Origin of the sequence: Hymenobacter jeongseonensis (genome assembly GCF_015694725.1) — a bacterium.
GTDB classification, from domain to species: domain Bacteria; phylum Bacteroidota; class Bacteroidia; order Cytophagales; family Hymenobacteraceae; genus Hymenobacter; species Hymenobacter jeongseonensis.
The window spans coordinates 57,672-108,699 of sequence record NZ_JADQDQ010000012.1 but is presented as its reverse complement, the minus strand read 5'-3'; the positions used below and the strand labels follow the sequence as shown (position 1 = coordinate 108,699).

Genomic DNA, 51,028 nt, shown 5'->3' with positions numbered 1-51,028 from the left:
CGGTGGGCACGGCGGCCACGGTGGCGCCGCTCACGTTGTTCCACTGCTCCCGCGTCAGGCTCCCCGTTCCAGCGCAGGCTGTTGGTGTTGGCGATGGAGCCGGTGCAGGAGTTGGTGCTGGAGCCGGTGCAATTGCCGTTGTACCAAAGGGAATCAGGGCCGAACCGGGAATAGGTTCTTGACGAACGCCGTCGGGACGGCGCCAGGCCACGGTAAGGTAGCCGGCACCCCAACTCTGCTTGTGCAGGCTTTCGATGTAGTAGCGCGTGCCGGCCTGTAGCTTGATGGCTACGGACTGCTGGCTGGGCATGCGGGTGAAGTCGCTGGCCGAGCTGGTCCAGCCGGTGCTGTAGGCGATGCGCACCTTCTTGGTGGGGTCATCGCTGGTGCTCAGGTAGAGCTCGGCTGTTTCGTCGCCCACAATCCAGAAGATATAGTCACCGGTCTGGGGAGGGCAAACGTAGCCGCGGATGCGCGCCCCGTTATTATAGTTAGTCTGGTTGGGGGTAGCAAACTGCGTGATGGCGGCGCTGCTGGTCGCTTTGGTCGTAACCGGAATGGCGGCGATGCCCGTGCCCGAGAGGTTGTTCCACTGTTCGCGTAGCAGGCTGCCCGTGCCGGTGCAAGCCGTTGGCGTCGGAGTAGGGGTGGGGGTCGGAGTTGGCGTAGGCGTAGGCGTAGGCGTTGGGGTCGGGGTGGGCGATACCACCACGCTGCCCGTGCCTTGGGTGAAGAACAAAGGCGTCTCCGTCAGGGCAATGTTTTGCGGCGATACGGAGGTTTTGGCGTTGGTGGTGGCGTGGTTCCACTCGTAGCGCTGCACGCTGGTCAGGTTCCAGCTAGCAGGGAAGGAATACGTTCCTTTGGCTGACTCCGTGTTGTCGACCAAAGCCTTAGCCCACAGCACGTAGGCGTACACGCCGTTCTTGCTGAAAGCCGCGCCGTTGAGGCTGCTGGGCAAAGCCAGGCCGGCGGTCCGGGCCGCGTCGTACTTATAGCCGTACAGGAGCTTGGAAGTAGTGGCGAAGGCCTGGCCCAACTGGGTAACTTTCTCCGCGCCGGGGGCGTCGCGCTTGAAGTTTTCGTATAAGCCCATCAGCGCCAGCTCATCGGCACCCGATACGGACGTGCCCACCGCCGGCGCGTTCACCGACTCGCCCAACTGGTAGAAATAGAACTGCTTAATGTCGTTTACCTGCGTCAAAACCAAGGATTTGATGCCGAAATTGCGCTGGCCTTCGTCCGACGCCGTGCGGTCGTCGGAAGTGCGGCGCGATACGTTGGCTTCCGACATGAGCAGGCTCTTGGCCGGATAAGTGGTGCCGTAGCCGTACTTCTTCAGCACGTCCACCATGGTCTGCCGCTCTTTCAGCAGCTGCGCAATGGCGTAATCCGACGAGCGAGTGTATTTGAACCCGTTGATGCTGGTGTCCCAGTAGTGCAGCGAGTAGGTGGGGTAGCTGTGGAAGCTCAGCGCGTCGAGGTACGCGCCGGCGGTGTGGGGGTAGGCGGCTGTTACTTTGCCGCCGTCGGGGTTGTCGGTGTAGCGCAGCAGGGCATCCACAAACTGGGGGTAGCCCACGCCGCCGGTGGTGATGTACGCATCGGGGCGGTACTTCTTAATTACCTCATAGCTAATGCGCAGCATGCGCACGTAGTGGAAAATGGGGGCCTGCACGTTCGGCATCTCGTCGGGCGTGGGCGCCCGGGTTAGCCACGCGTCCTTGTTCGATGCGTACGTGAAGTCGGGCTCGTTCACTACTTCCCAGAAGCGCACCTTGTCGCCGTAGGTCAATAGCAATTTATAGAGGTAGTAAGCGTAGTAGTTGTTCTGGTTCACGGTGCCATCGGCGTTCCAGATGGGGTCGTACATGCGGGCAAACAGCCGCGAAGAACGAGTCCCGCCGGGGTAGATGGTCTGGTCGCGGTGCGCTTCCGAGGGACCTTCCACAAAGCAGGTCAGCTCCTTCATGCCGTAGGTATTCAAATAGGCATCAAACGTGCCGGCCCGGATGCCGTAGCCGTACTGTTCAACGAAGTGCTCGGGCAGCGTAGGCCGTACCGAATGCACGCCCAATTTCTGGGAAGCTGCCGCCATCTTTTCGTCGGTCCAGGCAGAACTGTAATATCCAAGATTGACGCCGTACTGAAACGGCTCGGTGTAGGGTCTAATATAGTCTTTTGCAGTTCGCGTAGGTGTCTGGCCGTTAACGTAAAAAACAGACTGGCTGATAAATAAGAGCAGAAGTGAAAGAAAGCGTCTCAATAGTAATTGTACTTTAAGTTAAAAAAATTTAATACTGAAAGAGGTGTTGTATTGGTAGGATACAATAATGCTCGGCTCTTACAAAAGTACTAGTTGATTTATAGAAACAAGACTAACCTCAGCCGTAATGGCTTGGAAACAAGGCCACTTTCCAGAAAAAACTATTCATATAAGTAGCGCAATAGAAGAGAGCATCCTGCTTGCTTAAGCTGGAGCTTAGCTGTCAGTCGTTACCCAAGCTTTATTGATTTCAAATAATTGAAAATCAAATAAATATCGCGCTGACGGAGTTCTACGCTTGCTCTCACTATTTACCTATCCGGTTTTAGGATTTTGCGGCCCGGAGCAAAGCAGAATTGCAGGACATAATTTTGTACATCATTTTTTTCTTGTAAGTGGGCGGTGCAACCCTCAACCTTAATTGCTGCCTAACCTGTATTGGATTTGTTATAAAATTTCACAAGGGGCCAGATAGGATTTCCCCTCTTCAACTCCTGTGAATAGTTTCCCGCTGATTTATCCTTTCCCAATCACACACGGAGTGAAAGGAGCACAACGCCTTACCAGGCTAAGCGCTGCGTATCGATGCTTTGTGGACTAATAAGTATGTGATAATTAGAGTTTTTATAAAATAATACACCTTTATAGAATCTTGCTTATCTCTTTTGTAAGCAGTATTTCAGCATGGCATTTAGTTGGCATAGGTTCATTCAGATGGTTATAATACTTCGCTATTCGCCCATCTTTTGCACGATTGGATAGCCTGTTGGCTGGCTTTAGCATCATTCAAATAGGATAAAACTATCTTTACTGACGCAGGAGTTTTTTGCCCGCTTCGTGCTGAGCAGTGCCACAGTTGTTGACTGTCCCTGCTGCCTTGGTAGCAAATCCCGCTTCGCATCAATTTGTACTTATGCCATATCTGCTGCGTGACGCGCTTTTTCCGATAGTCGTATTTTTGCACGCTTTGCTCATCGGCGCCCCGGCAAATCACGGCCGCGGCCCGTTTAAGCGGGCGCCTTATGCCGTGCAGCGCATGGGACGGCTTCCGGCAGCGTTGCGCGAAAGCTCCGGCCTGGCGCTTGCCGATTCTGCGCAAGGCGTATGGAGCCACGGCGACGGCGGCACGCCGGCCTGCCTCTTCCTCGTGGTACTGCCCCATAAGACTGTGCGGCTGCTCGACCTCGCGCCCCTGCCAAATACCGATTGGGAGGACCTAACTCGGGATGCAGCCGGGTGCCTGTACATCGGAGATTTTGGCAACAATGCCAACCAGCGCCGGAACCTGGCCATTTACCGGACCAACCCGCGCGCTGGCCAGCCCCGGGTCGATACCATTGCCTTTCGCTACCCCGACCAGCGTGATTTCCCCCCGCGCCGGAGCCGCCGCAATTTCGATTGCGAGGCTTTTTTCTGGTTCAACGACACCCTGCACCTGTTTAGCAAGGACCGTAGCCGGCAGCAATGGGTGAAGCACTACGTGTTGCCCGCCCGCCCGGGCCGGCACGTGGCCGTGCTGCGCGACAGCATCCGCCTGAACCGGCCCATCACATCGGCCGACATCAGCCCGGACGGGCGCACGGTGGCCTTGCTTGGCTACGGGGGCGTGTTTCTATTTGCTCAGCAGCCTGGCCAGCGCCTTTTCGATGGGCGCAAGCAGTTTCGGGCCCTGCCCACCACCGGCCAGGCCGAAGGCGTGGTGTTTCTCAACGATTCGACCTTGGTAGTAAGCAATGAAAAGGGACGACTGTACCGCATGGCGCGCCGGCGGTAGCCCACTGGTTAGCAAGGGTGATACGTAGGAATACGGAGTAAAATACCGGGTGCCCGGCGGCCGGGGCGGCGAAATGCCCAGCGCGGCCCCTGGGATGGATACCGAGCCTAACTGGCGCCAGGAATTTCAAAACCAAACGAATACCAAATAACCGAAGCCTGAATTCCGTATTTCTGGCATCGCCAAGGCGGTTTCTGGGCCGTAAATAAGAAGGAGCGCATCGTTATCAGAAGCACCAGAGGTAGCGATACACTGGGGAAACTGTACCGGTGGTCTACCCACTGCGTGGGCCTCCCCAACTACCACCACAGGCGTTTTGTCGGGCAACGGGTCCGGCTGGCGTCTGTGCTGGTGGACACCCCAGCGGCGCGGGCGATAAGGTGCGGCAGCCTAGTGCAGGCACCGCAAGCGGAACGGAATTTAGCCGAGTCGTTTTAAGAGGGGAGGCCTTTGGATGTTCAACAAGACAGAGCAATCCGTTTTGTCAATCAAAAAGCGGCCTTAAAACAGCTTGCGAAGGGTCCATAAGCTCCACCCAATCACCATCAGCCCTACGCCCACAAACATCCACCGGGTGGGAATGCGCCCGCTGAGCTTGGCAGCCAGGGGTGCCGCAGCCACGCCGCCCACAATGAGGCCGGCCACGATTTGCCAATGCGAAATACCCAGAATGGAGAAAAAGGTGAGCGCGCTGGCGAACGTCACGAAGAACTCCACCAAACTCACCGTGCCGATGACGTACTGCGGCGTGCGCCCATTGGCAATAAGGGTGCTGGTGACCAGCGGCCCCCAGCCACCCCCACCAAATGAGTCGAGAAAGCCCCCGGCCCCGGCCAGCCAACCCGCATTTTTCACCTTGCGCCGCCGTTCCCGCTGCCGGCGCAAGGCTTTGCTCAGAATGCGTAGTCCCAGCAGCAGCAGGTAAAAAGCCAGAAGGGGCTTAATCCAGTTGGCGTATTGTTCGCCAAAATAGGAGAGCAGCAACGCGCCGCTTACCGACCCCGCCACGCCCGGCAGCAGCAGCGCCTTGAATAAGCGCTTGTTAACGTTGCCGAAGCGGTAATGCTGGTAGCCCGAGGCACCGCTGGCAAACATCTCGGCCGTGTGAATGCTGGCACTCACCGCCGCCGGATTCAGCCCCAGCGACATCAGGCTAATGGCCGAAACCACGCCGTAGCCCATGCCCAGCAAGCCGTCGATGAGCTGCGCCACAAACCCCACCGCCACGAACAGGTAAAACGTGTCCGAACTGCTTACAAAAGCCCAGGCCTGCGCCCACGTCACGTAGTAGGAGAGAATATTGAGCAGAATAAACAGCGCAAACGTGACCAGTGCGCCCGTGGCCACGCGCCGCCAGTAGGCAGTAGCGGGCGTTTCAAAAGCGGGCCCGTAGGCCAGCTCGGCCGTCACGGCGTTTAGGTATTTGATTTTCTGCGTAAAATCGCCCTGTAATCGATGGCCAATGACGGCCAGCTGCTGCATAAGGCTTTGCGTTTCGTTTGGCAGTGATTCCTCCAGCACGGCCCGCAGCCGCTTTCCCAGCGTGGGCGACTTGCCGTTGGTGGAAATGGCCACCTTCAAGTCGCCCTTGTGCACCACCGACGGCAGGTAGAAATCGCATTCATCCGGCATATCCGCCACATTGGTGAGCAAACGGCGCGCTGCCGCCGCCGCCTTGATGGCCCGATTCAGCGCTGGCTCGTCGGTAGCCACGAACACCAAGTCGTGCGCATCAAGGTCCGCTTCGGCATAGGCCCGTACATGCAGCTGCACCCGGTTGTATTGCCCAGCCAGTTCCGCAAACGCGGGCAGTAGTCGGGGCGCCACCACCGTCACGGCCGTGGCAGGGCTGTTGTGCAGGATGGCCATCAGCTTCTCCAGCGCCCCACTGCCACCCCCCACCAACAGCACCCGAAATTGCTCCAGCTTCAGGAAAACCGGAAACAACGCATTGCTAGTAGGAGGAGGCGAAGTGAAGAGTGACACTGATTAATAGCGGGACAAGCGGGCCTGGGGCGATAAGATACGGCGATTTTTGCCGTCTATACAGCCACAACTCTTAGCCAAGTAGCCGTGCTATTAGCAGAGCCTTGCCCGATACAATCGTAGCACGGCCCGACAGTTATGAATAGCGCTGCTGGAAGGGGAGTGTTACACCAACCTTATTTCGAAGAAAGCAGCCATCAACCGAATGAGCAGACGCCTTGAAGATTTTACTTCGCTTGAAACGCCACGAAATTTAGAAGGCATAAAAAAACCCTCCTTATTGCTAAGAAGGGTTTTGCTGTGTCTATAGGTGACACTTTGTAGTCCGTAGGGGAATATTACTTATACCCACTGGTATATGATTCTTCATGTGGTTTTTTTGAAAAATATTGATAATGGGCTTAACTGATGGATTTTCTCATAGGATGCAACGAGAGCGTATAGAATGATTTCCTGCCTTATACTGATTCTTTGTACCCTATACTGTACCCTGGACTTGATTTTCCGTAACTTGAGCACTGAATCAATCCTCTCCACTTATGGCTACGGTTTCCTTTCATCTCAAGGAGCCTAACGGCGAAAAGCCCACGGCAATTTTTATATGGTTCAATCCTCAAAATGGGGGTGGTCGGGTTCGCATTTATACGGGGGATAAAATACAGCCCGACCAATGGGATGGCGGAGACGAGCAACGTGCTAAGACACCAAAGCGTGGCGCTGAGACGGACCGTAACCGGACAATCAATGCGAACAACGAACGCATGAAAAAGCGGTTGCTCGACTACTGGCAGGAATGTCGGGCTGCTGGGTGGCTTCCCACCGCCGAGCAGCTTCGAGCAGTTGTCGAGCCTGAAAATACCGCTGCATCGGCGCCAGTGCGTCCGCAACCCCTTTCTGACTTCGTGACTTACCTGGACCGGATGACCAAAAAGAATACGGCGAATACGGTCAAGTCCCATCGCACTACCTATAATCACTTGGTGGCTTTTGCCGAACAATCCCACCGACCCTTAGAATATGCTGACCTGACCCTCGAGTGGAAAGACCGATTCGGAGCTTACTTGGCCGAGGAGAAGAAACTCGCCGATGGCAGCGTCAACAAGCAATTCAAAATTCTGAAAGAGTTTTTGGCGGACGCCGCTGACCGAGGATTTACTCCACGCATTGATGTTCGGGGATGGGGGTGGAAGTTTGTTGAACCCGCAGTGGTATCGCTTACCTCCCAGGAGCTAAGTCAGCTCGAAGCCTTGACTGACCTGCCCCCTTCCTTGGAGAATGCGCGAGGGTTGTGGCTACTCATGGCCTACACCGGCCTGCGCTATAGCGATGCCATGTCCCTGAGAAAGGAACATGACAAAGGCGATGTGCTGCAACTTGTGCCGAAAAAGACCACGGACATCGCGGTGGAGGTTTATGTACGGAAGTGCACCCGGCAATTGCTGGATAAATGGTGGCGGGGCGAGTTGCGACCTATTACTAACCCCAAGTTGAACGAGTACATCAAAAGAGTATGTGAACGGGCCAGCATTAACGACCTCACCGAGAAAATTACTTATTACAGGCAAACCAGCCAGCCAAAGAAAATAGCTGTTCCCAAGTACCAACTGATTAGTTGTCACACCGCCCGTCGCACCTTTACCACGCTTTCATTGGCCCAGAACATTCCCCTGGAAGTGGTCATGCAGGCAACCGGCCATGTGAATACTAAAACTACCCTGCGCTACAATCAAAACACCACTGCCCGCCAAATTGAAGCATCCCGTAAAGCATGGGCTGAGAATGACTAATTTCTTTAAAAAAAACTACCGTTTTCTTATACACTACTTACTCTGGCTGCGTCAAATGATTAGAGCAGTTGGGCCCCTTCTTCTCGCCTTCACGTTCGCTACGGGCAAGGGTTGGTGCCGTGCAGCAGAGGCGTGAGTACCCTCAAAAGGACCGTTTTAAGGATTTGTGTCAGCGCGTTGTATTCTCTTTATCAATTTATTATGCGCACTTCTAATGCTGTTTTTGGACAGTTTAAGGCCTTGTTGGACCTGACCGCCCTACTTGTCACGCTAGCGGGTTGCGAGAAAACGACCGAAGACAGCATTGGCGTGCCACCGGCCCGGGCAGCCGCACGCGACCCCGAGCCGCCGACGAAAAGCGCATCGGAGTAGCCCGCCGGGCGGAGGCAGTTTTCAGCCGTGCGTGCTGTCTACCCGTAAGGCAGTTGTTTCGACTTAGTTTATTCGCGTGGTTCCGACTCGTTTCTATTTTTCCAATGCCGTGGGCGCGGTCGATTTTGTTCCCCAGGCCTACGTGTACCTGCACTGGACGGGAGCGCCGCTGACGAGCCCAGAGTTTCGGGCCCTGTACGTACATGTGCGCAACCTCTTGCAGCGCCACAAACTGAAAGCCATTTTAGCCGACCACCATGCCATGCCCGAAGCGCCCGACGAAGCCGACCGGCTGTGGCTGCTCGACCAGTGGCTGCCCCAAACGCTGGCCGAAACGGCCTTGGCCCGTTACGCCGCCCTGCCCACGCCGGACCCGGGCCACCGCCTGCACACGGAAACGGTGCTTGACGGCCTGCGCCGCCGCCTGCAGGTAGCCGTTTTTGACGACCTCGACCAAGCCAGTGCCTGGCTTCAAGAGGCATAAAATCTGGCTGCTACGGGTTATTCGGCTCAACAACCGCCCCAAGGTTCTTTTCCACCTCCGCCAGTCGCTGGCGCACCTGCTCCCGCTCGTAGTCCGTGGGCAGGGTGCGCCGGGCGGCTTCGGCAATCAGCTCGGCTTGCTGGCGCAGGGCCTGGTGGCGGGCCGGAGCGTGGACGCGCTGCCCGATGGTGGCCAGGGCTGTGAGCAGGCGCAAGTACACGGCCGCGTTGCCGTCGGCGCTGCCGCGTATCTGGTCGAAGGCCGTGGCCAGGTAGCCGCCGAAGGTGGGGCGCACGGCGATGACGCGGACCCGCTCGTGGTCGGTGCGCCAGGGCTGCTCAAAGCGCCGGTCGGCCAGCTGCGCCAGCAGTGCACTCAGGTGGTCGATGCCGATGATGGCCGTGGTGGTGTCGTTGATGCCCGGCGAGAGGGCCTTGAGGGCAATGTCCACGAGCTGGCGTAAGCCGAACCCAGCGTCCTGCTCGATGGTGCGCTGACTGCCCAGGCTGAAGCAGTCGTTGAGTTGCGCGGTGAGCTCCTCCGTCAGGACCGTAGGGGCGGCCGGCGGCTCGTAGCGCGCCACGCTGACCAGGGCGGCGCCCCGGGCCACGAACCCGCCCAGGCCGTGTTCCATACGCACCACGCTCCCGAGGCGACGCGCGAGCGCGAGCAGGGCCTCCTCGTCCAGGCTTTGCACGTAGCCAGTGGCCCGGGCGGGCACCGGCTGCCAGCGTAGCTCCCCAGCCTGGCGGAGCAGGTCTTGCGCCTGCTGCGGGTCGGCTTCCTCGCCCAACTGCCTGGGAAACAGGCGCGCAATGGCCGCGTGGGTTTCCTCCGTGGCGTGGCGGATGATGGTAGATGCCTGAATGGCCGTGGCCATGTGGTGGATGAAGAATATCAGCACCCCGATGCTGACCAGGGCCAGCACGAGCCCCATGAACACGGCCAGGGAGGGAATAAAGCCCCCTTCGTCGCCGCCGCGGATGGTGCGCAGCACTATCAGGCAGTAGACGAAAATGCTGACGAAGAAGCCCAGGACCAGCTGGTTGGCCCGGTCGCGCATGAAGTTGCGCAGCACCCGGGACGTGTACTGGCTCGACACCTGCGCCAGCGTGCTCAGCGTCAGGGAGAAGATGAGGGCCGCTACCGTGACCATGGAGCCGGCAATGGCCGTGAGCATGCCCCGGGCCCCGTCGGAGCCGGCCCCGAACAGCAGCGGGTAGTCCGGCACCCAGTCGTGGCTCATGCCGGCGTCCAAAAACACCAGGGCGAAGGCCAACCCGATGGCGGTGGCCACCATCAGGGTGGGCACAAACCAGAGGCTGGCGTTGAGGTTCTGCCAGAGGGCGCGGAGTCGGTGCATGTGGTGCGTTTATGAGCAGTTAATGGCCGGCATCGGCGGGCGCCTCGCCGGTGCTCAGACCCAGCCGCTTGACCAGCGGGCCGATGGTGAGGCCCTGTCCGATGATACTGAACACCACCACCACATAGGTAATGCCCACCATCAGGTCGCGCGGCATGGACTCGGGCAGCGACAGGGCCAGTGCCACGGAAATGCCGCCCCGCAGCCCGCCCCAGGTCAGCACCCGCAGCGTTTGGCGGTCGAAGGGGTAGTAGCGCCGCAACAGGACCAGGGGTACTCCCACCGACACCCAACGGGCCAGCAGCACCACGACGATGGCCGCCAGGCCCACGAGCAGGGTAGTGCGGCTGATATCAAGTACGAGCATCTCCAGGCCGATGAGCACGAACAAAACGGCGTTGAGAATCTCGTCGAGCAGTTCCCAGAACTTGTCCAGGTACTCGCGCGTCACGTCCGACATGCCCAGCTGCCGGCCCCGGTCGCCCACAATCAACCCCGCCACTACCATGGCCAGCGGGCCCGACGTGTGCAGTTGCGCGGCCAAGGCGGTGCCGCCCATCACCAAAGCCAGGGTGATGAGCACCTCCACCTGGTAGTGGTCGATGCTGCGCAGGGCCCAGAAGCCGGCGTAGCCCAGGGCCGCGCCCAGAGCTAGGCCGCCTACGGCTTCCTGCAGAAACAGCTGGCCGATAACGGCGGGCGTGGCCTGCTCGCCCCCGAACTGGGCAATCTGAAACAAGCTGATGAACACGACCACGGCAATGCCGTCGTTGAAGAGGGACTCGCCCACGATGCGGATTTCCAGCCGCGGGTCGATGCGCGCCTGCTTGAGAATGCCCAGTACCGCAATGGGGTCGGTGGGGGAAATGAGCGCCCCGAACAGCAGGCAGTAGATAAAATCGGTGGGCAGACCGAAGAGCGGCAGCAGGTAGTAGAAGGCCGTGCCGACCAGGGCCGTGGAGAGCAGCGTGCCGGCCGTAGCCATCGCGCCCACGGCCACGCCTTCTTTGCCCAGGGCGCGCAGGTCGACGTGCAGGGAGCCAGCAAACAGCAAAAAGCTCAACATGACCTGCATGAGCACGACGTGAAAGTCGATGCCGCGCACCAACTCGCCCGCGGTCAGCACCCAGTCGACGCCCAGCTTGCCCAGCCCGATGGCCAGCAGCGAGGACACCAGGGCCAGCACCATCAGCCCGATGGTGCCGGGCAGCTTGAGGAAGCGGTGGTTGACGTAGCCGAATACGGCGGAAATGACGATTAGCAGCGCCAGGGTATTGTATAATTCCATCTAAAAGCCAGGGGCGGGTTAGGGTTGGGTAGACGCGGAAAAGCGGAGCTTAGTTGACCAGCTGCAGTGGCGTGTAAGTCGGGCGGGCCTTCTTCCAACGCAGCCACGTCCAAATGGGCCGGGTCGTTAATGTATTTTAATGCTTCGTTCACCTCGTTTTAATCTCCGCCCGACTCCTTTGCCCCACAAAACAAAAGGGGCTCCAGCTTGGCCAGCGCTCCAATTCAAACAGCTTAGCGGCTGACACAGAGTATTTAACTCATCCGGTCAGCCGTAGTTTGCCGCCAATGTATCACTTTCCTGGGTCGGGCGGCGCGAAAACCCGGGAATAGCGTCCTACTGCCATGTCCATCACTTCCTACGAACGCTTGCGCATTACGCACCGAACGTTGCTCCGCCAGCCGCCCAGCGAGGGCGCCCTGCGGGATTTGCTCGCGGAGTTGCCCGCCCACCTGAATGACATCGCCAGCATCCGGCCCGCGCTGGAAGCGGAAGTCGACTACAGCCGTCAGCAGGTGCAGCGCATTCAGGAATGCCTCACCCCAGGGCGGCTCGCTACCACCAAGCCTCTCGCCCTGGGCTTGCACGCGGCGCTGGCTCCGTTGTTTGCGGGCTAAGCCAGCGGCGGAGAATTAGGGCTAACTGCGGGGTCTTGGTGCGCCCCGCGTTCCCGGGTACGTTTCATCCCACCCCTTCACACATTTCCATGAACGCGCATTCCAATCCGTGGGAATTGCTGACCGGCCCGCTGCTGTGCAGCCTGGCGTTGTGGCTGAGCCGTGGAGCCGGGCCCGCCGACCCCAGGCAGCGCGCGTTCAATGGAAGTTATCTGCTGCTGGTTAGCTACTTTTTTGCTTGGTCGCTTGGCAAAATTCCGCTGGTGCTCAACGCGGCGGTTATCATCCTGCCGCTGCTTGCCATTCGGCTCTTTCACCGGCGCGGGCAAGGTGTGTCACCGGGCCTGCCGGTCACACGCCCCAAGTGGCCCAGCGCAAGCGACGGCGGTAAAACGGCCCCTCCCCCCCGGGCCCCGGCCAAGGCGACGTTGCGGCGTGCCCACGGGCTGCTAGCCCCGCAACCTGGCGGCCGCCGGGCGCAGCAGTGGCAATGCACTCCCCGTGAATCGGCCCTTCAATACGCGGCCCATTGCCTGCAGCTGTTTCCTAATTAACTTCTCCAGCAGCTGGTAAACGCCGGTTGAGGCCATACCTGGCGGTTACGATAGGCCCACCCCTAAAGATTATCACCTTGCTTGTTGGCCCACATGCGGCCGCACTTTGCGGCTACCTTGCAGCGGGGTGCGTATCCAGCGCATTCAACAGCGTTTTCTTTTATGCACGTGCGCTTTCTTACCTGGCTCCGCCAGCGCTTTGACCTTTCCCATGACATGGCCGACCCGGCCCGCATCGTGGCCGGCGTGGAAGAGGGTATTTCTTTCCGCGGCACCAACCTTTGGGTGCTCATTTTCGCCATCCTAGTGGCTTCGGTGGGGCTCAACGTCAACTCCACGGCCGTCATCATCGGGGCCATGCTTATTTCCCCGCTCATGGGCCCCATCGTAGGTATCGGCTTCGGGGCAGCCACGGCCGAGGTGGAGCTGGTGCGACGGGGCCTGAAAAACCTGTTCATTGCCGCTGGCATCAGCCTGCTGGTGTCGGCCCTGTACTTCCGGCTGACGCCGCTCACCGACGCGGGCTCCGAGCTGCTGGCCCGCACCCAGCCCACCACTTGGGACGTGCTCATTGCCTTGTTCGGCGGCGCGGCCGGGGCCGTGGGCCTCACCCGCCGCTCGCGGGGCAATGCCGTGCCAGGCGTGGCCATTGCCACGGCCCTGATGCCGCCGCTGTGCACGGCCGGCTACGGGCTGGCAACGGCCCACTGGAGCTATCTGTTCGGGGCGCTGTACCTGTTTTTTATCAACAGTGTGTTCATCAGCCTGGCCACCTTTCTGGTGGCCCGCGTGCTGCCGCTGCCGCACCACACGTTTGTCAGCCGGCAGCGGGCCCGGCGCGTACAACTTTCCATCTGGGCTGCCGCACTGCTTACGGGCGGGCCCAGCGTGTACCTGGCGGCGCGCATCGTGCAGCGCACTGTGTTTGCTCACAACGCCCAGCGCTTCGTGGACGAGCAGCTGAATTTGCCCGGCACCTTCGTGGTCACGCGCCGCGTTGAGGCCGACACGCGCACCATCAACGTGCTGCTGACCGGCGAGCCGCTAACGCGGACGCAGCTGCGCCAAGCCCGGCAGCAGCTGGTCCACTACCGCCTGCCCAACGCCCAGCTCACCGTGCGCCAGGGCCTGGCGCAGCTGGACTCGGCCGATGCCCAAACCATGCGCAACAGCCTGCTCGAAGACGTGCGCAGCCGCAACGAGCAGACCCTGGCCAGCTACGATACCCGCCTGGCCCAGCTCCAGCAGATACTAACCCAGCCCGACAACCCCGCCCTGACCGGCTTGCCCGCCACCCCGGTCCTGCTGCGCGAAGTGCAGGCCGAGCACCCCGCCGTGCGCCAGCTGGGGGTGAGCCGCGTGGTGCGCCCGGCTGCCGATTCGCTGCGGGCCGATACCACCGTCGTTGTGTCGGTGCGCACCGCGCGGCCCCTGCCGGCGGCCGAGCAGCAGCGCCTTCGCCAGTGGCTCAGCGTGCGCGGCGGCGGGAAGCACCCCGTGCTGCTGCTGCTGGAAGAGCGAACCCCACGCTAACGCGTAGGGAGTTGCTCCGGGCACGAAAAAGGGCGCGGGGCCGTCAGGGGAGTGCCACGCGCCGACCGTAGCAATGGATTTTTCGTGCGCCTTTCGCGCTGGCGGACCTAATCCCGCTGAGGGCCGTAGGTAAGTAGAACCTCCACCATTCCCCAGCCGCATGACTGACCTTAACCGCGCATTCAACTTATTGTCGGACAAGCTCGTTCGCTGGATGCAGCAGTTTATTCTGCTGCTGCCCAACCTGCTCATTGCCCTGCTGATTCTGGTCGTGACCTTCTTTGCGGCGCGGCTGGTGCGTCGGCTGATGGGCAAGGTGCTGCCGCGAGTATCGACCCATGCCACGCTCAACAACCTGGTGAGCACCACGGCTTACCTGGGCGTGATGCTGGTGGGCACGTTTTTCACGCTGGAGGTGCTGAGCCTCGACAAGACGGTGACTTCGCTGCTGGCCGGCGTGGGCATCATCGGGCTGGCGCTGGGCTTTGCTTTTCAAGACATTGCGGCCAACTTCATCGGTGGTATCATCATCGCCGTGCAGCGGCCCTTCACCGTGGGCGACGTCATCCAGACCGAGGCCTTTTTCGGTACCATCGAAAGCATCAACCTGCGCACTCTGGACATGCGCCAGGTCACCGGCGAGCTGGTGCGCGTGCCCAACCGCAAGGTGTTCGAAAGCGCCGTGATTAACTACACCGTCACCACCCGCCGCCGCGTGGACCTGGACTGTGGCGTGGCCTACGACTCGGACCTGGAGCAGGTGCGCGGCGTGGTGCTGCAGGCCATGCAGGACTTCCCCAAGCTGCTCATCGACCGGCCGCCGGAGGTGATGTTCACCGGCTTCGGCGACAGCGCCATCACCTTCACGCTGCGCTTCTGGATTCCTTACCAGAAGCAGGTCGACTACGTGGGCGCCAAGAGCGAGGCCATCCTGCGCATCAAGCGCGCGTTTGACGAGGCCGGCATCGTCATCCCATTTCCCATCCGCACCCTGGACGTGTCGCCGGCGCTGCTGGCGCAGCTGCGGGCGGAAAACCTCACCCCCGGCCCCTCTCCAAAAGAGAGGGGAGCCTGACGAAGCCGTAATACGGGCTTTGCAGTCCGCGTCCCCGCGCCATTACAATCGGTCATACCAATGCGGACTGCAAATTTCGCGCTACGCCTTCACGAACCGGTGCCCTCTCTTTTTTGGAGAGGGGGTCAGGCGGTGAGGTTTTCCACCCGCGCCGGTGCCTTGGCCGTCTGGGCCAGTGTTTCGCGTACGAAGCCCGCCTTCAGGTGCTCGTAGAAGGAATGCCGGTCGACGAGGGAGGCCACGGCCTGGGCCATCAGGCCGCTGAGCAGCAGCTGGAAGATGGCCGAGTGGCGGTCCGTCATTTCCAGCACCAAGATGGCGGCCGTGAACGGGGAGCGCACCACGCCGGTGAGAAAGCTCACCATGCTCACCAGAATCAGCAGGTTGTGGTCTTCAAGCGGCACCTGGCCCAGGCGGCAGAGCCCGTCGCCGAGTACGGCCCCGGCGCTGAGCGAGGTGGCGAAAACGCCGCCCGCCCCGCCGCTGCTGTAGCTCAGGGCCATGCCCGCGAAGCGCACCGGAAACAGGTGCCAGGGTGTCTGGCCGTCGTTGGCAAACAGCAAGCGGTTGATGATGGGTTTGCCCGTGCCCACGCCTTCCTGGCCCACGGCGTAGGCCAGGAAGGCCAGCAGCAGGCCGCCGCCCAGCACCCAGCTCGCCTGCTGCCCCCAGGTGGTGAAGCGCTTGCGGTAGGAACCCAGCCAGAGCAGGACTTTGGCAAACCCGGCGCCTGCCAAGCCGCAGATGACCGCCACCAGCGCCACCGTGGCCAAAAACCAGCCGGCGTGGGCATTCACCTTCGGAAAGCCCAGGTACAGGTAGGGCCCCAGCAGCGACTGGGCCGTGAGGCCTGCCACGATGACGGCCGAAAACACGGCCATGCGAAAGCGGGCCATGTGCATCTGGGTCAGTTCTTCCACCACGAAGACGATGCCGCCCAGCGGGGTGTTGAAGGCGGCGGCCAAGCCCGCCGCCCCGCCCGTGACCAGCGCAATCTGGCGCGAGAGCTGCGGCCAGCCGGCGGGCTGCAGGCGATTGATGGCCCTGAAAATGGCCGCCGAAATCTGAATGGTGGGCCCTTCCCGGCCGATGACGCCGCCGCCCAGCAGCAGGGCCACGCTGCTCAGCACCTTCACGCAGGCCACGCGCAGGCTGAGCAGGTAGCCCGTGCGGTGGTGGTGGGCGGGATTAGACAGCTCGATGCCGGCCATGACCTGCGGTATACCGCTGCCCCGCGCCGCCGGCGCCCAGCGCTGCACCAGCGCCCACGACACCAAGAACGCCAGCGGCGTGAGCCCGAAGGCCAGCAGCGGCTCCCGGCGCAGCCAAGCAAAGCTCACCTGCTCGGCCCAGATAAACAGCCGCTCGTAGCCCACGGCCACAAAGCCCACCACCACGGAAGCAAACCAGAACGGAAAGCTTTGCAGGATGAGCCGGCGCATCCGGTCGGTGTAGAGCCGCTGGAGGAGGCGTTGGTCCAGCCAGGCCAGGGCCCGGGCATAGCGCGAAGGAGAGTCAGGCATTCGAGGAAAATGTGTAGGAAGTGGGCGGGGTTACGGCCGCCCGCGCGGAGTGGAGAAAGAAGTCCGTCTGGCAAAAAAAGACTGCGGCATGAAGCCGGCATGAGGTGTTCCATAGCGCAGTAGCGCGAACCTTGTAGTTCGCGTGTCCGCGCCGTTCGGGTGTCGTTCGGGGAAGCGAACTACAAAGTTCGCGCTACTGCGCTACACAATACCGGCTCCGGTATCGTGCTGGTGGCGCGGTGGAGATGCTGCGGCAAGCTCAGCAAGCCGGGCCGTTGACTAATTATCCACCCAGGCTAGCCCCGCACTTTTAGCAGCTGCCGCAGCAGCTGGCGCACCTCGGCGGGGTTGCCCACGTGGTAATGGGCCGCCGAGTGCCGCGCCGCGCCCACCCGCACCGCGTAGGCGCCGGCGGGCAGCACCTGAAACGTGTCCTCGTCGGTGCGGTCATCCCCTAGGGCAACGATAAACTCCGGGGCGTACTGGCCGATGCAGCGGGCCGCCGCATAGCCTTTGCTGACGCCACTGTTTTTAATTTCCAGCACCTTATTGCCCTCCAGCACCTGCAGCTCAGTGTTGGACGTGAGCAGGCTTAGGTGGCTGACCAGCTCGCGGGCGTGCGCCACTCCTAGTGCCGGCTGAGCCCCCCGGTAGTGCCATACCAGCGAGTAGTCCTTTTCTTCGACAAAGGTGCCCGCGGTGCGGGCCACGTATAGTTCCAGGATGCGCCGCAGGCGGGGTTTCCAGGCGTTGCTTAGGGGCCGGGCCAGCTGCCACTCGGCGCCGGCCGGGCGCAGCCACACGCCGTGCTCGGCGATGAAGTCGAGCGGCAAATCACCCAGCCATTCGGTGAGGGTGCCCCGGTCGCGGCCGCTGATGACCACCACCTGGGTATCGGGCAGCTCGGCCAGGGCCCGCAGCAGCAGGCGCAGCTCCTGGTCGGGCCGGGCTCGGCGCGGGTCGGCCTGGAAAGGCACGAGCGTGCCGTCGTAGTCGAGCAGCAAAAGGCGCGGGCCCGCGGCCTGAAAATCGTCCAGCAGCCGGGCCGTGGCGTGGTCGTCAAGCGGCGCCGTGGCCAAAGTGCGCTGCTGGGCCTTGATGTGGGCCAGCTGGCCGAGAAAGTTGTCGGTCCAGTCAAACACGTCGTAGCGGCGCACCAGAGCCTGCATGGCTGCCATGCGGGTTTGCTGCTCGGCGTCGGGCATCACCAGGGCCGTGTGCAGGGCCTCGGCCAGTTGGCTGGTGCTGGTAGGGTTGATGACCAGCGCGTCGGACAGCTCGCGGGCGGCGCCGGCCCGCTCACTCAGAATCAGCACGCCGTGCTGGTCGGCCTTGCAGGCTACAAACTCCTTGGCCACCAAGTTCATGCCGTCACGCAGGGGCGTCACCAGCGCCACCTCCGCCATACGATAGAGGGCCGCCAGCTCTTCCAACGGAAAGGCGTGGTAGAAGTATTGGATGGGATTCCAAGTGATGGTGCGGTACTGGGCGTTGATGCGGCCCACCAGCTCGTCGATTTCCTCTTTGAGCGCGGCGTACTGCGCCACTTGGTCGCGCGAGGGTACCACTACCATGATGAGGCTGACCTGCTCGCGCCATTCGGGGTAGCGCTGCAGCAGGCACTCGAAGGCCCGCAGGCGCTGGGCAATGCCCTTGGTGTAGTCGAGCCGGTCGATGCTGAGGATAACGCGGGTGTCGCGCAGGGCCTCGCGGTACACCTGCTCGTGCTGCGCCGCCTCGTCGGAGGCGGCTGCCTGCGCGTAGCGCTCGTAGTCGATGCCCATCGGAAACACGTCAACGCGCACGGTATGGGACGCCGTTTCAATCTCCCCGCTCTGCGTGGGCAGCCCCAGCAACTGCGAGACGGCGCTGAGGAAGTGGCGCATGTAGCCGAAGGTGTGGAAGCCGATGAGGTCGGACCCCAGCATGCCGTGCAGCACCTCCTGCCGCCAGGGCAGAAGCCGCAGGATTTCGTAGGAGGGAAAGGGAATGTGCAGAAAGAAGCCGATGCTGGCTTCGGGCCGGGCCTGGCGCAGCATTTCGGGCAGCAAGAGCAGCTGGTAGTCGTGCACCCAGATGGTGTCCTCCGGGCCGGCCTGGGCCAGCACGGCCCGACAGAATTTCTCATTCACGGCCACGTAGGCGTCCCAATGGGCATCGACGTAGGTGGCAAACTGGTGGAAGTAGTGGAAGGTGGGCCAGAGCGTGGCGTTGCTGAAGCCCTCATAGTAGTCGCGGATTTCTGGCTCGGTCAGAAACACCGGGGCCATGCTGTCGGCGCGCAGCTGCTCGGTCACGTAGGCTTCCTCGGCGGCATCGTGCACGAACAGTCCCGGCCAGCCAATCCAAACGTTGTTGTTGCTGCGGTAGATGGACCCCAGCCCCGTGGCCAGCCCGCCTTCGCTGGGCTGAAAGCTGAGGCTGTCGTCGGTGCGCAGCACTTTGGTGGGGAGTCGGTTGGAAACAATTATTGTGCGGGACATGAGTCGTATAATCAGTGAAAAAAAACCAGCAGCTGCCCTAAGGCCAAGCTGCTGGCAGCAGTTAAGGCCGTGCTTCGGCCGCTGTCCAGCCGCCGCCCAGGGCGCGGTACAGGTCAATGAGCAGCAGAAACTGCTGGCGGCGGGCATCGGATAGGCTCAGCTCAGCGTCGAGCACGCTGCGCTGGGCCGTCACTACTTCGAGGTAGGTGGCGTAGCTGGCCCGGTACAGGTCGTTGGACACGGCCACGGCCTGGGTGAGGGCGGCCACTTCCTGCCGGCGCAGGTCGGTTACGCGCCGGAAGTTTTCCAGGCCGCGCAGGTTGGTATTCACTTCCTCGAAGCCGGTCTGGATGGCTTTCTGGTAGTTCCAGTAAGCGGCCCGCTGCTGGGCGGCCGAGCGGCCGTACTCGGCCCGGAGCGCGCTGCGGTTGAGCAGCGGGGCCGACAGGCCGCCCAGCAGCCCGTAGGCCAGCGAGCCGGGAGTTTGCAGCAGCAGCGCGGGCGAGTACGCATTCAGCCCCAGGTAGGGCGAGAGGGTGAGCGAGGGCAGGAACGCGGCGCGGGCGGCGGCCACGTCGGCGCGGCTGGCCACCAGCTCCAGCTCGGCCTGCTGCACGTCGGGCCGGCGCAGCAGGGTGGCGGCGGGCAGGCCCGCGGACACGGCGGCCGGCACTACCTGGGCCGTTAGGGCGCGGCCCCGCCGGATGGGCTGGGGGTAGCGGCCCAGCAAGCGGTTGAGGGTGTTTTCGGTGGCCGCAATGCGCTGGGCCGCCTCGGCTTCCAGGCTGCGGGTGCGCAGCAACTGGGCCGTGAACTGCTGCACTGCCAACTCGGTGGCTCGGCCGCCCAGCTTCTGCAGCTTAACCAGCTCCACGGCCCGTTCCTGGAGCACCCGGTTTTTGCCCAGCACCGCCAACTGGTTATCGGCGGTCAGCAGCTCGTAGTAGAGGCTGGCTACCTGCGCCACCAGGGCCGTTTGCACCAGGCGGCGGCCCTGCTCGCTGGCCAGCACCCGGGCAAAGGCGGCCTGCCGACGCTGGCGCAGCTTGCCCCACACATCAATTTCCCAGGCGCTGCTCAGGCCCAGGAAGAAGTTGGGCACGCCGTTGGGCAGTTCCCGGCCGTCGTTGGTGCTGGTCTGACCTTGCGCGGCGTAGTCGGCAAACCGGTCGAAGCTGGCGCTGGCGCCGATACCCACGGTGGGCAGCAGCGCGCCGCGGGCGGCCCGTAGCCCGGCGCGGGCCATTTCCACGCGCTCCACGGCAATAAGCTGGTCGGGGTTGACCCGCAGGGCGGTATCAATAAGCGCCACGAGGGCGGAGTCGGCAAAGAACTGCGGCCAGGGCAGCTGCGCCACACTCGCCGCATCGGCTGGGGCGGCCGCGCCGAAAGTGGCCGGCACGGCGGTGGCGCGGGGCGTGCGCACGGGAGGAGCTAGGGCGGTGCAGCTGCCCAGCCCTGTCAGGGCCAGGAACGTGGCCAGCCGGCGGGCAAATCGAGCGGGCTGGCCGAGGCGCAGATTGGAAGGAGTGTAATTCATCATGGGTAAATCAGGGCTAGGCCGTTGCGTGAGCAAGCGGGGCGCTTTCCGTGGTTGCTTCTGCAGCTTCGGTCAGCGGCTCCTTCTCCGGGGCAGCCGGCTTCTTATCCCGTGAAAACAGCACGTACAAGCCCGGAATGAGCACCACGCCAAACAGGGTGCCGATGAGCATGCCGCCGGCCGCGGCCGTGCCGATGGAGCGGTTGCCCATAGCCCCCGCGCCGGTGGCAATGCACAGCGGAATCAGACCCGCCACGAAGGCAAACGACGTCATCAGGATGGGCCGCAGTCGGGAGCGGGCGCCTTCCACCGCCGCGTCCAGGGCGGAGAGGCCTTGCTGGCGTCGCAGCACCGCATACTCGATGATGAGAATGGCGTTTTTGCCCAGCAGGCCGATGAGCATGACCAGCGAAACCTGGGCGTAGATGTTGTTTTCCAGCCCCATCAGCTTCAGGGCCAGGAAGGCGCCGAAGATGCCGGTGGGCAAACTCAGCAGCACCGGCAGCGGCAGCGTGAAGCTTTCGTACTGGGCCGCCAGCAGCAGGTACACAAACACCAGCACAATGCCGAACACGTACAGGGCCTGGTTGCCCGAGATAATCTGCTCGCGGGTCATGCCGCTCCATTCGAAGGTGTAGCCGCGGGGCAGCTCTTTGGCCGCCACCTGCTCGATGGTGCGGATGGCGTCGCCCGACGAATAGCCCGGCGAGGTGTCGCCGTTGAGCGTGGCCGAGGTGTACATGTTGTAGCGGGTAAACTGCTCGGGGCCGTACACGCGCTCCAGGCGCACGAAGGTGGAATAGGGCACCATCTCGCCCCGGTCGTTTTTGACGTATAAATTCAGGATGTCCTCGGGCTTGGTGCGGTAGCCGGGCAGGGCCTGCACCATCACCTTGTACATCTGCCCGAAGCGGATGAAGCTGGCGGCGTAGTTGGCGCCAATCAGCGTCTGCAGCGTGCGCATGGCCCGTTCCACGGTCACGCCCTTTTTGGCGGCCAGGTCGGGGTCGACGTGAATGAGATACTGCGGGAAGCTGGGGTCGAAGCCGGAGAAGGTGTTTTCGATGGCCGGCGTCTTATTCAGGGCCTGGATAAAGCGATGCGTCACTTCCTTGGTCTGGTGCAGGTCGCCGCGCCCGGTGCGGTCGAGCACGCGCAAATCGAAGCCGCCGGCGTTGCCGAAGCCCGGCACCGTGGGTGGGGTGAAAAACTGCACCTGGGCCCCGGCAATGTGCCGGGTTTTGGCCCGCAGCTGGTCCATGAGCTGCGTCACCGACTCCTGGCGCTCGTCCCAGGCCTTGAGGTTAATCATGCCCATGCCGTAGGAGGCACCCGACACGTCGTTCATCAAGCTGTAGCCGGCCAGGGTCGAGATGGATTCCACCGGCTTCAGGGTCTGGGCCACGCGTTGCACCTCGTCCAGCACGGCCTGGGTGCGCTCCACGGTGGCGCCGGGCGGCGAGGTCACGTTGACGTACACCATGCCTTGGTCTTCGCTGGGAATGAAGCCGGTGGGCAGGATGGAGTTGACGCCCCAGGTGGCGGCGAAGAAAAACACCAGCAGCCCCACCGTGACCAGCCGGCGGCTGGCCAGCGTGCGCACCAGGCCTTGGTAGCGTCCGGCAAAGGCCTCGTAGCGGCGGTTGAAGCCGGCGAAGAAGCGGCCTAGCAAGCCGGGTTGCGGCTGGTCGGCCTCGTGGGCGTCGCCCTCAATTGAGGGCGTGGCCTTGAGCAGCAGCGCGCACAAAGCCGGCGTAAGTGTCAGCGCATTCACGCCCGAGATGACGATGGCAATGGCCAGCGTGAGCGAAAACTGCCGGTAGAACACGCCCACCGGCCCGCTCATAAAGGAAACCGGGATGAACACGGCCGACATCACCAGCGTGATGGCCACGATGGCGCCGCTGATTTCGCGCATGGCGGCCAGCGTGGCGTCCATGGCCGAAAGATGCTCCTCGTGCATCTTGGCGTGCACGGCCTCCACCACCACAATGGCGTTGTCAACCACGATGCCAATGGCCAGCACCAGCGCAAAGAGCGTGAGCAGGTTGATGGAAAAGCCCATCACCTGCATGAAAAACAGGGTGCCCACCAGCGCCACCGGCACGGCCAGCGCCGGAATCAGCGTGGAGCGCCAGTCCTGCAAAAACAGGTACACGATAACGAACACCAGCAAAAACGCCTCGAACAGCGTGCGCACCACTTCGTGAATGCTGGCGTCGAGGAAGCGCGACACGTCGTAGCTGATGGTGTAGCGCATGCCGGGCGGGAAGCTGGTTTTCTGCAGCTCGGCCATGCGCTCCTTCACTTGGTCGATGACGTCAGAAGCGTTGGAGCCAGGCAGCTGCTTGAGCATGATGGCCGCCGAGGGCTTGCCGTTGCTCTTGGACAGCATGCGGTAAGTCTGCACGCCAAACTCTACGTCGGCTACGTCGCGCAGGCGCAGCACCGAGCCGTCGGGGTTGGCGCGCACCACGATGTTGCGGTACTGCTCGGGCTCGAAGAGCTTGCCGGTGTAGCGCAGCACGTACTGCAGCACCTGCGCGTCGCGGCCCGAGCTTTCGCCGGTGCGGCCGGGGGCCGCTTCCACGCTCTGAGCCTGAATGGCGGCCACCACCTCATCGGCGCCGGCCTTGTAGGCCAGCAGGCGGTCGGGCTTGAGCCACACGCGCATGGCGTACTCGCGGTTGCCCATGATTTCGGCCAAGCCCACGCCCTTGATGCGCTTGAGCTCCTGCAGGATGTTGATGTCGGCGAAGTTGTAGATGAACTTCTCGCCCACGGCCTTGTCGTCGCTCACCACGTTGAGGTAGAGCAGCATGGAGTTCACCTCTTTCTCGGTGGATACGCCGGCCTTGATGACTTCCTCGGGCAGCTCGTCGATGATGGTTGTTACCCGGTTTTGCACGGCCACGGCGGCCAGGTCGGGGTCGGTACCCACCTCGAAGAACACCTCGATGAGGGTGGTGCCGTTGTTGGTCGTCACCGTGTTCATGTAGGTCATGCCCGGCACGCCGTTGATGGCGCGCTCCAGCGGCGTGGCCACGGCCTTGGCGCAGACTTCGGCGTTGGCGCCGTTGTACTTGGCGCGCACCGTCACGGAGGGGGGCACGATGTCCGGAAACTGCGTGACGGGCAGCGTGAACAGCGCCCCGACGCCCAGCAGGGTAATAAACAGCGAGATGACCAGCGAGAGCACCGGCCGGCGAATGAATACTTCAACCATGGGGCTAGGGATTAAGGGTGGGGCCGGCCAGCATGCTGCGCAGCGTGACTGGGCGGGGCGTGATGCGGGCGCCGTCGCGCAAGTCCTGCGTGCCCTCGCACACGATGCGCTCGCCGGGCTGCAGGCCACTTTTCACCACGTAGAAGGCGGCTAGGCGGCTCCGGGGCACGAAGTTTTTCTGGTGCACCGTGCCCTGCTCGTCCACCACGTACACGTAGTTTTTGTCCTGCTGCTCGAATACGGCTTTCTGGGGCACCATCAGGGCATCGGCCACGGTGTTGGCTAGGCTCACCTTGCCCGTGGCGCCGTGCTTGAGCAGGCCCTTGGGATTGGGAAAGCGGGCGCGGAAGGCAATAGCCCCGGTGCTGGCCTGGAACTGGCTTTCCACCGTCTCAATCTTGCCCGGCGGGGCGTAGCGCGAGCCATCGGCCAGCAGCAGCCGCGCTTGGTTGGTGCTGCGGGCCGAGTCCTGGGCGCGGGTTTTGATAAACTCCAGGTACTCGGCCTCCGACACGTTGAAGTAGGCAAACACCGCGCGGGCATCCGACACCGTGGTCAGCAGCGTGCCGTCGTCAACGAGGCTGCCCACCTTCATGGGCTCGCGGTTCACTGTGCCATCAAAGGGTGCCCGCACCAGGGTGTAGGACAGCATCAGCGCGGCGTTGGTCTCCGCCGAGCGGGCCTCGGCCACGCTGGCTTCGGCGGCCCGCAGCTTAGCCTGGGCCACGTCCAGCTCGGTTTTGGAAATGACGTTCTTCTCGGTGAGCATGCGCACCCGGTCCAGCTCCAGGCTGGCCACCCGGGCCTGGGCCGTGGCGTTGCTGCGGGCCGCATGCAGCCGGGCCAGGCGGGTGCGGTACTCGGCGTCGCTGATGCGGAACAGGGGCTGGCCTTTCTTCACCAGCTGCCCCTCGTCCACGTAGATTTTTTCCAGGTAGCCTTTCACCCGGGCGCGCACTTCCACGTTGCGCACGGCCTGAATATCGGCCACGTATTCCCGGGTCAGCACGGTGTCGCGGGGCACGAGGCGCATGACGGGCAGGGCCTGCGGGGCTTCCGCGGCGGTGGCCGCACTAGCGTCGGCCTGGCCCTGGCCACAGCCGGTCAGCAGCGTGCTTCCCCCTATCAGGAGCGTCAGGCAGCGAAAGCGCAGGTAATGCAGGTTGAATGGGAGCATAAAGGAAGCGGTAATGACAAAAGGCCGTTCGAGGCAGCGTCAAGGCGGCGCTGGCAGCGGCAGCAGAAAAAGAAAAATGACGCCAGGGCCTTAGGGCAGCAAGCCCAACAGCTCCTCGTCGATGGGGTCGGGGCTAGCCGCCAGCCCTGAGCCGGGCGAGAGCGACAGCAGGTAGCAGCGGGCCACGCGGTCGAGCAGGGTCCGGCCCCGCCGCACCACAATCACCCGCTGGTCGTTGGTCCACTCCAGCAGGGGGTTGACTTCCAGCAGCGCTTGCCGCCACCAGGTCAGCGAAGCCGTCGACTGGCCGAGGCGGCAGACAATGTCGCGACGTAGCTGGCGGGCCGCCATCCATTGGGCGGGGCGGGGCAAGGCGGAGAAGCTAGCGGTGATGCGCATGGCGAGAAGGCGTTAGGTGGAGGTTCAGGAGAGACAGGCGGGTTAATAAGCCGTGCGGCAGGCGTCCTCGGCCTGGCGGCAGGCCTCAGTGCAGTGGCGGCAGTGGCTCTGCGGGTACTGGGTCACTTCGTCGGCGCAGGCGCGGCACAGCTCGGCGCATTCCCGCAGCAGGTACTGCACGTGCTCAGAGCCGCGTGCCACGAAGGCGGCAACCAATTGGCAGAGGTCAGCACAGTCGCGGCTGAGCTGAATGCTGCGCACCCGGGACGTATCGATGGCGCCGGCCAGGCTACTGGTGAAGCATTGGTTACAAGCAGCCACGCAGGCATTCAGGGCATTAAAAAGGTGTTGTTGGCGGGGAAGCATTTTAAGAGAAGTGGCGGGGGAAAGGAGAATCGAAGGCATCGCAAAGTCAATGAGAGGGGTAGGGCTTTAACTCCTGCACCGTATCGGGCGGGGCCGGCGCGGCCGGCAGCTGCAGCGTCACCGACGGCTGCTCGCGGGCGGGGTTGTCGTCCTGCAGCTGTGCTTGCACCTGCTGGTCAGCCAAATTAGCATCGAGGCGCAGCAGGAAGTAGGCGTTAAGTGCCGTCGAAAGCAGCAGCGCCCCGACCAGCAGGTACAGCAGTATTTGGGGGCGGTGGTCTCCTTTCATAGCAGGGCAAGGCGGCAGTGAACCCCACAAAGCACCCCCCGCGACATTAACGCGGACTGAAGGAGACATTAAAAAACATTAAAAGACCCGGCTCAGCCGCGGGCTAGCCCGGCGCGGCGGGCAGGCGCAGCGTGACCGTGGTGCCTGCGCCGGGCACCGACACGAGTTGCAAGGCGCCGCCGTGGCGCTGCGCAATCTTCTGCGTCACGGCCAGCCCGATGCCGTAGCCGGGCTCCCGGCGGCCGTTTTCGGCCCGGTACAGGGGCTCGGTCACGCGGGCCAGCTCCCCGGCCTCGATGCCGATGCCGGTGTCTGCCACGGCCACGGCCACGGTGGCCGAGTCGGGGTAGCTGAGGGTGGCCCGCACCTCGGCCCGCGAGTACTTGCAGGCGTTGTCGAGCAGGTTGAGCAGGGCCGTGGTGAGTAGGTGGGCGTTGCCGGCCACGGCAAAGGGCGTTTCCAGCCGCGCGGGCACTTGGCCAAAATCCAGCCGGATGGTGCGCTCGGGGTAGCGGCCCTGGCACTGGCTAAGGGCCTGGGTCAGGCATTCGTCCAGCCGCACGGGCTCGCCCCGGAACCGGGCTTCGTCGGCCTGGGCAAGGGTGAGCAGCGAGTTGGTCAGTGCCACGAGCTGACGCAAATCGTCCACCGCCGAGGCCATGCTGGCCTTGGTTTCCTCCATGGTCTGGTCGTAGGCGTGACCGGTTTGCAGGGTGCCCAGGGCCACGGTCAGGGGCGTGCGCAGTTCGTGCGAGGCGTGGCTGACAAAGCTCTTCTGGGCCTCAAAGGCCTGCTCCACGCCGCCCAGCATGCGGTTGAAGGTGATGGCCAGCTGGGCAATTTCGTCGGTGCCGTTGCCCTCGTCCACCCGCCGGTTCAGCTCGCGGGCCGTGATGCGGCGCACCTGCTTGATGATGCGGGCAATGGGCTTGAGCGACTCATCGGCAAAGTACCAGCCGGCCAGGATGATGAGCACTAGGGCCCCCACGTTGCCCACCACCAGAATGAGCCGCAGACTGGCCAGTTGCGACCAGCCCAGCGCGTCGTAGCCGGCCGCAAACAGCCGGTAGGATTGTCCCGCCGGGCCGTAGGTGAAGCCCACGCCCTCCAGGGCTCCGGCCCGGAACGTGACCGGTTCGGCGCTGGCCGTCACGCGGGGCAGCTGCCGCCGGTTTTCGGCCTGGGGAACGGTGTCGGCGCTCACGTAGCGCAGGCGGTTGTCGGGGCCGTAGATGCTGATTTCCTCCCGCTCGATGGTCAGCAGGTCGGCCCGCCGAAAGGCGCGGGCCGTGCGGGTGGAGTCGGCCGGGCTGCTCAAGTGCAGGCGGGCCGTCATCACGGCCTTGCCGGCCAGCCGGCGGGTGAAGCGCTGCTCGCGGGCCGCGGCATGGAAGTAGTACACAAAAGCCGACAGGCTGAGTTGGATGGCCAGCACCAGCAGCGTAAAGCGCAGAATTAGCTTGTTGCGAATCAGCATCGGGCCGGGGGGTTAGCTTTCGCGGACGACGTAGCCCATGCCCACCACGGTGTGAATGAGCTTGGGGTCGTAGCCTTTATCCAGCTTTTTGCGCAGGTGGCTCACGTACACGTCAATGATGTTGGTGTTGGTGTCGAAGTTCAGGTCCCAGACCTTCTCGGCGATGTCGACTCTGGAAATCACGCGGTTGCGGTTCAGCAGCAGGAATTCGAGCAGGGCGTATTCCTTGGTGGTCAGCTCAATGCGCTGCCCGGCACGGGTCACGGCTTTGGTGTCGAGGTTGAGCTCCAGGTCGGCCAGCTGCAGCACGCGCCGGACGGCCGTGGCCTCCGAGCTGCGGCGCGTGAGCACGCGAGCCCGCAGCAGCAGCTCCTTGAACTCAAAGGGCTTTACCAGATAGTCGTCGGCCCCGGCCTCGAATCCCGTCACCTTGTCGTCGAGGCTGTCGAGGGCCGTGAGCAGCAGCACGGGCAGCTGCGGGTAGTCGGCCCGAATTAGGCGGCAGAGTTCAAAGCCGTTGATGTGGGGGAGGTTCACATCGAGAATGACCAAGTCGTAGTAGCCCTGCTGCACCAGCGAGAGGCCCATGCGCCCGTCGAAAGCGACGCTAAAGTCGTATCCCTCGTTTTCGAAGCCTTTTTTCACGAACGAGGCCAGCTTGGGCTCGTCTTCCACCAGGAGTATTTTCATGTTAGCTGCTCGTAACCGGAGCGCAAGTATACCGGGTAATACCCCGGCCAGAGCGGACAGGTTGCCAGCTCCTCTTTCCATCCACAGTCCGTCGCGTGGTCTTCACTAAATGTTATTCGGCTCATTCCTCCTCATTCCTCCTCATTCGTTTATTTATGCCTGACCCGTTGTCCCTATCCGACCGCTTGGCTCTGCAACGTACCCGTCTGGCCAACGAGCGCACCTTTCTTACCTACGTGCGCACCAGCTTGGCCATGCTTGGCTTTGGCCTGGTCCTGATTCAACTGCACCCGTCCCGCACCGGCCTGCTGGGATACGGAGCTATAACGGCCGCGGCTTTGATGATTGTTACTGGCTGGCTGCGTTTCCGCAAGCGGCGCAAAGAAATAGAAATCAGCTAGACGTCAAGCATTGGCATTGCCAACGCTTAGCCATTTATGCTACCAGGAATTACTACTCAACAACAAGCTGCCGAACCGCGCAGAGCCGGCCACCATGGGGTGAGGCTGTGTATGCCCCTGCTATGGGCCCATACTCTATCCTCATTTTGCTGAGCATTGCCGTCATCGTATCGTACCTGCTCGATGTTATCGCCCGCGCCACCACGATTTCGTCCGTGCTCATGCTGCTTGCAAGCAGCATCAATGCTGATTAGCCTGCAGCTGACGGGAAAAGATAAGGAGCCCGCCATCTGAGAATACCAAAGCCGGCTCCCATCCCATTGTGGCGTTAAATCTTCCGTGTGGCCGTCAGCCAATACCACATGGTCGAAGGGGCCGCCGTGCGCCAAATCGTACCTTCCCCGCTTATGAAGCCATTTATTACCTGCTTATTGCTGTTGCTAAATTGGTGCGCTGCGGCCCAGACGCCCGACTCCTTGGCTCCGGCTGCCCGACCCGCACCGACCCCGCCCGCGGGCGCCGCTGTGGTGCTGGCGCCCAACGACACCTTGTTTCGGGTGTACGGCCGGGTCGGCTCGTTCGGGCCGCGCGAGCGCGCCGAGGCCATTCAGGGCCGTTTGCGGGCGTTGCTGGACGCCCCGCTTTTCGCGCCCGACTCGCTTTACGTGGTTGACTCGGAGCGCGACTCAGAAATCATGTACGCCGACGCCCACGTGCTGAGCGTGGGCGAGGCCGAAGCGCAGGCCCTGGGCCAGCCCCGGCAAGCCGTGGCCCGGCAGTACCTGGCCACCCTGCGCCGCCAGCTCACGGCGGCCCAGCAGGCCAGCTCGCTGCCCGCGCTGCTCCAGCGCGGCGCCCTGGCCGTGCTCAGCTGCTCATGCTGGCCGGGCTGATTTACGGCCTGAACCGCTTTTTCCGGGCCATCAACCAGCGCATCCTGCGCTGGCGCGGCAGCCCCCTCCGACCCTGGCGTATCAACAACTACGAGCTGCTGACCCAGGAGCGGCAGCTGAATTTGCTGCGCACCGGGCTCAAAACGCTGCGCGTGGTGCTGGTGGCCCTCACGGTGTATTTGACCCTGCCGCTGCTCTTCAGCTTGTTTCCTTGGACGGAGAGCTTCTCCCGACAGCTGTTGGGCTACGTGCTGGGGCCGGTGCAGCGGGTGGTGCTGGCCATTGTGCACTACGTCCCCAACCTGCTCACCATTGGCGTCATCTACTTCTTCACCACCAACGCCGTGCGCCTGCTGCGCTTTCTGGCCGGCGAAGTGGCCGCGGGCAAGCTGGTCATCCAGGGCTTCTACCCCGACTGGGCCCTGCCCACCTTCAACCTGCTGCGCTTCGCGCTGTACGTGTTCATGTTCATCGTCATCTTTCCCTACCTGGCCGGCTCCGATTCGCCGGTGTTCCAGGGCGTGTCGGTGCTGCTGGGCTTCGTCATTTCCTTCGGCTCCACCTCGGCCATCGGCAACCTGGTGGCCGGCATCGTCATCACCTACATGCGCCCCTACAAGGTGGGCGACCGGGTGCGCATCGGCGAAGTGGTGGGCGACGTACTGGAAAAGACGCTGCTGGTCACCCGCCTGCGCACCGTCAAGAACGAAGACATCACTATTCCCAACTCCAACATCCTCACCGGCCACACCGTGAACTACAGCATCGCGGCCGAGCGCGAGGGGCTGGTGCTGCACTCCACCATCACCATCGGCTACGATGTGCCCTGGCCGCAGGTGCACGAGCTGCTGCTGGCCGCCGCCCGGGCCACTGCCGGCGTGGAAGCCGCGCCCGCGCCCTTTGTCCTGCAAACCAGCCTCGACGACTTTTACGTGTCTTACCAGGTGAACGCCTACACCCGGCTGCCCCATCGGCAGGCGGCGCTCTACTCCGAGCTGCACCAGCACATCCAGACCGAGTTTGCCCGCGCGGGCGTCGAAATCATGTCGCCGCACTACCGCGCCACCCGCACCGGCGCGGAGGCGGGCAGTACCATTCCGCCGGTGACCGGCGGAGGAAGAGGCGCAGCGTAGTCCCGCTTAATCCAGTCTCCTGCCGGACCGGGTTAAGCAGGACTATGCCACCAATCCCCGCGCTGCCGACGGCCAGGTAACCAGTGGACCCACTCGTTAATCACGGCTCGTAATGCTGTTTAATAAAAGAACCGGAAAACTAAAAGGGCCTGTTTTTACCAAGGGCACCAACATCCAGCCAGCAGCACCCGATGGGGTTATTTAGAAAAGAAACGCACGAAGAAGTCATATGCAAAGAAGTCTATGTGTACTTCTTTGGTGCTTTAATTTACAAGATGTGGTTTGTCCGAGGCGTCAAGACCGGCAGCAAAATGTTTCACGGCGGAGCAGGATTGGCCCAACGCCAAAAGTAAAGACCCAGCTAAGTCGCGTTCGTGATGATGAACCAGACCGACAAACCACTCGACTGCCAGTTATGGATAGCCAAAGCCACCGCTGCCGCGCATTACATCACGACCCTAGTAGTAAAATAACAAGTTGAGACGTCCCAGTAATTGCCATCGCCCGCTGTAGGATGGAGTAATCATTCATTGGCATCTTTTTCATATATTCGTCTAACGACCAGAGTCATGCGTACTACAATTGACTTTTCAGAGCCATGCGGCTGATTGCTGCCTGTGCTCCGTCCAAGCAGGTTGTACAAACCACCCAGGCCACGCAAACTGTGCCAGCCAGCTGGTCGTTACAATTCGATTAAGTCTGGCGCTCCATCGTGGCTGTATACCCTTATACTGAGAGGATTACAAAAAAGCTAAATTTTTAAAAAAATCCGGTGCGCCCCCATTACTATTTGAGGCCCGGGGTGGGGACAGGTGGAAGAAGGGGATGTCCCAAAGGGGCGGGGGGGCCAAACCTATGTTTTTTAGGTTACTCGGCCAGCCTTGGTCACCTGTTTGTCGTTCAAAGCGCTCAGCACAGATTTTTTACTAATGATGCCCTGCTAGAATATGCCTTTATGGTAGCTGAAACTGGCAATTAGAACTGGTTATTGGCGTTTCTGGAACTAATAAGTTTTGGACTTTCACCGAATTGACCCCGGGTTGTCCAGGAACTGAAACTGAGGGTGGCGCTACTGCTCACGACTGATGAGAGTGCTCAATCACCACGCGCGCTGCCTCTCAGCGCGGGTGCTTATCATAACCATTAGTCGGATTTGCTGGGGTAGTTCGTGGTACGGCGGGCGTATTTGCGTCGCCCGTCGGGTTGGGTTTGTTGCTTCAAGACGGCCAGTACGTGGCCTCGTTTTAATCGTACGGCAGTACCAACTTTAAAGGCCTGAATCTTCCCTGCCTTGGCCCACACGTACACGGTTTGCGGACGTAGCCCCAGGAGATGCGCGGCTTCGCTCACGGTTAAGACCTGGTCGTTCAGGTCGGCTTCCGCAGCGGTCGCGGCTTTTTCCGCCTGCATTGATGCATACTCCTCTCGGAATGTCCGACGGGCATGGCAGTCGAACAATTGGATGAAGAGGGTAAATATTTCCGACCACTGAGCGGGTACCTGTGCTAGCGGCTCACCAGCATTTGCTGCAAGGGAAAAGCGGGTGATTTCAGCAGGTGGAAGAGTCGTGGTACAGTTCATGCCAGCTTTACGCAAAAGCCAGGGGGGAGCGTTACCGAAGCAGAACTACGATTATGGTTAATATAATCAAAGTCAAAGCATTAAACTTAGACTGAGGGGCGATTGTTTTCAGCTTGTTACCCGGCTTTAGCTGGTGTGGAGAAAACTGAAAACGCCGCCACAAACATGCCGAAGCTCTGCTCGTGGCGGCATTGCGGAAGTAAGGTTACTCCGCCACCTCCAGCTCCTCGGCGATGCTGGCGAACTGCGTCAGCGCGGCCTGCAGGTTCTCGGTGATTTCCAGGGCCAGCACGTCGGGCGCGGGCAGGGTGGCGCTGTCTTCCAGGGCATCGTCCTTGAGCCAGAAGATGTCGAGGTTCACCTTGTCGCGGGCCAGCAGCTGGGGCAGCTCGTAGCGGTGAAACTGCTCGGTCTCCTGGCGCTGGGCCCGCTGGCCGGGTTTACCGTAGCAGGCGATGAAGTCCTGCAGGTGGGCCAGCGTGAGCGGGTTGCCCTTGGGGGTGAAGTGCTGGTTGGTGCGCAGGTCGTAGACCCACAGCTCCTTGGTCTGGGCCTGTTCGGCCGCGGCCCGCTTCTCGAAGAAGATGACGTTGGCCTTGACGCCTTGGGCGTAGAAGATGCCCGTGGGCAAGCGCAGCAGGGTGTGCACGTTGCAGTCCTGCAGCAACTTGCGGCGGATGGTCTCGCCGGCCCCGCCCTCGAAGAGCACGTTGTCGGGCAGCACCACGGCGGCCGTGCCGCCCACCTTGAGAACGGTGTAGATGTGCTGGACGAAGTTGAGCTGCTTGTTGCTGGTGGTGGCCACGAAGTCGGTGCGCTCGTAGCTGAGCGTGTCCTTGCTGGTCTGGCCTTCCTCGCTCATCACCGTGATGCTGCTCTTCTTCCCAAAGGGCGGGTTGGCCAGGATGAAGTCGTAGCGCTCGCCGGGGTCGGAGAGCAGGGAGTCGCGGTTCTGCACCGGGCTTTCGGTGGAGCCCACGCCGTGCAGGTACAGGTTCATGGCCGCCAGGCGCACCACCGAGTCCACGATGTCGGTGCCGTGGAAGGTGTGGTCGCGCAGGAACTTGAGCTGCTCGCGGTCCAGGTCCTTGCCGTAGGTGTCGACGAGGTAGTCGCGGGCCACCAGCAGGAAGCCGGCGGTGCCGCAGGCCGGGTCGCAGATGGTCTGGCCCGGGGCGGGGGCTACGGCTTCCACGATGGCCTGGATGAGCGGGCGCGGGGTGAAGTACTGGCCGGCGCCGCCCTTCACGTCCTCGGCGTTTTTCTGCAGCAGGCCTTCGTAAATCTCCCCCTTCACGTCGAAGCCCAGGCCCGACCAGTTCTCGCGGTCAATCAGGGCCAGCAGGTGCTTGAGGCGGGCCGGGTTCTGAATCTTGTTCTGGGCCTTCTTGAAGATGACGCCCAGCATGCCGGGCTCCTTGCCCAGGTCGGTGAGCAGGTGGCGGTACTGCACCTCCAGCGCGTCGCCTTCGAGGGCGCGCAGGCTGGCCCAGTCCTTCCCTGCGGGCACGGCGGGGGCGTTGGGGGCGCCGGCCTGCTCATCGGCCATCTTCAGGAACAGCAGGTAGGTGATTTGCTCGACGTAGTCGCCGTAGCCCACGCCGTCGTCGCGGAGCACGGTGGCGTAGCCCCAGACGCGCTGGACGAGGGATTGGGCGGTGGCATTGAGGGTGGGTTTGCGCATGGGCAAGGAGGAACCTTTATCAAGCGTTGTCAGACCGGCGCTACACCTCACTAGCAACTTGCTTGGGCTGCCGAAATGTACTGCCTTTAAGCAGATTCAAACTTCTTGACGGTCTCCATGTGCATGAACATTCGGCGGTCCTCATCCGAAAGCCGCTGAAAACCATACTCCTTATAGACATCGACTAGCTTGTCGTTTTTTGCATCCAAAACCAAAAAACGTGAGGCGACGATTTGGCTGCCCTCCGCTACTTTTTCCATCATCTTTGTCATCAAAGCTACCCCAAAGCTGGTGCCCCGCATTATGTTATGGGCGGCTACGCGGCCAAGCATTGTGCAGCCAATTCTGTCGTGGGGAAATGCCCGGTAGATGTCGCTTAACTTCCGTTTGGGTAGCTGCTGCCACTCCGGGCCATATTCAGCGGCTAACAAGTCCGCTCGGCTAATGGAGTAAGAGCTGAGCGTGAAATACCCCCACACAACGTTACGGGCATCAACACACACATAAACCGATGAGGTCCCATTCAGGACCTCACGGAGTGCTGCTTGTCCCGTAATGAAATCGGTTAGCTTGGGTTCCAGACAAACAAAAGCCGCTCGGTCGTGGGTCGGCGCGAGCGGCTCTATCGAAAACGGGGGTTCAGCAACCCGTGGGTGGGGTTCTATCCAAACCATTCTTTGGCTTTGCGTTTAGCCATCATTAGCTTGGCATTAGGCGCGGGAGCTGGCGACATCAGCGCTTTGGCCAAGGTCTTGAGGGCGGCAGCCGGCAGCGCAAGCGAAGCGGGAGCCGGGCTTGTTTCCTGGGGGCTATTCATATGGTAATGGTCAGGGATGGCAATTTCCGGGGTATGCACGGCATGGGCCATCTGACGGCGAATCTCCATCACACGAACCTCAGCCGAAGGGGCCTTTATGTTGGCGGGAGGGGTTGTCATAGTAGCGGAATCAATAAGGTAGTACCAGCTATCGCAGCGGTAATAATACACAAAGTTGCGTTGCGTTGTTTCATAAACGCAAATCGGGCGCCATTAAGTGCCTGCAAAACATGCTTTAGGCTTCTGGGAGGCATTATATTTTTTCTGCTTGGCCAAGTCGCTCAGGTCGGCCATGGGGCCGAAGGCCTTGCGGTAGCTTTTCTTCTCGAACACGTGGGTTTCGTCCATGCGGGAGCGGCGTTACAGGCCCAGGGTAGGTTGCTGCGCGACGGCCTTGCGCCCGCGGGCCGGCTTGGCTCTGGCCGAAGTGGCCGGGGCTTCCCGCAGCCGCGCCAGCAGCGCCGCGGCCGGCTCGTCGGTGGCATCCTGGGGCACGAGGCGGCCGGTGAAGGCCCGGTGCAGAATGCTCTGGCGCAGGCGCTCGGCGCGTTTTAGCTCGTCGGTGAGGGTCTGTTCCAACTTGTCAAGAACAGAAATTCGCGCTTCGACCTCAACTACAATTTGCTCTTGTTCAGCAAGTGGAGGCAACGGAACCGGAAACTCGCTCAACTTAGATAAATTGATAGAAGCCAGGTTGGTAGTTTGTTTTCCTACTCGCATGAAATAGAGTTGGCCGAACGAATTTCCCCAATATGAAATCAGCCGTGAAGCCATTTCAGGCAAGTAGGTCCGGGCACGAAATACGTGGTTTTGATGAATGCACTCCGGAACCTGATTCTCCCAAATCCATCCGCGACCAAGCTTATCTAGGTCGCCGCCTTCGTTAAACAACACGTCACCATATTGAAGCGCCAAGTCTCGAATGGCTTCTTCCGATGCCTCGATTTCCTTGATTTCTGTCAAATCCAGATATCCCCGCTGAACATTCGCCACCCGTAAGTAAGGTACCGAGCGTGATTCAACATGTTGGCGTTTGCTGTCTTTTGTAACGCCACCTTTAAGGCTTGCAATGATATCTAGCCGGGCAACTGCCCAACCTTCCGGCAAGTCTGGCAACTCGGAAGTGTCAGGCTCGCCCGGCTCCACATACTTCGATTTCCACCCATCGCCCAACGGCAGTTGCCCGCCGCGCTTGGCGACCTGAGCGGCTTCCCACTGCGCACGGCGCTCGGCGCGGATGCGCTCCAACAGGGCGGCCCCGGTTTCGGCGGGGGCGGGGTGGGCTTCGCGCCAGGCGCGGGTGAGCTCGCCCGTGACGGCGGCGTGCAGTACCGACTGGCGGTAGCGTTTCAGCAGGGCCTGGGTACGGCGCACGGCCGCCACGCCCGCATCCAGCTTGCTGAACAGCTCCTCCAGCTTCGCCACGATGCGGCGCTGCTCGGGCAGGGGCGGGAGGGGAAACGCTAGTGCTTCAAACTTGCTTTTGTTCAGAATTGGTAACGTCGTGGAAGAGGCATTATCAATAATCTGACGATATAGAACAGGTGAGATAAAGCCGAAATACGCGAACTGCGGGACTACTACAGCTGCAGCAGGAACCAGCGCATTTATTTGTTGATTCGTAGCACCAGCCACCGTCGAGAAGCCAGTTTTTCCAATCGTAGCCCCGATGCACGTAACGAGAATCGAGTAAGGTGGTAAGATTCTCGCCGATGCTGCGCCAGCCTCGGTTATGTTGGTCTCAGCCTCAGAAATGGCATAACCAGAGCCCAAGTCACCCGGCTTGAAAAACGGTATGGGTCCCCCGTAAAATTCCGGATTGCTGGTGCTTGGCGTATTTCCGGTAACTGATTTTCCTAACTGATTAACGGTAGTCCATATCCAACCCTGCGGTAACTCCTGCTGCTCTTCCATTTCTTACGTTTCTTACGCGGCCAGGGCCTCGTTTAATTCGGCTACCAACTGATTCAAATCCGCCCCGAATACCTGCCGGGCGCGAGCATACCCGCCCTGGTCCACAAAGGGAGGCATCGTAAAGTCTTCGGCCTCCACGCTCAAGGAGGTGGCCACCTTCTCCTTCATCATCGTGAGCCAGCGCTGCTGCTCGTCCGAGAACGTGCGGCCCGCCTGCTGCTGCGCCGCCAGCCACGCCCCGAACCGCTCGTCCACGCCCAGCGGGTAGGCCGTCAGCGTCTCGGTCTGGTGCAGGGCAAAACGCACGAGGCTGACGAGGTTGGTGAGCAGGGTTTTGGGGCCGGCGCCGCGCACCCGGGCCTTTTCCAGTTGCTCGTAGGCAGCCCAGATGCCTTCGGGCGTCAGCTCCGGGTGGTCGAGGCGCAGGGCCAGGGCCAGTTCCCGAATCTGGGCAAAGGTAACGGCCCGGCGGGCGTAGGGCTGGTTGTGCAGCAGTTGCAAGGCCGTGATTTCGTCCTTATGCGCTTCGATGAAGGCCTGAAACTTGTCCACCCGCTGCCGGGCCAGCGCCTCCTGCGCGGCTTCGGGCGAGGTGCGGTGCTCGAATCCCGCCGCCAGCACCCGGTCCTGGCTCACCAGGTCGATGATGAGGTCGTGCTGGGCGTGCACCTTGGTGAGCAGGTTGCGCAGGGCCGGGTCGTCGAACAGGCGCACGGCCCGCTCGGTGAGGGCCTCCACGGCCTGCTGCCAGTGGGCGTCGGTGGGTTCGTCCAGGGTGCTGCCCGGCTCGCCGGGGGCGGGCAGGCCAGCGGCGTGGGCTTCGGCCGCGGCCACGCGCTGGGCTTCGGCCTCTTGGCGCACGGGGTCCACGGCGTCGTAGAGGCGGGCGGCGAGCTGCTGCACGGTGGCCCCGCCGGCCTGGGCCTGCACGGCGGCGCGGTCGTCGGGCGTGAGCTGGCGGTCGAGCCGGGCCAAGCGGGTGGCCAGGCTGCGCAACTGGGCGGAGTCGTGGTTGCCCTGGGCCACGGCGTGCAGCAGCTTCTCGAAGCCCAGGCCGCCGAGGCGCTCCACGCTTTCGGTGTCTTTCTTCACCGAGTCGGTCACGCCCACCGCGTCCACAATCACGAAGCGGGTCTTGGCGCCCGCGTCGCTGGTCACGGTCTCCAGGTCGGTGGGGCTGATGACGCGGGTGCCGCGCCCCTTCATCTGGTCGAAGTACACCCGGCTGCGCACGTCGCGCAGGAACAGCAGGCACTCCAGGGGCTTGATGTCGGTGCCGGTCGAAATCATGTCCACCGTCACCGCCACGCGCGGGTTGTACTCGTTGCGGAACTTGCGGATCAGCGTGTCGGCGTTCTCGTCGGAGCCGTAGGTGATTTTCTTGCAAAAATCGTTGCCCTTGCCGAACAGCTCGCGCACCAGCTCCACGATTTCGTCGGCGTGGTGGTCGCTCTTGGCGAATACCAAGGTCTTGGGCACGATTTCGCGCCCCGGAAACAGCTCCGTGAACAGGCTGGACTTCCATTTCGTGAGCACCGTGCGAATCTGGTCGGGCGCCGTCACCGAGCGGTCGAGCTGCGTGCCGGTGTACACCAGGTCGTCGTCGAGCGTTTCCCAGCGCTTGGTGCGGGTCTGGCGCTCCATCAGCCTCACGCTGCTGCCCTTTTCCACCCGCGAGCCCTGGGCCGTGATTTCCGTCTCGATGCGGAACACGTCGGAGCCCACGTTCACGCCGTCGACCACGGCGCGCTCGTGGCTGTACTCCATCACCAGGTTTTGGTTGAAGAAGCCGAAGGTCTGCTTGGCCGGCGTGGCCGTCAGCCCGATGAGGTGGGCGTCGAAGTACTCGAGCACCTGCTGCCACACGTTGTAGATGGAGCGGTGGCACTCGTCAATCACCACGAAGTCGTAGCCCTCGGGCGGCAGGGCGGGGTTGTAGGCCACCTCGCGGGGCCGCTGCGGCGCCTCGCCGTTCAGCTCGAAGCCCGACCGCTCCTCGTTGCCGGCGTCGAACTCGGCCTCGCCCCGCAGCATCGAGTACAGCCGCTGGATGGTGGTGATGGTGACCTTGCTCACCGTGTCGAGCTGGTTGCTGGTCAGGTGCTGCACGTTGTAGAGCTCCGTGAACTTGCGCCCGTCGTCCGGGGCCGTGTACTGCTGAAACTCCTGCAGGGTCTGCCGCCCCAGGTTGCCCCGGTCCACCAGAAATAGGATGCGCTTAGCCCCCGCGAACTTGATGAGGCGATAAATAAACGACACCGCCGTAAAGGTCTTCCCACTACCCGTAGCCATCTGAATCAGGGCCCGGGGCCGGTCGTCCTTCAGGCTCACGTCGAGGTTGCGCAGGGCTTCAATCTGGCAGTCGCGTAGGCCGGCGGTGGTCACGGCCGGCAGGGTGCGCAGCCGCGCCCGCAACGTGCCGCCCAGTTGCCGGGTCCACGCGCGCAGGGTCTCGGGCCGATGAAAGCCGAACACTGGCCGGGAACGGGGCTCGGGGTCGCGGGCGTCGGCGAAACGGATTTCCTGGCCGTTGGCCTCGTAGCCGAAGGGCAGTTGGTCGGCCACGCGCTGGGCGTGCTTGGTGGCGCTGGTCTGGTAGCGGGCCGTCTGCTCGGCCACGGCCGTGAGGGAGGTGCCTTCCCGCTTGGCCTCCACGATGCCCACCAGCTTGCGGTCGACCAGCAGGGCGTAGTCCGCTGGGCCCGAATCAGTAGGGTACTCGCGCACCGCCACGCCGGCACCCGCGCCCAGATTGATTTGCTTGTAGTCCTGCACGAGCCAGCCCGCGAGGGCCAATTGGGCATCGATGAGCTGACGAGCGTGCTGTTCGGGGGTGAGCATGAAAAGAAGGTGCGGCGGTAGAACTGCGAATGTACACCTCACCAACCAGGTAAGAGAGAAAGGGCTACAAGACCATGAATACAGGGGTGGGAGGGAACCAGGAAACCAGAGCGGGTAACCGGAAGAGGAGACAGGGAGTGGGAAAGTAAGCAAGAGGCTATTGCACCCCAAAACTGCACTTTTCTGGCTTCACGAGTCGCATTGGCGGTTTTTTCAGTGAGAAAATAGAGGCCTTGCCGGAAGAGCAAGCAGGTCCAGCGAGAAAAGCTTCGAATTAATGAAGCTCAAGAAAAAAGGCATGGCGGCCTTCGTATTCCGAGGGGAAGGGATTCACTAACCGGCCGCCGAGAGGCAGGCCACTCACCCAACCTGCTCACAATGCCCCAGTCTACTAGTACCCGAAACCAGAAGAAATCCATCACCCTCTTTCTGCCCGCCAACCTCAACATCAACGCCCTCAACGTGACGCTCACCGGTCGTCCCGGGGTGTCAGCCCTGACGAAAGGGGTGTGCTACCTCTACCACTACATCCTAAAGCAGAGCTGCAACTCTCACAAAGAAGTGGAATTCGAGCCCAGCTTCGTACAAGTGCCTTGCTGGGTGCTCCGTTCGTTGTTGGGCAACTCCTACGTTGAGACGATAGAGCTACTTCTCCACGCGGGCTACCTGGAGCGTCTTGACGTCAACCCGGACGGAGAGCATATCCCCGGGGGCTATCACCGTCCGCCAGTGTGCCGGGACCGGGCCGCCAAGCGGTTCCGGATACCGTCCGTGTTGCGGGGCGAAGAACGCCAGTACGTTCGCAAGGAAGAAAAGGTCGGCAAGGCCATTCTAAACAAATTCAAGGCCCTCAGCGCCCCGAAAGGATTAATTCCTTGCGACCCCGAGAGGGAGCACGTGCGGCGGATGATGCAGCAAATCGTGCTGCTGGATAGCCTAGAATGTCGAGAGGTAGTGGAGCGGCTGGCCGCGGAGCAGCGCATCTCGCACCCAGCTGCCTTGTACTTTGACCTGTTCAACCATAGCCCTTTCCGCTTGGTCGTAATCGATATTTTCGGGGGGCGTGCTCATTCGGAAGTAGTGAACTCCCCGAAGCCGTTGCGGCCCAGCATGCGCTTCCGGGACCGGCTCGACGACCAGTTGGTAGAAATCGATTTGGTGAACTCCCAGCCGGCGCTATTCGCGTCTATTACCCCGGCCCTCATCAACCGTTTCGCACCCGAATGCGCCGCGGCCATACCGTTGTTCAAGGCGGTGAAGCACAAGGAGGACTACCAGCGCTACCAACGGTTGTGCTTCGACGGTGGCTTCTACGAGTACCTCCAGACGGAATTCAACCGTGCCTACGAGGGCAAGTTGCTGAAGCCATTGACCCGTGACGATGCCAAGAATATTTTCTACGTGGCTGCCTTCTCCAATTACTGCTTCTTAGCTCACCAGCATGAAGCAACGTGGGAGAAAAAGCGCGACGATGCCATTCAGTGGGGGGAGCCAGACGAAGTGCTCCGCCAAGCTGAAGACACGTTGCATGCAGTACGGTCATACCAACTGCTTGAAAGGCTTTTTCCTTCCCTGGTCGAACTGTTCGCCCAGTTAAAGCAACTGGACTGGACTGCCCTGGGTTGTGAAAAAAAACACGCCGCAAACTGCCTGCTGGTGCAGCGCATCGAGTCTGGGCTCATTTTCAATGTTCTGGTTAAAGCCCTGCTAGCTGCTGGCATCGAGTACGTCGTCACGTTGCACGATGCCTTGTTCTTGCGCGAGGTGGATGCCGTGAAAGCGCGCAAAATCGTTAAAGAGGAATTGAACAAGCTCAGCCTGAAGCTTAAGCTCAAAGCGAAATGAACAACAACCAGCGCGAAAGCAAGGGGCTAACGTGAACAGGCCGTCCTCATACCCCCAGATAAGCCGAAAAAATACAGTTTGTACCCCAGGCTGTACCCCAATAACGAAAAAACCCGCTCTGCGTGTTGCAGAGCGGGTTTTGAGTAGTCCGTAGGGGAATCGAACCCCTGTTGGTAGAATGAAAATCTACTGTCCTAACCCCTAGACGAACGGACCGTTTTTGTTTTGGTGGTGCAAAGATACGGCGCGCTGCTTTCCGTGCAAGGATTGAGATGAAAAAAAGTGCTCAAAGGAGCAAAGTGCCTTGTTTTTCAGGCCCAAAGATTTTTGGAGCTTCCTATAACTTGATTTTTGAAAGGGCCGAACTGCGCAATCTCGGATACCTAGTCGGCCATAAATAGACGCCCGGAAACCCGAATACCACCTGCCCGGAGCCGGGATTAGCTAACCCAACGCTAGCCTGCTATCTTCGCCCCGCGTTTCAACCGGCTACCACAGGGGCAGCCAGTCACCTTTTTTTCTTGTTTTGCTATGGCAAAAATCAAAGTCGCCATCAACGGCTTCGGCCGCATTGGCCGCCTCACTTTCAAGTCGCTGCTGGGCCGCGACAACGTAGAAATTGTCGCTATCAACGACTTGACCGACAATAAGACGCTGGCCCACCTGCTGAAATACGACTCCGTGCACGGCCGTTTCGATGGCACCGTGAGCTACGACGAGGAGAGCCTGACCGTGAACGGCCAGCGCATTGCCGCCCTCGCCGAGCGCGACCCCAAGCTGCTCCCCTGGGGCAAAATGGGCGTTGACGTGGTGCTCGAATCCACCGGCCGCTTCGTGGACGAAGCCGGCGCCGGCCAGCACCTCACCGCTGGTGCCAAGAAAGTCGTGATTTCGGCTCCCGCTACCGGCAACATCCCCACCGTGGTACTGGGTGTGAACGAGGACATCCTCACCGGTGAGGAAACCATCCTCAGCAACGCCAGCTGCACCACCAACTGCCTGGCCCCAATGGCCAAGGTATTGGACGACGCCTTTGGCATTGAGAAGGGCTACATCACCACGGTACACGCCTACACGTCGGACCAAAATCTGCAGGACGCGCCCCACAAAGACCTGCGCCGCGCCCGCGCTGCTGCCTACAGCATCATCCCTACCAGCACCGGCGCCGCCAAGGCCGTGGGTCTGGTGTTGCCCCACCTCAAGGGCAAGCTCGACGGCCTCGCCATGCGCGTGCCCATTCCAGACGGTTCGATGACCGACCTGACGGTTATCCTCAAAAAGGAAACCACGAAGGAAGAAATCAACGCGGCCATGAAGGCTGCCGCTGAAGGCCCCATGAAAGGCATTCTGGAGTTCTCCACCGACCCGTTGGTGAGCATCGACATCGTGGGCAACTCCCACAGCTGCATTTTCGACTCGGAATTGACGTCTGCCAACGGCACCTTGGTGAAGGTGATTGGCTGGTACGACAACGAGTTTGGCTACTCGTCGCGCACGGCCGACCTGATTCAAAAGCTCGGCGAGCGGATGAACGGTTAATTGCTGCGCCCGTAAACTACGCCGCTTGCTTTGCCATTCGTGGCGGGGCGGGCGGCGTTTTTTGTGCTCTTAAGCCACGCTTTCGTAGTGGCCGGGAGTTTTACTTCTTCGATTCGCCAAGCACCCGCTGGGCGTTGCCCATGCCCAAAACCTGCTTTATTCTCAATCCGAAGGCTGGTCCCAGCCGCCGCCTCGACATGCCCGCGCTTATTGCGCAGCACTTTGGTGCGCTGGAATCCGATTATGAAATCCGCTTCACCGAATACGCCGGGCACGCCGTGGAGCTGGCGCGCACCGCCGCCGCCGAAGGCTTTGAGGTGGTGGCCGCCGTGGGCGGCGACGGCACCGTAAACGAAGTGGGCCGGGGCCTGCTGGGCACGGATACGGCCATGGGCATTGTGCCCCAGGGCTCGGGCAACGGCCTGGCCCGCCACCTGAAGGTGCCGTTGGCGCTGCCGGCGGCGCTGCGGCAATTGGCCGCGCCGACGTTTAGCCGCATGGATGTGGGCGTGATAAACGACCACCCGTTCTTTTGCACCGCCGGGCTGGGCTTCGATGCCCACGTGAGCCAGCACTTTGCCCAGGCCGGTTCGCGCGGCCTGAGTACCTACCTGCGGGTGACGCTGCGCGAGTACCGCCGCTACCAGCCCGTGCCCGTGCGCGTGGACTTGGACGGGCAGGTTGCGCAGACCAACTGCTACGTCCTCGCCTTCGCCAATGCCTCGCAATACGGCAACAACGCCTACATCGCGCCCTTGGCCGATTTGCGCGACGGCTTGCTCGACGTGTGTCTGATTGATGCCTTGCCGGTGGGCCGTGCCATCAAAGTGAGCTTGGGCATGGCCCTGGGCAACCTGCCGCAATCCAAAGCCGCCGAGTATTTTCGGGTGCCGCGGGGGCGAGTGACTGCCCAGGCCCCCATCGGTTTTCACGTCGATGGCGACTACCTAGGGCACGCCACTGAATTTGTGATTGACTTGATGCCCATGGCCCTGGCCGTGGCGGTATGATGTAGATTAACGCAACTATACTTTTATGAAAGCTGATAAAAACCAACGACAGGGCGTGGTGTATTCCACCAACCCGGATTTCTCCTATCAAACCGATGAGCCGGCGGCAGCCGCTACGTTGCCGCCCCAGCAGCAGCAACTTCGGGTGCAGCTCGATAAAAAGCAGCGCGGCGGCAAGCAAGTGACCCTGGTGACCGGTTTCGTGGGCACCGACGCTGACTTGCAAACGCTGGGCAAGCTGCTCAAAACCAAGTGCGGCGTGGGCGGCAGCGCCAAAGAGGGCGAAGTAGTGGTGCAAGGCGACTTCCGCGACAAGGTGCTGGAAGTGCTGCTGAAAGAAGGCTACAAAGCCAAAAAGGCCGGCGGCTAGTAGTTTCGGGCCGGGGCCAGTAGGCTCAGGGAGTTGTTTTTTTGCCTTGATACAGTGTTGCTATGTTCCAACTTGACGCCCTGCCCGAGGTTGCTCGGAACGTTCCAACTGTGCATTCTCAGGCCGAAAGCGCCGTCATCAGCGCGGTGCTGTGGCTGAAGCTGGGCATCGAAACCGTGGGTGCGGTCATCATTGCGCTGGGCATTCTCAGCGCGGGCTGGTTGCTGGTGAAGTCCTTGGCCAAACGCCAAACGGCCGATTTTACGGCTATTCGGCTGACCTTGGCGCGCTACCTGGCGCTGGCGCTGGAGTTTCAGCTGGGGGCCGACATCCTTTCCACGGCCATTGCGCCCAGCTGGGAACAGATTGGTAAGCTCGGCGCCATTGCCGTTATCCGCACGGCACTCAACTATTTCCTGTCGCGGGAAATGCACGAGGAGCGTCAGCAAATCAGCCCCGAGCACGAAGTTGTGAAACGCGCCGATGCCTAAACACCAAGTCGGGCGCGTGCCTTGGCCACGTCCTCCGGCGTGTCGATGCCAAACGCATCCAGCTCGGTTTGCGCGCACCGGATGCGGAATCCGGCTTCCAGCCAACGCAACTGTTCCAGGCTTTCTGCGGCTTCGAGGGACGAAACGGGGAGCTGAGTGAGCTGCTCCAGCACGGCCGGCTGGTAGGCGTACAAACCCAGGTGGCGCAGGTAGCGGTGGTGGGCCAGCCACTCGGCGGGCGCGTGGCCGCGCTGGTAGGGCAGGGGGTGGCGGCTGAAATACAGGGCGTTGCCCTGCTGGTCGAGCACGACTTTGGGCAAGTGCGGACTAAATAATTCCTCCTCCGAAACCACGGGCTTCACCAGCGTGGCAATGGCGGGCGCCGTGGCTTCCTGGGCAAATAAATCGGCCAGGGCATTGATTTGGGCCGGGTGAATGAAAGGCTCATCGCCTTGGATGTTGACGATGCAATGCACATCGGCCGGGCGGCCCAGCTGCTGGAACGCTTCCCACAGCCGGTCGGTGCCGCTGGGGTGGTCGGGGCGCGTGAGCACGGCTTCGCCCCCAAAATCCTGCACGTGCCGAAGGATGCGCTCGTCATCAGTGGCTACCACCACGCGGGCCAGGTTGGCCTGCTGCGCCTGCGCCACCACTCGCTGAATCATGCTGAGCCCGCCGAGGTCAACCAAGGGTTTGCCGGGGAGGCGGGTGGAAGCAAAACGGGCGGGAATGAGGCCAAGAACCATAGCAGCAAAGCAGAACAAGAGGAACGAGAAGGAGGCCGGAACCAATAGTCCGGCTTCAAATAAAGCGCTTTGGTGGTTGCCGGAGAAAAGAGAAGCGAATTCCCCCCGGTTTTTGCGTTATTTTGTCTTTGTTAGCCGCTGGGCTGGCTCTCCGGGCGGGGATGGTATGGATTTCGCAAGGTTGATTTTATGACTATAATTCTTTCGCTTATTACGTTGCTGGCCTTGGGCGGCCCTGGTCCTAAGAAAGCAAACCCTTCCCGGAAAGCTCCCACCGATTCCATTGGCGTAGAGATGCGCGGCGGTCAGCGTTTCGTAAAGCACCGGGTGGCCGCCGGCGAAACCCTGTCGGCCCTTTCGCGCCGTTACCGGGTTTCTCTCGACCAGATAACGGCCGCCAATCCGCAGATTAAAAGCGGCCTGGGCATCGGGCAGATTGTGTACGTGCCCCGCCCACTGGCGGGCCGGGCCGCCGCGGCTCCCAGCCGGTCGGCGGCCGCAACGGCCTCGCCCGCCGCCAGCGCCACGCCCGCCAGCTACACCGTGGCCCGGGGCGAAACGCTGTTTGGCATTGCGCGCCGGTTTCAGCTCACGCCCGAGGAACTCATCAAACTCAATAGATTGCCCGCCAACGGTGCCGTGCGCGTGGGGCAGCAACTACTGCTGAGCGCCGCCGAAGCCGGGAACCCCACGGTGAGCGCCTCGCCCAAACCGGCCCCGGTGCGCGCCGTGGAGGTAGAGGACGTACCCACGCCCAAAACCCCCGTTGCGCCCGCGCCCGACAAGCCCGCCCAAATTGCGACCGTGACCCCAGCCTCGACGGAAAAGGAGAAGCAGGAAACCGAAAATGAGGAGCGGACTCCCACCCGCGCCGGCGAGCTGCTGTCGCGCGTGGTAGAGGCCGGCTTGGGTGCGCCCATCGACAAGAGCGTAACCGATAAATACCTGGCGCTACACAAAACGGCGCCCGTGGGCACCATCATGCAGGTAAAAAACAGCATGAATGGCCAGTCGGTGTACGTGCGCGTTATTGGCAAGCTGCCCGATACGGGCGAGAACAACAACGTTCTGGTGCGCCTTTCGCCGCGCGCCATGCAGAAGCTGGGCACGGGCGATTCCCGCTTCCGCGTCGAGACGAACTACATTCCGCAGTAAAACAGAGGGCTTCAAAAGCCGCTAAATGAGAACGTCATGCTGAGCGCAGTCGAAGCATCTCGCGTGTGGTAGTAACTCAATCGATTGGATTAGTTACAGCACGCGAGATGCTTCGACTGCGCTCAGCATGACGTTTTTTCGAGTTCTCTGTTTGTTTCCAATCCTTCTGCTCGTTTCCATTTGAACATCGCCCAGCTCCGCCGCCAGCTTGATGCCCAGTACGAGCGTTACAACCGCCCGGAATTCATTAAAAACGACCCCATTCAGATTCCGCACCGCTTCACGCAGCGGCAGGATATTGAAATCAGCGCCCTGTTTGCGGCGTTGCTGGCCTGGGGTCAGCGGCCCACCATCATCAACAAGGTAAACGAGCTGCTGCGCCGCATGGATGATGCGCCGTATCAGTTCATCACCCAGCACGAGGACGAAGATTTGAAGCGCCTACTGGGCTTCTGCCACCGTACGTTTTGCGACACGGACTTGCTGTATTTCGTGCACTTCCTGCGCCATTGGTATGGGCAGCACGAGACGCTGGAAACCGCGTTTCTGGTGGGCCACACGCAGCGCGAGCGGCTGATAAACTTCCACCAGCACTTTTTCAGCCTGCCCGATGCGCCCGGCCGCACCCGCAAGCACGTGGCCACGCCCGCCCGCAAATCGGCCTGCAAACGGGTGAATATGTACCTGCGCTGGCTGGTGCGCCGCGACGATAACGGCGTTGATTTCGGCCTCTGGACTCGCCTCTCGATGGCCGATTTGATTATGCCCATCGACTTGCACGTGGAGCGCCAAGCCCGCCCGTTGGGCTTGCTCACCCGCAAGCTGGTGGACTGGCAAGCCGCTGAGGAACTCACTGCCAACCTGCGACTGCTCGACCCCGCTGACCCGGTGAAGTACGACTTCGCGCTGTTTGGCGCGGGCGTGGACAAGTAGACGAAGCGCCAGCTAAGGGCGGCTTCGCCCGCGGTGGGGGAAAGCTACTGAATAGTATAAATTCGGACGACTCCACCTTGCTGCTCACTGATTTCCAATACCGTGCGCGTAGTGCCGCCAGCCGATGCACTGATGTAACGTCGGTACGGCTGCTTGTCTTTGGCTTTAAGTACCAGCGCATAGGCCTGCTGGTGGAGTGGCGCGCTGGTTTGAAAATAATAAACCGGTAGAATCTCGCCCATGACCGGAATGGTGATGTAGCGAGAATTGTACGAATAATTCTTAACAGTATGGGACAGTTGGTAAACGTATTCACTGGCCATGAGGCTTTTCCGCCGCTCTTTTTCGGTGTTCACCACTGACTTGTCAAATTGCAGCTTCTCATCGAAGTACAGGGCCGCATAACCGTTTTTGATGGCCACATCCACCACCAGCTTTTGGGTAGCCGGGTCGCGGAATACCATCACACCCTCGCTCTCGGCCAGTTGTTGGAGGAGTGCTTTTTGCTTGGCCGGCAGAATATCGGCGTAGGCCACCTGTTGGCGCACGAGCCGCTGGCCGTTCAAGCCGTAGCGGTCAAGAAAAAATCCGGCGGTAGCGGGGCTCTGCAGCAGCCGGTTTTTGGTGGTCTGCTGGTAAGCCCCGCTCACTAGTACGCTTTCGGTGGTTGGGTCCAAATAAAAAGAAGCCTTCTGTAGGGCCTTTCCCATAATGCGGTAATCTCCCAGGCCGAGCCCCGGGTGCATTGTGGCTACCAACTGCCCTTGGTTGTTGAAGCCGAGTAACTCGTATTGCTGCTGCATAATGGGCTCGGGCGTGGAGCCCGCATTGGATTTGTAGCGGCGGTACAGGTACGTGACGCCTTTGTGATGCGTGAGCAGCGTCCAGGTTTCCTTGAAATTCGGCGCCCATTGGCTGTTGTTGAGCTTCGTCAGGTTAAGGGGAACATGCTGACGGGCCTGGCTGCTCAGGTCAAACGAATTCAGAAAATATTCCTCTGTTTCCTGGCGGTTGCTCTGCTCCCGGCTTATTTGGTAAAAAACGCCGCTCTCCACGTAGCTGCCCATGCTGCTGACGCTGACGTGCTTCGGAATATCGGCGTAGGGCAACACAAAGCGCTGCACAGTGCCAATCGAGTCCAGCCGCTGCAGCAGGATGTCGTGGTGGTGGATGTCGTCTCTTTTGTCGAGGCGGTCCAGGTCCTTGTCCACCACTTCGGCTGCGTAGAGGGTGTTGCCGTGGGCAAACACCTCCAGCGGCTCCAGCGTGGGATAAAGCCGCTCTATCAACGTACGGTTGAGCAAGGTCGGGGGCTGTTGGGGGTCGGCCGCTACCTGCAGGCCCTGCAGCTTGCTAATGGACCGCTCCCATTTTATTTTGCCATCGGGTTGCAGCAGCAGCAGCCGCACCGCGCTTTCATCGGGTTTGGCTAGAAACAAGGCAATGCTGCCGTCTTGCCGCTGGAGAACCGCGCCGGGTATTTCCTTTTTATGCAGCGCAATGGTAGCGGCTAGCCGGGTTTGGGCAATTGCGGGTGCGGTAGAGAGGGCCAGCAGGAGGGGCGCTATCAGCAAATGGTACGGGGGCGTCATGGAAATAGTAGAAGGAAAAAGAGGGGATGAAGGCGACTGGATTTGCCTAAAAAGATTTGCCAAGGGTCATATTGAACTCGCGAATGCGTAGAACTTCGACCGGGCCTTCGCTGGAGTAGTAGTTGTAGAAGCGCGTGGGCCGAAGGTCGCCGGTGAGGCGCAGAAACCAGTCGGAGTCGGCGGCGTACACGCCTTCCAGCATGGCGCTAGGCGAGTTGAAGGGCAAGAAAAACTTGCAGAACCGGTAGCCCAGGCCGACGCCCACCCCAAAGGTTTTTTGGGAATGCTTGCTGGCTTTGGCTCCGTAGCGGTAGGTGACGTATTCCGGAAAATCTAGAATGAACGAGCGGTTGAAGCCGTCTATATCCTGGCGGGTGGTGCCCAGTAGCCCCGCCGTGGCATTCAGCGAGAGGCCAAATGATTGTTCGCCCCCGCTCATTTGCAGTAGCGGAGCGTCGAAGCCCAGGTTACCGTTTAGCAGAACCAGGTTTGCGTGGGTTGACTTCAGCACATAGCCGGGCGTAATGCCCGCGTAATTGTTGGGGTTGGCTTGCATAGGCCCCCGGGACCGAAGGGACACCACGCCGGCCCCCCAACTGCCGTGAAACTTGCTTACCTGTGCCTGCACGGGGCACGCCAAGGCACCGCCCGCCACCAGGGCCAGCAGAGGGAAATACGTTTTCATTGGTTACTGGTAGTGAAAGCGGTAGATGAGGCCGCGGTGGCCGACGGCATAAAAAGTATTGGCGTTGGCAAAATCAGCGGCGTAAAAAGTCGCGTCAATGGACGTGCCGTCGGGGGCGTGCACGTACACCCAAGGGGTGTGTTCAGCCGTTGAGTAGTCCTCGTGGCGCCGGACCACGGTGCGGCGCCCAACCCCTACCACGGGTCCGCCCCGGCCCGTAGTGGCAAGCCCAAACACGGGGTGGCCATAGCCATCGTCGGGCGCATAATTTTGGTTGGCGTCGTGCGCCTCGAAGCCATGAGGGGTGGCCAGTATATAGGTTTTGAGATTTAGGCGCAGAACGTCGTGGGTGGTGTTGTCCTGGGGGTTGCCATAGTAGTCGAATGCATACCAGGTTTGTCCGCCATTGGCGGTCAGCCACCGCGACTGCTCGTCGCCCATCACAGTGCCCGAATCCGCCGACGTGAACGACACGGCCCGGAACGTGTAGCGCTTGTCGAGGCGGCGCTGCACGTTGGTCCAGGTGGTGCCGCCGTTGGTGGTTTTGTGAATGGTAGCGCCCGCCCCCACCGCGTACCCGGTTTGGGCTGTCACAAACTGTATGTCCGTTACTTCGCCGGCTCCGGAGCCATAGGCGTCTAGAATGACTTGGCGCTGCCAGCTCTGGCCGCCGTTAGTGGTGCGGTACAGGCCACTGCTAGTGCCCGCCCAACCGGCGGTGGGCGAGGTGAAGAGCAGCTTGTTGATGTTGCCCAGGGTGGGCTGCGAGCGGCGCGTCCAGGTCAAGCCAGCGTCGGTGGTGGCGAAGAGCGAGCCACTTGCGCCGCCCACAAACCCCTCGCGCGCCGACAAAAAGTCAACGGAGTTTAGCCGCAGCGTATCGGCCGCGGTGGGCAGCGCTAGCACGTCGTAGCGCATCGTTGAATACGAATCGAGAACGTAGACGTCTTCCTTGCACGCACTGACTCCCAGAGCCAGGCCAAGCAAAGCCAACGGGTAGAATTTCTTCATATAAAAATTAAGGTGTGACAATACAATTAGCGTCAAAGCTAAGAGGGCACCTAGACAAAAACTCTATTTATTTGTCAGAACTAAAGCGGTGATTTTTTTGAAATAGCCGTGGGCGAGA

44 protein-coding genes and 1 tRNA gene are annotated in these 51,028 nt (G+C 61.4%); 19 read left to right on the top strand and 26 right to left on the bottom strand.

The annotated features are described in order from the left end of the window. A partial coding sequence (locus I2I05_RS18805) for a PA14 domain-containing protein (protein WP_230688421.1) occupies positions 1-2,098 on the bottom strand: 2,098 nt, incomplete at its 3' end. 1,081 nt (positions 2,099-3,179) lie between these two features. Between I2I05_RS18805 and I2I05_RS18800 the strand changes: the two genes are divergently transcribed. Beyond that, entirely contained in the window at positions 3,180-4,040 is an 861-nt protein-coding gene (locus I2I05_RS18800) for a hypothetical protein (RefSeq protein ID WP_196283794.1), read from the top strand. A gap of 501 nt (positions 4,041-4,541) precedes the next feature. On the opposite strand, the gene I2I05_RS18795 is transcribed toward I2I05_RS18800, so the two are convergent. After that, complete coding sequence (locus I2I05_RS18795) at positions 4,542-6,026, bottom strand: TSUP family transporter (protein WP_196283793.1); 1,485 nt, start codon at positions 6,024-6,026, stop codon at positions 4,542-4,544. Between the two features lie 539 nt (positions 6,027-6,565). On the opposite strand from I2I05_RS18795, the gene I2I05_RS18790 reads away from it, so the two are divergent. The 3 genes from I2I05_RS18790 to I2I05_RS18780 all read left to right on the top strand — a co-directional run bounded on the left by I2I05_RS18790 (position 6,566) and on the right by I2I05_RS18780 (position 8,669). Continuing rightward, positions 6,566-7,813 (top strand): tyrosine-type recombinase/integrase, encoded by a 1,248-nt coding sequence (locus tag I2I05_RS18790; protein WP_196283792.1) that lies wholly within the window; start codon positions 6,566-6,568, stop codon positions 7,811-7,813. Between the two features lie 201 nt (positions 7,814-8,014). Continuing rightward, positions 8,015-8,185 (top strand): hypothetical protein, encoded by a 171-nt coding sequence (locus I2I05_RS18785; RefSeq protein ID WP_196283791.1) that lies wholly within the window; start codon positions 8,015-8,017, stop codon positions 8,183-8,185. A gap of 76 nt (positions 8,186-8,261) precedes the next feature. Further along, on the top strand, positions 8,262-8,669 hold the full coding sequence (locus I2I05_RS18780) for a hypothetical protein (RefSeq protein WP_196283790.1): 408 nt from the start codon (positions 8,262-8,264) through the stop codon (positions 8,667-8,669). A gap of 10 nt (positions 8,670-8,679) precedes the next feature. Here I2I05_RS18780 and I2I05_RS18775 read toward each other — a convergent pair whose 3' ends face one another. Then, positions 8,680-10,032, bottom strand: coding sequence for a DUF2254 domain-containing protein (locus I2I05_RS18775; protein WP_196283789.1), 1,353 nt, complete (start codon positions 10,030-10,032; stop codon positions 8,680-8,682). Positions 10,033-10,051: 19 nt separating this feature from the next. Then, a complete protein-coding gene (locus tag I2I05_RS18770; RefSeq protein WP_196283788.1) occupies positions 10,052-11,320 on the bottom strand; it encodes a cation:proton antiporter in 1,269 nt (422 codons plus the stop codon). Positions 11,321-11,664: 344 nt separating this feature from the next. Between I2I05_RS18770 and I2I05_RS18765 the strand changes: the two genes are divergently transcribed. From I2I05_RS18765 to I2I05_RS18750, 4 genes are all read left to right on the top strand, one after another. Beyond that, positions 11,665-11,937 carry a hypothetical protein gene (locus tag I2I05_RS18765; protein ID WP_196283787.1) on the top strand — a complete coding sequence of 91 codons (273 nt, stop codon included), beginning with the start codon at positions 11,665-11,667 and terminating at the stop codon, positions 11,935-11,937. Positions 11,938-12,026: 89 nt separating this feature from the next. Next, a complete protein-coding gene (locus tag I2I05_RS18760) occupies positions 12,027-12,491 on the top strand; it encodes a hypothetical protein (protein ID WP_196283786.1) in 465 nt (154 codons plus the stop codon). A gap of 168 nt (positions 12,492-12,659) precedes the next feature. Beyond that, entirely contained in the window at positions 12,660-14,024 is a 1,365-nt protein-coding gene (locus I2I05_RS18755; protein WP_196283785.1) for a DUF389 domain-containing protein, read from the top strand. 160 nt (positions 14,025-14,184) lie between these two features. Continuing rightward, positions 14,185-15,099 (top strand): mechanosensitive ion channel family protein, encoded by a 915-nt coding sequence (locus I2I05_RS18750; RefSeq protein WP_196283784.1) that lies wholly within the window; start codon positions 14,185-14,187, stop codon positions 15,097-15,099. A 125-nt stretch (positions 15,100-15,224) separates the two neighbouring features. On the opposite strand, the gene I2I05_RS18745 is transcribed toward I2I05_RS18750, so the two are convergent. The 10 genes from I2I05_RS18745 to I2I05_RS18700 form a co-directional block, all read right to left on the bottom strand. Then, positions 15,225-16,622, bottom strand: a complete 1,398-nt coding sequence (locus I2I05_RS18745) for a chloride channel protein (protein WP_196283783.1) — start codon at positions 16,620-16,622, stop codon at positions 15,225-15,227. Positions 16,623-16,918: 296 nt separating this feature from the next. After that, positions 16,919-19,105, bottom strand: coding sequence for a bifunctional alpha,alpha-trehalose-phosphate synthase (UDP-forming)/trehalose-phosphatase (locus I2I05_RS18740; protein WP_196283782.1), 2,187 nt, complete (start codon positions 19,103-19,105; stop codon positions 16,919-16,921). Positions 19,106-19,166: 61 nt separating this feature from the next. Further along, on the bottom strand, positions 19,167-20,648 hold the full coding sequence (locus I2I05_RS18735; protein ID WP_230688420.1) for an efflux transporter outer membrane subunit: 1,482 nt from the start codon (positions 20,646-20,648) through the stop codon (positions 19,167-19,169). A gap of 13 nt (positions 20,649-20,661) precedes the next feature. Beyond that, positions 20,662-23,871 (bottom strand): efflux RND transporter permease subunit, encoded by a 3,210-nt coding sequence (locus I2I05_RS18730; protein ID WP_196283781.1) that lies wholly within the window; start codon positions 23,869-23,871, stop codon positions 20,662-20,664. A 4-nt stretch (positions 23,872-23,875) separates the two neighbouring features. Further along, the gene (locus tag I2I05_RS18725; protein ID WP_196283780.1) at positions 23,876-25,048 is read right to left on the bottom strand and encodes an efflux RND transporter periplasmic adaptor subunit; all 1,173 of its coding nucleotides are present in this window, start codon (positions 25,046-25,048) and stop codon (positions 23,876-23,878) included. Positions 25,049-25,138: 90 nt separating this feature from the next. After that, positions 25,139-25,447, bottom strand: a complete 309-nt coding sequence (locus tag I2I05_RS18720) for a hypothetical protein (protein ID WP_196283779.1) — start codon at positions 25,445-25,447, stop codon at positions 25,139-25,141. Positions 25,448-25,489: 42 nt separating this feature from the next. Next, positions 25,490-25,813, bottom strand: a complete 324-nt coding sequence (locus I2I05_RS18715; RefSeq protein WP_196283778.1) for a four-helix bundle copper-binding protein — start codon at positions 25,811-25,813, stop codon at positions 25,490-25,492. Between the two features lie 46 nt (positions 25,814-25,859). Then, positions 25,860-26,102, bottom strand: coding sequence for a hypothetical protein (locus I2I05_RS18710; protein WP_196283777.1), 243 nt, complete (start codon positions 26,100-26,102; stop codon positions 25,860-25,862). Between the two features lie 103 nt (positions 26,103-26,205). Next, entirely contained in the window at positions 26,206-27,579 is a 1,374-nt protein-coding gene (locus I2I05_RS18705; protein ID WP_196283776.1) for a sensor histidine kinase, read from the bottom strand. Positions 27,580-27,591: 12 nt separating this feature from the next. Further along, a complete protein-coding gene (locus I2I05_RS18700; RefSeq protein WP_196283775.1) occupies positions 27,592-28,269 on the bottom strand; it encodes a response regulator transcription factor in 678 nt (225 codons plus the stop codon). Positions 28,270-28,424: 155 nt separating this feature from the next. Between I2I05_RS18700 and I2I05_RS18695 the strand changes: the two genes are divergently transcribed. The 4 genes from I2I05_RS18695 (at position 28,425) to I2I05_RS18685 (ending at position 30,696) form a co-directional block, all read left to right on the top strand. Next, positions 28,425-28,670: a YidH family protein gene (locus I2I05_RS18695; protein WP_196283774.1), complete on the top strand. Its 246-nt coding sequence runs from the start codon at positions 28,425-28,427 to the stop codon at positions 28,668-28,670. Between the two features lie 122 nt (positions 28,671-28,792). Beyond that, complete coding sequence (locus I2I05_RS22190; protein ID WP_262895175.1) at positions 28,793-28,924, top strand: hypothetical protein; 132 nt, start codon at positions 28,793-28,795, stop codon at positions 28,922-28,924. A 153-nt stretch (positions 28,925-29,077) separates the two neighbouring features. After that, on the top strand, positions 29,078-29,563 hold the full coding sequence (locus tag I2I05_RS18690; protein ID WP_196283773.1) for a hypothetical protein: 486 nt from the start codon (positions 29,078-29,080) through the stop codon (positions 29,561-29,563). Continuing rightward, entirely contained in the window at positions 29,548-30,696 is a 1,149-nt protein-coding gene (locus I2I05_RS18685) for a mechanosensitive ion channel family protein (RefSeq protein ID WP_196283772.1), read from the top strand. Before I2I05_RS18690 ends, I2I05_RS18685 begins: the two co-directional genes overlap by 16 nt. 1,143 nt (positions 30,697-31,839) lie before the next feature. Here the strand turns inward: I2I05_RS18685 and I2I05_RS21985 are convergent. The 7 genes from I2I05_RS21985 to I2I05_RS18655 form a co-directional block, all read right to left on the bottom strand. Then, complete coding sequence (locus I2I05_RS21985) at positions 31,840-32,292, bottom strand: helix-turn-helix domain-containing protein (RefSeq protein WP_230688419.1); 453 nt, start codon at positions 32,290-32,292, stop codon at positions 31,840-31,842. Between the two features lie 190 nt (positions 32,293-32,482). Continuing rightward, on the bottom strand, positions 32,483-33,961 hold the full coding sequence (locus I2I05_RS18675; protein WP_196283771.1) for a class I SAM-dependent DNA methyltransferase: 1,479 nt from the start codon (positions 33,959-33,961) through the stop codon (positions 32,483-32,485). A gap of 86 nt (positions 33,962-34,047) precedes the next feature. Beyond that, entirely contained in the window at positions 34,048-34,392 is a 345-nt protein-coding gene (locus I2I05_RS18670) for a hypothetical protein (protein WP_196283770.1), read from the bottom strand. Between the two features lie 230 nt (positions 34,393-34,622). Then, positions 34,623-34,898: a hypothetical protein gene (locus tag I2I05_RS18665; protein ID WP_196283769.1), complete on the bottom strand. Its 276-nt coding sequence runs from the start codon at positions 34,896-34,898 to the stop codon at positions 34,623-34,625. A gap of 93 nt (positions 34,899-34,991) precedes the next feature. Further along, complete coding sequence (locus I2I05_RS22185) at positions 34,992-35,126, bottom strand: hypothetical protein (RefSeq protein ID WP_262895174.1); 135 nt, start codon at positions 35,124-35,126, stop codon at positions 34,992-34,994. A gap of 12 nt (positions 35,127-35,138) precedes the next feature. Next, a complete protein-coding gene (locus tag I2I05_RS18660) occupies positions 35,139-36,692 on the bottom strand; it encodes a restriction endonuclease subunit S (protein ID WP_196283768.1) in 1,554 nt (517 codons plus the stop codon). Between the two features lie 12 nt (positions 36,693-36,704). Beyond that, positions 36,705-39,533 (bottom strand): type I restriction endonuclease subunit R, encoded by a 2,829-nt coding sequence (locus tag I2I05_RS18655; RefSeq protein ID WP_196283767.1) that lies wholly within the window; start codon positions 39,531-39,533, stop codon positions 36,705-36,707. A gap of 378 nt (positions 39,534-39,911) precedes the next feature. Between I2I05_RS18655 and I2I05_RS18650 the strand changes: the two genes are divergently transcribed. Beyond that, on the top strand, positions 39,912-41,378 hold the full coding sequence (locus I2I05_RS18650; protein ID WP_196283766.1) for a hypothetical protein: 1,467 nt from the start codon (positions 39,912-39,914) through the stop codon (positions 41,376-41,378). Between the two features lie 144 nt (positions 41,379-41,522). Here the strand turns inward: I2I05_RS18650 and I2I05_RS18645 are convergent. Continuing rightward, positions 41,523-41,594: transfer RNA gene (locus tag I2I05_RS18645), tRNA-Glu, on the bottom strand. Positions 41,595-41,909: 315 nt separating this feature from the next. On the opposite strand from I2I05_RS18645, the gene gap reads away from it, so the two are divergent. From gap to I2I05_RS18625, 4 genes are all read left to right on the top strand, one after another. Continuing rightward, entirely contained in the window at positions 41,910-42,917 is a 1,008-nt protein-coding gene (gene gap, locus I2I05_RS18640) for a type I glyceraldehyde-3-phosphate dehydrogenase (RefSeq protein ID WP_196283765.1), read from the top strand. Between the two features lie 140 nt (positions 42,918-43,057). Next, positions 43,058-43,927, top strand: coding sequence for a diacylglycerol/lipid kinase family protein (locus I2I05_RS18635; protein ID WP_196283764.1), 870 nt, complete (start codon positions 43,058-43,060; stop codon positions 43,925-43,927). A gap of 25 nt (positions 43,928-43,952) precedes the next feature. Then, a complete protein-coding gene (locus tag I2I05_RS18630) occupies positions 43,953-44,297 on the top strand; it encodes a translation initiation factor (RefSeq protein ID WP_196283763.1) in 345 nt (114 codons plus the stop codon). A gap of 62 nt (positions 44,298-44,359) precedes the next feature. Further along, entirely contained in the window at positions 44,360-44,788 is a 429-nt protein-coding gene (locus I2I05_RS18625) for a DUF1622 domain-containing protein (RefSeq protein ID WP_196283762.1), read from the top strand. Here I2I05_RS18625 and kdsB read toward each other — a convergent pair. Beyond that, a complete protein-coding gene (gene kdsB / locus I2I05_RS18620; protein ID WP_196283761.1) occupies positions 44,785-45,534 on the bottom strand; it encodes a 3-deoxy-manno-octulosonate cytidylyltransferase in 750 nt (249 codons plus the stop codon). The two genes, I2I05_RS18625 and kdsB, sit on opposite strands and share 4 nt — an antisense overlap. A 189-nt stretch (positions 45,535-45,723) precedes the next feature. On the opposite strand from kdsB, the gene I2I05_RS18615 reads away from it, so the two are divergent. After that, positions 45,724-46,689 (top strand): LysM peptidoglycan-binding domain-containing protein, encoded by a 966-nt coding sequence (locus tag I2I05_RS18615; RefSeq protein WP_196283760.1) that lies wholly within the window; start codon positions 45,724-45,726, stop codon positions 46,687-46,689. Positions 46,690-46,869: 180 nt separating this feature from the next. Beyond that, entirely contained in the window at positions 46,870-47,622 is a 753-nt protein-coding gene (locus tag I2I05_RS18610; RefSeq protein ID WP_196283759.1) for a TIGR02757 family protein, read from the top strand. A gap of 44 nt (positions 47,623-47,666) precedes the next feature. Here I2I05_RS18610 and I2I05_RS18605 read toward each other — a convergent pair whose 3' ends face one another. The 3 genes from I2I05_RS18605 to I2I05_RS18595 are packed head-to-tail and all read right to left on the bottom strand — an operon-like array spanning position 47,667 to position 50,910. Beyond that, positions 47,667-49,214, bottom strand: coding sequence for a hypothetical protein (locus I2I05_RS18605; RefSeq protein ID WP_196283758.1), 1,548 nt, complete (start codon positions 49,212-49,214; stop codon positions 47,667-47,669). A 46-nt stretch (positions 49,215-49,260) separates the two neighbouring features. Next, complete coding sequence (locus I2I05_RS18600; RefSeq protein ID WP_196283757.1) at positions 49,261-49,899, bottom strand: hypothetical protein; 639 nt, start codon at positions 49,897-49,899, stop codon at positions 49,261-49,263. Positions 49,900-49,902: 3 nt separating this feature from the next. Continuing rightward, a complete protein-coding gene (locus I2I05_RS18595) occupies positions 49,903-50,910 on the bottom strand; it encodes a WD40/YVTN/BNR-like repeat-containing protein (protein WP_196283756.1) in 1,008 nt (335 codons plus the stop codon). Positions 50,911-51,028: the final 118 nt, after the last annotated feature.

Excerpts from the sequence above, each read along its gene's own strand:
- I2I05_RS18800 (WP_196283794.1), top strand. The coding sequence starts at position 3,180 with ATGCCATATCTGCTGCGTGACGCGCTTTTTCCGATAGTCGTATTTTTG.
- I2I05_RS18790 (WP_196283792.1), top strand. The coding sequence starts at position 6,566 with ATGGCTACGGTTTCCTTTCATCTCAAGGAGCCTAACGGCGAAAAGCCC.
- I2I05_RS18785 (WP_196283791.1), top strand. The coding sequence starts at position 8,015 with ATGCGCACTTCTAATGCTGTTTTTGGACAGTTTAAGGCCTTGTTGGAC.
- I2I05_RS18775 (WP_196283789.1), bottom strand. The coding sequence starts at position 10,032 with ATGCACCGACTCCGCGCCCTCTGGCAGAACCTCAACGCCAGCCTCTGG.
- I2I05_RS18770 (WP_196283788.1), bottom strand. The coding sequence starts at position 11,320 with ATGGAATTATACAATACCCTGGCGCTGCTAATCGTCATTTCCGCCGTA.
- I2I05_RS18765 (WP_196283787.1), top strand. The coding sequence starts at position 11,665 with ATGTCCATCACTTCCTACGAACGCTTGCGCATTACGCACCGAACGTTG.
- I2I05_RS18760 (WP_196283786.1), top strand. The coding sequence starts at position 12,027 with ATGAACGCGCATTCCAATCCGTGGGAATTGCTGACCGGCCCGCTGCTG.
- I2I05_RS18750 (WP_196283784.1), top strand. The coding sequence starts at position 14,185 with ATGACTGACCTTAACCGCGCATTCAACTTATTGTCGGACAAGCTCGTT.
- I2I05_RS18745 (WP_196283783.1), bottom strand. The coding sequence starts at position 16,622 with ATGCCTGACTCTCCTTCGCGCTATGCCCGGGCCCTGGCCTGGCTGGAC.
- I2I05_RS18740 (WP_196283782.1), bottom strand. The coding sequence starts at position 19,105 with ATGTCCCGCACAATAATTGTTTCCAACCGACTCCCCACCAAAGTGCTG.
- I2I05_RS18735 (WP_230688420.1), bottom strand. The coding sequence starts at position 20,648 with ATGATGAATTACACTCCTTCCAATCTGCGCCTCGGCCAGCCCGCTCGA.
- I2I05_RS18730 (WP_196283781.1), bottom strand. The coding sequence starts at position 23,871 with ATGGTTGAAGTATTCATTCGCCGGCCGGTGCTCTCGCTGGTCATCTCG.
- I2I05_RS18725 (WP_196283780.1), bottom strand. The coding sequence starts at position 25,048 with ATGCTCCCATTCAACCTGCATTACCTGCGCTTTCGCTGCCTGACGCTC.
- I2I05_RS18720 (WP_196283779.1), bottom strand. The coding sequence starts at position 25,447 with ATGCGCATCACCGCTAGCTTCTCCGCCTTGCCCCGCCCCGCCCAATGG.
- I2I05_RS18715 (WP_196283778.1), bottom strand. The coding sequence starts at position 25,813 with ATGCTTCCCCGCCAACAACACCTTTTTAATGCCCTGAATGCCTGCGTG.
- I2I05_RS18710 (WP_196283777.1), bottom strand. The coding sequence starts at position 26,102 with ATGAAAGGAGACCACCGCCCCCAAATACTGCTGTACCTGCTGGTCGGG.
- I2I05_RS18705 (WP_196283776.1), bottom strand. The coding sequence starts at position 27,579 with ATGCTGATTCGCAACAAGCTAATTCTGCGCTTTACGCTGCTGGTGCTG.
- I2I05_RS18700 (WP_196283775.1), bottom strand. The coding sequence starts at position 28,269 with ATGAAAATACTCCTGGTGGAAGACGAGCCCAAGCTGGCCTCGTTCGTG.
- I2I05_RS18695 (WP_196283774.1), top strand. The coding sequence starts at position 28,425 with ATGCCTGACCCGTTGTCCCTATCCGACCGCTTGGCTCTGCAACGTACC.
- I2I05_RS22190 (WP_262895175.1), top strand. The coding sequence starts at position 28,793 with ATGGGCCCATACTCTATCCTCATTTTGCTGAGCATTGCCGTCATCGTA.
- I2I05_RS18690 (WP_196283773.1), top strand. The coding sequence starts at position 29,078 with ATGAAGCCATTTATTACCTGCTTATTGCTGTTGCTAAATTGGTGCGCT.
- I2I05_RS18685 (WP_196283772.1), top strand. The coding sequence starts at position 29,548 with ATGCTGGCCGGGCTGATTTACGGCCTGAACCGCTTTTTCCGGGCCATC.
- I2I05_RS18675 (WP_196283771.1), bottom strand. The coding sequence starts at position 33,961 with ATGCGCAAACCCACCCTCAATGCCACCGCCCAATCCCTCGTCCAGCGC.
- I2I05_RS18665 (WP_196283769.1), bottom strand. The coding sequence starts at position 34,898 with ATGACAACCCCTCCCGCCAACATAAAGGCCCCTTCGGCTGAGGTTCGT.
- I2I05_RS22185 (WP_262895174.1), bottom strand. The coding sequence starts at position 35,126 with ATGGACGAAACCCACGTGTTCGAGAAGAAAAGCTACCGCAAGGCCTTC.
- I2I05_RS18660 (WP_196283768.1), bottom strand. The coding sequence starts at position 36,692 with ATGGAAGAGCAGCAGGAGTTACCGCAGGGTTGGATATGGACTACCGTT.
- I2I05_RS18655 (WP_196283767.1), bottom strand. The coding sequence starts at position 39,533 with ATGCTCACCCCCGAACAGCACGCTCGTCAGCTCATCGATGCCCAATTG.
- I2I05_RS18650 (WP_196283766.1), top strand. The coding sequence starts at position 39,912 with ATGCCCCAGTCTACTAGTACCCGAAACCAGAAGAAATCCATCACCCTC.
- gap (WP_196283765.1), top strand. The coding sequence starts at position 41,910 with ATGGCAAAAATCAAAGTCGCCATCAACGGCTTCGGCCGCATTGGCCGC.
- I2I05_RS18635 (WP_196283764.1), top strand. The coding sequence starts at position 43,058 with ATGCCCAAAACCTGCTTTATTCTCAATCCGAAGGCTGGTCCCAGCCGC.
- I2I05_RS18630 (WP_196283763.1), top strand. The coding sequence starts at position 43,953 with ATGAAAGCTGATAAAAACCAACGACAGGGCGTGGTGTATTCCACCAAC.
- I2I05_RS18625 (WP_196283762.1), top strand. The coding sequence starts at position 44,360 with ATGTTCCAACTTGACGCCCTGCCCGAGGTTGCTCGGAACGTTCCAACT.
- kdsB (WP_196283761.1), bottom strand. The coding sequence starts at position 45,534 with ATGGTTCTTGGCCTCATTCCCGCCCGTTTTGCTTCCACCCGCCTCCCC.
- I2I05_RS18615 (WP_196283760.1), top strand. The coding sequence starts at position 45,724 with ATGACTATAATTCTTTCGCTTATTACGTTGCTGGCCTTGGGCGGCCCT.
- I2I05_RS18605 (WP_196283758.1), bottom strand. The coding sequence starts at position 49,214 with ATGACGCCCCCGTACCATTTGCTGATAGCGCCCCTCCTGCTGGCCCTC.
- I2I05_RS18600 (WP_196283757.1), bottom strand. The coding sequence starts at position 49,899 with ATGAAAACGTATTTCCCTCTGCTGGCCCTGGTGGCGGGCGGTGCCTTG.
- I2I05_RS18595 (WP_196283756.1), bottom strand. The coding sequence starts at position 50,910 with ATGAAGAAATTCTACCCGTTGGCTTTGCTTGGCCTGGCTCTGGGAGTC.